Below are 57671 nucleotides of genomic sequence, written 5' to 3'. Positions count from 1 at the left end.
GGACAGCTTTGCGAGCAACACGCCTGGCTTCTGCGACAGATTCGGGATCAAGCGGAGCATGATTCGCAAGCGGCTTTAGTGCTTGCATTGCTGAAGACTCTTTAATGGTCTGACGAAACATGGGATCAAAATATATGACATCAAACGATTGGTCAGGACATTGTTTCAAGTACTCACGATAATCTGTTTGAATCACTTCAATACGCCTCATCGCCTCATTGACTGCTTTTCGTTTGCTGTCATAAGTTTGCAAGCCATGTCTGACGATTGCAGCTATGGCTGGTTCACTCTCCAGTCCTACAACTCGTCCCTTTTCTCCCGTGACAAAGGAAGCCACAATCGCATCGGCTCCCATTCCCAGTGTACAATCCAGTACGGTATCACCAGGTTCAATACCTGCGCTCGCAATCAGCGAGTCCGGCTCGCCTTTCAAAATATGCTTTATTCGCAGTATGGACATACTGGGATGAAAAAAGAACACATGTCCCTCATGATCTTCATATCGCCAGTCCTGTTTGGTGATAATCACCGCACTCGCATGATTATATTCTGCAAACAGCTCCGTCAGCGAGGAACGATTTCGCTTGATATATGGGACACCCAATTCTCTGGCTAACATTTGCGCTTCCTGAATTTGCTTCGGTCGTGGATGAAATGAAGTTGTCACAAACAAGGCTTACATCACTCGCTTAAACATTTTTTCTAATTCGTAGGTAGAAAAATGGACAAAAATCGGTCGACCATGCGGACAAGTAAAGGGATTATCACAGTTTCTTAACTGGGATAACAAGGATTCCATTTCATCTTGCCGCAAATGTCGATTGGCTTTAATCGCCGCTTTACAAGCCATCATTTTTGCAGCTGCATCACGCAACTGCATGGTATCGACTTTGCCATGTACTTTCAGCCATTCGATGATTTCATAAACAATCTCTTCTTCGCTGTCTTTGGGAAACCAATCTGGATAAGAACGGACAATAAACGTAGAGCCACCAAAAGGTTCGATCTCGAGTCCCCACACTTGCAAATAGGATAGATAAGACTCCAGAATCTTGGTTTCAGATGGGGTACATTCAATCGTCAACGGGATTAACAATGGCTGCTGTCGATGGTTTCGTTCCCCCATTTTTCGTGCGAACTGTTCATAGTAAATACGCTCATGCGCCGCATGCTGATCCAGCAAATAAAAACCATCTTCCGCCTGTGCCACAATATAAGTACCATGAATTTGCGCAACTGGCAACATATAGGGTAATCGGTCCTTATTTGGCAACACACTTTCTGTTTCTATCCGTAACTTTTCTTCTTCTTTTCTTGTTTCTTCTTGATTCTCTTCTTGAAGTACAGGTTTTTCTTCTTCCTTCTGCTTTCTTCGTTGATCCCATGTACTGAATGACAGTTTCTCTTCGTTTAAACCAGCTTCCCGAACAAAGCGGGTTGATTCTTTGCCGATCACTTGATAGACCGGCTTTGAAACTTTCTTTTCTTTCGCCATTTCGAATGAGCTTGGCGGTTCAAGATCAAGACGCTCCTGTACAGCGCTCCTGCCTTGACCTGGGGAAAGTTTGGTTGGACTTGTCGCTTTCGGTACAAATGTCTGTTTTTGGAATGCTTCTTTAATGCCTTTTTGTACCAGCTCACAGCATTCCTTTTCCTTGCTTAAGCGAACTTCCAGTTTTGAAGGATGTACATTGACATCCAAAAGTTTCGGATCCATTTCAATATGCAATACACCGATCGGATAACGTCCTGTGGGCAACAACGTTCCGTATGCCTGGACGATGGATTGGCTAATGGGAATACTGCGTACATAGCGTCCATTTAAAATAAGGGTCATGTAAGAACGGCTTGAACGGGTCACTTCAGGTTTGCTGAAAAATCCGGTCATGCGAAAATCCATATCTTCCACATGAATAGGTACCATTTTGCTTGCTACCTGTTTTCCATAGAGGGCATATAAAACATGCAGCAGCTTCCCATCTCCAGGTGTACGAAACAGTTCACGTCCTGAATGTATGAGCGTAAAAGCGATTTCAGGATGTGCCAAAGCCATCCGCCCGACTACATCCGCTGCATGTCCTATTTCGGTATTGACGGTTTTCAAGTATTTTAAACGAGCGGGTGTATTGTAAAACAAATCCTGCACCAACACGTCTGTACCTCGAGGGCGCGCCGTTTCTTCGCTTCCTTTCCATTCCCCTCCCTCGATCCGAACCGATATGGCAGGCTTTGACGGATCATGGCAGGTCGTCAAGGTTACACGAGCCACGGAAGCAATGCTTGGCAGTGCTTCCCCCCGAAATCCCAAAGTTCTGATCGCAAACAGATCCCGCTCTCTTTTGATCTTGCTCGTCGCATGTCGAGCAAATGCCAGTTTTGCATCTTCCGGGTCCATGCCCACCCCATTATCCGAAACCCGGATGCTCGAAATTCCACCTTCTTCCATTTGGATGGTAATCCGGGTCGCTTCGGCATCAATCGCGTTTTCAACCAGTTCTTTGACAATCGAAGCGGGACGTTCCACGACTTCTCCTGCTGCAATCTGGTTAGCCAAATGATCATCGAGAATGCGAATTTTTCCCATTCCTGTATCACCTCCCAATCATCAGCCATCAAGCAGTATCAAAGCCAGAATCGGTTTCCCGCTCGATATGTTCATGTCAACCTGTTCGTCTATCTGCGAGAAACCGATTCTTTCGTCACTTTCGTTCAAACATTCCCCATTATTTCAGTTTCTTCTGCAACTCCAGCACAAACTGCATCGTCTCAAATGGAGTCTGATTCATGAGATCCCAGTTCCGCAAAGCTTCCAGTACTTCTCGCTCTTTGCTGGAAACGGGTGGTTCTTTTACTGTCATTGCTTCCTCTTTTGGCAAATAATCGAATAAGGTAAGTTGCATTTCTTCCAGCGTTGCCTCTTCTTTTGGCTCTGGATTGGACACAACCGTGGCAGCAACCTCTGTTTGCCCGTTTTCCAATTCATTTAATATGACTTTTGCCCTCTCAATGACCGGTTCAGGCAGCCCCGCCAACTCTGCTACATGAATCCCATAACTGCGATCAGCTCCACCTGGTACAATCCGGTGTAAAAAGACCACTTTACCGTCTTTTTCGATACACTCTGCATGGACATTGACGACCCGTTCCAATTCGTCTTCCAATCTAGTCAATTCATGATAATGGGTGGAAAACAGTGTTTTTGCCCCTACATGATCATGAATATATTCCACAATCGCATGAGCCAATGCCATGCCATCATAGGTGGACGTTCCTCTTCCTACCTCATCCAATAATATCAAACTGCGTGGAGTTGCTTCTTTTAACGCATGACATGTTTCAGCCATTTCCACCATAAAAGTGCTTCGTCCTCCAACCAAGTCATCTGCTGCACCGATCCGGGTAAAAATGCGATCTACAATGGAAATGTCTGCACGGTCAGCCGGGACAAAACTTCCCATTTGGGCCAAAATCGTGATGAGAGCCACCTGTCTCATGTAGGTGCTTTTCCCAGCCATATTGGGACCGGTAATCAACAACACCTGGCGATCCTGAACGTTTAGTTCGACATCATTCGCTACAAATGTTCCTTCCTCCGTTACCGCTTCGACCACTGGATGACGCCCAGCTTCGATAACAAGCTGATCTCCTGTATGTAACGTTGGACGAACATAGCGATAAGCTTCAGCCACTTTGGCAAAAGCATGCAGTACATCGAGTGTTGCCACCCATTCGGCCAACGCTTGCAGTCGCTGTACTTCACCAGAAACGTGATTCCTTACCTGTACAAACAGCTCATATTCCATCTCGACCGATTTTTCCGATGCATTTAAAATCAGCTGTTCTTTTTCCTTGAGTTCAGGGGTAATAAAACGTTCAGCATTGGCCAATGTTTGTTTGCGAATGTACCTTCCCTCCGGGATATAGCGCAAGTTGGATTTGGTTACCTCAATATAATAGCCAAACACACGATTGTAACCGATTTTCAACGATTTGATTCCGGTCGCTTCCCGTTCTTTCTGCTCCAACTGGGCAATCCAGCTTTTTCCGTTCTTTTGGATATCACGTAACTGATCCAGTTCAGGATGATAACCCTCACGAATAATACCTCCCTCTTTGACAGCAAGTGGAGGCTCATCGACAATCGCTCTGGCAATCAACTCACACAGATCTTGACAGCTGTCCATGGATTGGCCGATCTGTTGCAAATAAGCACAGCCCGACGCTTGAAGCCGTTCCTTTAACTGGGGAATGACTTCAAGTGATCTCCTGATCGCATTAAGATCACGTGCATTGGCAGAACCAAAGGCAATCCGGGCCGCCAACCGTTCCAAATCGTACACCTGCTTGAGCAGTTCCCGAATCTCCTCCAAAAAGAGCAGATCCCCCAAAAACGCTTCTACAATATCTTGCCGCTTCTCAATCTCACCAATGGAAAGAAGAGGCTTGTCTAACCACTTCTTTAAAAGCCGGCTCCCCATCGCTGTGGCTGTACGGTCCAATAGCCACAACAAAGATCCGCGTTTTTTCCCTTCTCCCAACGTAGATGTCAGTTCCAAATTACGTCTGGCTGCATCGTCCAGCATCATATATTGTTTGGCATCATAATAACGCAACCGGTTTAGATGTCCCAATGAACGCTTTTGCGTCTGTTGCAAGTAGGCATATAGCAAGGCCAATCCTTGCTTTCTGACATGTGTCGTACAAACTTCCGAGTACTGCGGAAACTGTAGGCGAAGCATTTCTTCATCGACATGCGGATTGGTATATGGGGTGATGACTGCTTTAATTCGGGCTTTAATCTGGGAAACGAGTTTGTCATGTTTGAGCAATTCCTCATCCAGCACCACTTCTTTGGGTCGATAAGCAGATATTTCATCAAGCAGGAAATTCATCGAAGCTGAAATCTCCGTCATGTGACATTCGCCTGTTGACAAATCAACCGCTACCAATGCATAAGACGGATCAGTGCCTGCCAGAGCTACCAGGAAGTTATTTTCCTGTTCTACCAACATATTCTCTTCGATGATAGTGCCAGGAGTAATGACACGTACCACTTCACGCTTCACTACCCCTTTGGCTGATGCTGGGTCTTCGACTTGCTCACATATCGCTACTTTATATCCCTTTGAAATCAATTTTTCAATATAGGAATGGGCTGAATGATAGGGAACGCCGCACATCGGAATCCGTTCATTTCCGCCCCCATCTCGCCCTGTCAGTGTAATTTCCAACTCTTCAGCTGCTTTTTTCGCATCATCAAAAAACATTTCATAAAAATCGCCCAAGCGAAAAAATAAAAAGGCATCAGGATATTGTGCCTTAATCGACAAGTACTGCTGAATCATGGGAGTATATTTAGCCAATCTCTCTTACGCCTCCGTATCTAAATTGAACTCAACTTATTTTAACATGGGCTGAAAACGTGGAACAAGTCACGCATTTTGTTACGATTTTTTGGAGGCAAACGGCGGAAGTCGCCAAACCTTGCGAATATCCCGGGTTTCATCCCAGGTTCTCCCAGATGTGATATATTGATAAAAATCTTCAAGTAATACCTCATGCTTTTCATAATCTTTTAACCGTTTCAGATCCACCCACAAGATTTCAAACCAATCCCTTAATTCATTTTTATCCCCTGCATAATACGCTCGTTGCATCTTCACTTCACTAAGGGGATCAAATTGCAACAAATGATAGTAAGCCCCGATCAGCTTGGCTAAAGCAAATGCTCCTTTGGTTAAAATCGGAGAAACGAGCCAACTTGGCAATGTACGATATTCAAACCCTCCATGCTCCTGATAACGAAAGTCGCCTAAATATCCATACTTGGGTCGACGCTTCTTTCCTGCTGGATCTTCTGCCAGGATAAAAGGCAAAGCCAAGTAATTATCCAGTGCTCGCAACAGCTTAAAATTCGGTTGAATCCCACTGAAGTGAATATGGCCTCCTAAAGGAAAACCTTTATAAGGCATGGATCCTGCTAACCATGTTGCAGGAAGATGTCCTATTTTTTTGGTGGCATATAACAGATTCTGATAGATGTTGGCCATCAAGCGGCGAGGATCAGAAGTCGGATCAGGACGAATCTCTACCACTGGCTTATTTGCATGATTTTGTCCAATCCAGATATCATCACAACCGACGCGACCGTTTTTGGGAAAATATTTGGAAGCGATCACAAGTTTGCCACGATTGGATTGAACGACAAACTCCGGATCAGCTCCCAATACAATTTGATGAATGGGAGTACGGGGTTTTAATAGCAGATTGGCATAATCCTGAATGGCACGAACATAAGCCGCTTCCATCTTATCATTCAGCTTGGGATGCGTGACAATTTTTTTGACTCCCACATGCTTGCCTGATCCAATTCCACAGATAACCACTCCATAATCCAACCCCAGTGCATAAATCGCCCGAATCGCCAATATTTGTACTTTGCGAACCTCTTTTCCGCTTTCGTGTAAAGGGATTTGTTGATATTGAAAACGTTTTTGCTTTTTTAAAGATGTCCATACAGAAGTCTCTTTTGAACGATACATTGCAACCACTCGTGTTTGAAATACACACAAAATATATTCTTTCAACACATTCATTTGTTTAAATAGCGGAACGCCATGTAATGCAAGGAGTTCATTCCTTAATTCCTGGTTTTTACATCGCTCGATATGTTCGGGGGAGTTTAAAGTTAGCATCGATTTGGAGACAAGCCGTAATTCTGGAGCATCCAATTGGATCGTCGATGCTAACTTCCGTTCTTTTGTGATAATCTGTTCGCGAATCTGTCTTTCATTTCTCATCGGAATCGAAGGCAGGGTAACGGCTCCCATAACCTTTCCCCTTTCTACAGCACCAGACACATTGAAGTTCTATACCCATGCTATGTTTTGAACATCAAAATGGTTAAAAAGAAAAAGAAGGCAGTTGCCTTCTATTTGTGAAACCCCTTGTTAGTGAATGTCCTTGGAACCTACAGTTCCTGTTCAGTCATCCAGATCATCAATAATGAGATCCGGATCCAAATCCTCATATTCTTCATTATCATCATGGGAATAAGACATAATATCCTTTTCGTCTGTTTCTGCATATTCTAATGGATAGACCGGGACACAAACTTTGGTTTCACCCACCATCTCAACCACAAACTCTTTTTCCACTCTGACCATCACCAAATCCGACTGGGCAGCAATGGATGCTTCCACACAATTGGGAGCCTGCGTTGCAGCAGCGCTTACCTGGACGGTAGCTTCCCGCGAGTGGCGATCATAGTAACTCAGTGGAACCTGCTCCACATAGTGTACTGTTTCCTTGACCACATCTGTTTTCGTATTTCCCTTGGTCGAATACCAGATGTTAATGTCATAACTTCCCCGAACTTCCACTACTTCTCCCACTTTGCTGCAATCGTACTTATGATTGATAATCCAGGCTCCCAAGATATTGTAAATATTTTCCGGCGGACGAATGGAATGGGTAGCTTGCGAAAATTTCCGTCCTTTTCCACATACCGCTTTAGTAATGATCTGACGATACTCTACACTTCTATCTCTATATGACACGGTATTCCCTCCTCCAAAGGTGGTTCTTTAACAAATGTATGCAGGGCGTTTGTCATAGGTGCAAACACCCAGATAAGTTTTTTAGAAAAAAATATTTAGCTTCCTTTTCCGCATACTCCAAGCATCCATGAATCAAAATAAAATTCAATATTCCTCAGGCTATAGCGTAATGACCGAACGAATATTCAAAAATCAATACCACCTTTTTGAAAAGAGGGTTGTACCTGCCTCCTAACAAAAAAACATGGCATCTAAATATAATTAGATGCCATGTGTTACTTTCTTGTTTCGGTTACTTACAGCCGCACGGGCCACCACTTCCGCATCCGCCTGATACATCTCCGCCCGTTTCCACATGAATTTTTGCGGAAATGGTATCTGCTACCACTTGTTGGATTGTTTGCAACAAATCATTCACATCTACCTGGGACTGTTGGTACTCACGCACAATGGGCAAGTTATCCAATTCCCGCTGGAGTTGGTCCAGCTCCTGCTCGAGCTGTCGAACATATTCCGTCTTTTGATAATGCTTGGCATGAACCCACTCTTTTTGTTTGCGTTTAATGGTTTCAATCAAATGGCGTACCGTTTCACTTTGATTGATTTGCTGTTCAGCCTGACGAAAACGCTGAACCTCAGCACATTCCTGCAGCCGGGCAGCAAACCGACGAGCTAGATGCACAATCGGATGATCCGATAGCGAGGCAGACATCCTTACACACCTACCTGTGCCACTGGCTCTTCAACCCATTCGCCATTTAACGTCCATGTTTGCGGTTCTGTAATACGCACATGGACAAACCGACCGATGAGATGTTTTGGACCACGGAAATTCACGAGCTTGTTCGTACGTGTCCGTCCAGACAGGACATCTGGATTCTTCTTGCTTTCACCTTCTACCAATACTTCCACAACTTGTCCGCGCAACGCTTCATTTTTACGACGGGCAATTTCATTGACCACTTCATTCAAACGCTGCAGTCGCTCCTTTTTGACTTCCATCGGAACGTCATCTTTCATTTTGGCTGCCGGCGTTCCTTCCCGCGGAGAATAAATAAATGTATAAGCGGAATCATATTCCACTTCTTTCACCAGTGACAGTGTTTCTTCAAACTGTTCTTCCGTCTCCCCTGGGAAGCCAACGATAATATCGGTAGTCAGAACCACATCTGGAATGGCCTGTTTAATCTTTCTGACCAGTTCCAGGTATTGTTCACGCGTATATTTTCTGGCCATCAATTTCAACACTTCAGTACTTCCTGATTGTACAGGCAAGTGAATATGCTCAACCAGGTTTCCACGTTTCGCCAACACTTCGATCAAATGATCATCGAAATCACGGGGATGGCTGGTCGTAAAACGAACACGTGGGATCCCGATTTTGCGGACATCATCCATTAAATCGCCAAAACGATAATCGATGTCTTTGAAATCTTTACCGTAAGCATTCACATTTTGCCCGAGCAAAGTCACTTCCTGGTAACCTTTCCGTGCAAGCTCGCGGATTTCATTTAACACATCTTCAGGACGACGGCTGCGCTCTTTTCCACGAGTATATGGAACAATGCAGTAAGTGCAGAACTTGTCGCACCCATACATGATATTTACCCAAGCGCGCAAACCATCACTGCGAACTTTTGGCATATTTTCGATGACGTCGCCTTCCTTGGACCACACTTCGACAACCATTTCCTTGCTGTATAATGCATTTTGCAGCAGGTATGGCAAACGATGGATATTATGCGTACCAAATACCAAATCTACATATTGATAGCTCTGCAGCAAGCGATTGACAACCGATTCTTCTTGCGACATGCAGCCACAGACACCCAGAATCAGGTCAGGTTTTTCCAGTTTTAACTGTTTTAACCGGCCCAAGGTACCAAACACTTTATCTTCGGCGTTTTCACGAATCGCACAGGTATTTAGCAAGATAATATCTGCATCATACTCATGCTCAGTGGGTGTATAACCCATCTGCTCCAAAATCCCGGCAATCGTTTCACTATCATGCACGTTCATCTGGCATCCATAGGTTTGAATCAGATAACGTTTGTTTTTTCCAACATGGCGCATATCCTCAGGAATCTGTTCAAACTGCAGTACCTGAACCTCTTCTTTTCCCCGCTTTTTCGCCGCTTTCAAATCAGGCGCGACGAAATACTGGCTATAATCTTTCGTAGTAGCCATCGATATCACACCTTTCTACGATCCAAATCCAGAACCATCTATATCAACGGCATTACTTTCGTCGACTAAGTCTCTGCAATTTATAAATTATACATCATTTGCCTTATATAAGCAATGAAATTGGATCACGATCTGTCCATGCTCTTTGATATCACATCATTTGCCTTTTATAAGGCTACCATGAGCAATTTCGTCAACAAAGGTTCTGCAATCTCTTTTCCTCGCAAATCCCTCAACCATTTTTCCGGAATCATGGACACCCCATCACGGATCCCTGCCAAACCTCCTGCAATGGCCGCATTGGTATCCGTATCTCTCCCAATGGCAACGGCTGACTTTACCACCTGTTCATAGTCAGGTTGCTGCAATGTGAGTAGAGCAGCGCGTAAACTGTCAACGACATATCCACTCCCATCCGCAACGGGCCCATCCTCAGGCCGAATCGTCCATTCCAATTCAGCCGAGTAAACACTCCCCTGCGGATAGATCTCCCGTAAAGTCCGGACTGCATCCAGATATCCTGCGTTTACATCCATACCTGACAATAACCTTCTCGCCCATACACAATAAAGCGCACAGCAAACCTGATTGGTCGGATGGGCATGGGTAACCAGAGATTGCCGGTGCGCATCCTCCACCAGTTCCTCATCTGTACCCCGATGCCATAATGCCAGAGGCAATACCCGCATCAATGCTCCATTTCCTTTTCCTTCTGGACGAACCCATCCCGACTGTGTGGGGGCAGTCCCTGAGCGAACAGCATTCAGTGCCTCTCCTGTCTGTATTCCTACATCAAACACATGGTAATCAACGGCGTATTCTCCACGTTCATACCATGCCAGGAGTCGCTTTGCAAAATCATCCAGGTCCAATTTTCTGCAAGTTAATAACGAATCAAGTAAAGCCAGTGCTTGTGCCCCATCATCTGACCAAGTACCGGCTGGAACGTACGGATAAGCTTTATTAAATCCAGTTGGAGGCTCAAAATCGATCTCTTCCAATGGCGGAATGTCATGAGCAGCAGTAAATTCATAAGGAACCCCCAATGCATCACCAATCAACAGTCCCCAAAAACCGCCCCGGATTCGTTCTTCTCTGCTGATCATTTTTTACTCCTTTCGGTTTCATCTATATTCTTTTTAAAAATAGACTATATTTTTAATGATAAGTGACATTGTTCTATTATAAAAGGGTGAATCACGAATAGTTAAATATGATTTAATGCTCTTCTAATGCCTTTTTGCTTTTTTCACCCATATTACCCAACTACTGTATAGAAAAACCGGTGTGAAGCGTCGCAAACGGACACCAGACACCCCGGATTTGTCCTCTGAACAAATCAATATTATTTTATTCATATATAACAAAATATTATTTGTATTATAATAGAAATAACATTTATATAAATAATAATCTTGAGAGGATGATAAAAATAGTTCTCCGCAAGACCTATGCATCAACTGACATTTTTGAGCCCATAGCAAAAAAATTAGAGGATAAAGAAATATTTTTATATGGACCACTATCTTTCAAACAATATTTAAAAGAATATAATCTACCAAATGTCCAAACGGCTAGTAATATTTCAATCGACTTTAAAGAAAAGCTGCATAAATCTTTAAGAAAAAATAATGCTATGATACTACGTTTAGGCCGCTCAAATGACAACCGATCTACACAGTTTTGTATTGTTAAAGGACCAAGACTCGATGATTTTTTCATAATGGACAAGAACATATTTAGTGAACATGGCGAATATTTCATACCCAAACATGAAAATAGCGACCTTTCCATCTATCGATTATTTCCAAAATTAACAGAAGGATCATTCGTTAACCTTGCTTTTGCTTCCGGTCTTTTGAATTATGCTTTAGATTTAGATTCCAATCACGCCCTTTACCCACCCATGACATGTAGATCCACTTTTTCATTTCAGTTTAAGCCACATACTTTAATTGATATCAAGTTAGAACACAGAGAGGGACAGGTAGAAATCGATTCCATGTTTATAGAAAAAAGAAAGGGACAACCTACCTTATTTATATTAGAAGCCAAACAGGATAGAAACTATCGATCTTTGGCTAAACACAAGTTAGTGTATCCATCCCTAGCCTTGGCAAGCCAACTTACAGACAATATTCCGATTGTACCTGTTTATTTAAAAGTTACAAATTCGATATTCGGAATTCATTATCATATTGTTGAATGCTTTCTCCCTGACCCAAGAAAAAAAATCATATCCCTTGACGAATTGCAAGTAAAAAAATACACCCATCTTATTATTCCGTTAGATTTTTTCGAAAAATAACCCATGCCATTCTTTCTTGTTCTGTTTTACCTTTCATCTCATTCAGTGTAGAATAAGAAAAGATTTGCAGAGTTCTTTTAAAGAAAGAAGCTAAAAACAACGTCAATCAATCAAATGAGGTTGAGTTATATGAAAATCGTCTTGTCTACACTGAATGCGAAATATATTCATACTTCTCTCGCCCTGCGCTATTTGAAGGCATACAGTGGCAGAGAATTTGATATCGAGATTGCTGAATACACCATTAAAGATCCAGCCATGAATATTGTATCGGATCTATACAATCGCAATCCGGATGTGATCGGTTTTTCCTGTTACATTTGGAACATTGAAGAGACCATCACGGTTATTGATATGCTGAAAAAGGTAAAACCGGAGCTAAAAATTGTGCTGGGCGGCCCAGAAGTATCATACGACACAAAGTATTGGATGGAACGATTGCAACAAGTGGACTTCATTGTCATGGGTGAAGGAGAGGAAACGTTCCATCATTTACTGACGGAACTTGGTGGAGAGCAAAAGTTCCATTTTGTTTATGGTTTGGCCTATCGCAAGGGTGAAGAAATCATTCTCAATCCACCACGCCCGAAAGCCAATTTAAATGAAATCCCTTCACCCCATCGCTTTCCGGAAGATCTTCCCCATTTGCCCAACCGGATCGTTTACTTTGAGACCAGCCGTGGTTGCCCGTTCAGCTGTCAGTTTTGCCTATCGAGTATTGAGACAGGTGTGCGCTACTTTGATATCGAACGGACCAAGCAGGATTTGCTATACCTGATTGAAAATGGGGCCAAGATCATTAAGTTCGTGGACCGGACGTTTAATATCAAGCGTGATTATGCAATGGAGATTTTCCAATTCCTTATCGAGAATCACAGGGGCTGTGTATTCCAATTTGAAATTACAGCGGACATCATGCGACCTGAAGTCATCGACTTTTTGGCTGAGCATGCACCACCAGGCATTTTCCGTTTTGAAATCGGTGTACAATCCACACATGATCCAACGAACCTGGCAGTCAAACGTCGGCAAAACTTTGAGAAACTGTCACGAACGGTGACCAAAATCAGGGAAAGCGGCAAGATCACCCAACATCTGGATCTGATCGCTGGTCTACCGCTTGAGGACTATCATCGGTTCAAGCAAACATTTAACGACGTATTTGCTCTCCGGCCGGAAGAATTACAGTTAGGCTTTTTAAAAATGCTAAGAGGAACCGGTTTGCGCCTGAATGCTGAGAAATATAACTATGTCTATATGGAAAGGGCACCTTATGAGATTCTCGGAAATGACATTCTCCCTTTTTCAGATATTGTGCGGATCAAGCGAGTGGAAGATGTCCTGGAAAAATACTGGAACGCACACCGGATGGACCATACGGTCGAATATCTGATCCAACATGAATTTGCTTCACCTTTTGATTTCTTTCAGGAATTCGGCGACTACTGGGAAGCACGTGGATGGCAGAAAATTGGCCATCAACTGGAGGATCTGTTCATTCGTCTACGATCCTTTCTGGAACAGCGGAACACCCAACGAATGGATATCATTCTCGGCTTGATGAAATACGATTACCTTTTCAATCATAAGCAAAGACCACGCAAAGCCTGGTGGGATTTAACACTGGATAAAGCACAGTTGTCCGCTCTGATCCAGTATGCCATGGAGTATCCTGATCAGGTATCTGGTGACTTTGCCCAGCTTGGCTTAACAGAACGTGATCTGTTTAAACATGCCGTGATCGAAGTTCTTCCATTTGATATGGAAACGTACTTGGAAAAGGGAGAAATCATCGAGCAGAAAACCGCTTTAATCGTCCTGTATCGTCCACAGGAATCCAAGGCAGTCCGCAGTTACACGATGAAGTTGGAACCCGAACTAACAGCAAAATATGCAGGGTGAATAGATCTCTGCTGTATTCGTGTTAGAAAAGGATTCCCGCCGATTACGGAATCGACCTGGCGCTATGTTTGTGCCAGGTCTATTTGTCCAAACCAAACTAAAAACAGAACAATAAGATTAGCTTGTTATTAATATTTCAGGAATAAGAATTTGGCTAGAGATAATACAATGTATAAACAATGTGAGAGGAAGAGTCCCATGTCCCAAGTCAAAGAAGTAAATAACTACGATCTGTTTGCCAGGATCTACAATGAAAAGTTTGCAGGTTTTTCTGAAGGTATCATTCCTATTTTAAAAAAATTTCTACTAGAAAAAATAAACAAATCATCCACCATTTTGGATCTCTGTTGTGGAACCGGCCAATTAGCCAAAGCTCTATCTGACCTTGGTTATCAAGTCGTAGGTATCGATTTATCAAAAGAAATGATCAAATATGCCAAGCAAAATGCCCCAAATACTACCTTTTTGGTCGAAGATGCGAGAAGCTTTCGATCCCCGGCTTCCACATTTCAAGGGGTGATCTCTGTTTTTGACAGCCTTAACCATATTTTATCAACAGATGAAGTATTTCAAGTGTTTAAAAATGTTTTTGATTCATTAGACAATCAAGGCATTTTCCTGTTTGATATCAATACAGAAGCGATTTACCTACAACACACGGGATCTTTTGGCATCGTAGAACCAGACTATGCCTGTATTAAATCAGTTACCTATGACTCTCAAACCAAGTTCGCTCATTACCAACTTACCCTTTTTCAAAAAGAACAGGACCACTGGCAAAGAGAAGATATCCCTCTTCAACAGAGAAGCTATACCACTCATGAAATCATCGAACTTCTAAAAGAAGTGGGTTTTATCCATGTGTCGCAAATAGATACTTCCGACTTTGGTATTCCACCTAGCTTAGGAAAAGCATTTTTTGTCGCGACAAAACCTTAAGCATTCTATACCAGGGAGTTTTAAGCGAACACCAGCTTTTTGCACATATTACAAGGAACTGGCTGCAGCTAAATGGAGACCGCCAGAAAGTGATTGTTTCCCTTCGACATAGGATGGGATGATTCACCCCAAAACTCAAGCCGTTGACCTTTCGCCAGGCAACGGCTTGAGTTCATGCATGTTTTTCAATAGGGAAATATTGCGGGATCAGATAGGGGTACTGGGCTGGATAACTGGTTTCACGCAAATATAAATAAACCTTTTCCAAAAAAACTTCTTCCTGGCCTGGATGAATCTGAATATGAGGCCAGCCTGTTTGAATCAGTTGCATGGCCAGTTGTTTGCGGATGGATGGATAAAGAGCATCACGACGCAAAAGAAAAGACTCAAGGATATAATACAATTCTCCCGATATTACGGGTAAACGCTGGTAGAGCTCTTTTTCATGGGGTAACAGATAAGGATATGTATGATACAGAAAGAGATTTTCCTGTTTCTTTTTCTCACAAACCACAATCGTTCCGGCCACCAAATCTCCGATTCTTTTTTCTTTTTTATTCATGAAGATAGAGATCATCCCAAGCAGATAAAAGAAAGGGAGCATATCAACCAGCTGCAAAACGTTGCGTAGAAATACAGCAAAAAAGCTGGGGCTTTGTCCATTATCCTGAATCACTCGCAGACGCATCACTCTTTTGCCGATGGTTTGCCCTTTCATCCAATATTCTGTCATAGTAAAATAGATAAGAGGAATTGCGGCGCTGATCACGATCACGATCGCTAACTCCATCGAGGTTAACACATCTTCGGAAGCAACCATGGCTTGAAAGGAAGCGATTAGCACTCCAAAAAAATACAATATCGCCAAAATAACAGATACACAGAGTAAATCAATCAATTTTGCAATTCCCCGAGTAACCAGACCAGCTGTTTCAAAAGGGATTTTTACATACTCTGGTGTTTGAATTGTCACCAAGTTTTTCATGGCTCTCCCCCTTCTTCTTTATTATACTAAAACTAACATCAATGAAAGAGGCAAATGAATGAACTTGGGAAAGTTTATCAAGGAACATCAAAGCACATGGGCCCGTTTAGAGCATCTGTTACAACAGATCTCTGATTCCAAGCCCAATAAAGCCCAAATCGACAAATTAGGTTCAGTCTATCGTCTGGTTTCTGCCCATTTGGCTTATGCACAAACATACTTTCCACAGCATGAAATCACCGATTATCTGAAACATCTTGTGATTCGCACACATAACATCATTTACGGTGTAGCGAAAAAGAGTTACTGGAAGCCGGTGGTTCATTTCTTTACCACCCGATTTCCGCAATATCTGTTCCAGCGGCTTTCTTTTTTCACTGTATCGGCCCTGATTTTATTTGGCGGTTTCCTGCTGGCCTTTGTGCTTACCTATCAGGATCAGAGTTATGCCGCCTATTTCTTGCCAGCCGATTTATCGGGACAGATCGATCCTGACAAAATAGGCCAAAACGATTGGAATCCGGCTCTTGCTTCCAGTGAAATCATGGTCAACAATATTCAAGTCGCATTACTCTGTTTTGCTTTAGGCGCTTTACTCGGGATCGGTACGATCTGGATGTTATTTTATAATGGGCTTTTAATCGGAGCCCTGGCGGCTTTATTTCACCGTGCAGGTCATGGATATGAGTTCTGGGCTTTTATCTGGCCGCATGGCGTGATCGAATTGACAGCCATTTTTATTGCGGGAGCTGCCGGATTGTCGTTGGCCTATCACTTTCTGATTCCAGGTGATCGCACACGCAGCCATGCTTTAAAGCAGGAAGGAAAAGTCACCATTCAACTGGTATTTGGCGTCATTCCCATGTTTGTCATCGCAGCCATAATTGAAGGATTTGTTACACCTGCCAAAATACCTCATTTGTTTAAATATATCTTATCTTTGATTCATTTGTTATTATTGATCATCTATTTTGCTAGGCCTTTTGTCTGGCCTAAATTCAAACCAAAAAAAGAAAGGGGATAGACACTCTCCCCTTTGAGGTCGTTGACAAACCCGGTTTTCCTTTTCCAGTTGAACGACTTCTTGCTCGCATTTAAGCAACGGGAGTGAAACGGAAAAGGAAAACCGGCATCTAACGGAAACTTTGTCAACAAGCCGAAAGGGGATAGATATTCTCCCCTTTCTTTTTTATTATGCTTCTACTCGACTGCGAATCTGCAGATAGGAATCAATCACACCGCTCGCCAATTGGTCAGGAGCTACATCCAGTGTAACCACCTTTTTATGGTTCAGGCGACGAAAAATTTCTTTTCGTTCCTGTAACAGCTGTTCGATCACCATTTTCTGATACACATCTTCTTCTTTGACCAATGGTTGATCCAAACGCTCGATGAAACGGGGATCCTGCATGGAAACGGTCATAACTTGATACTTTTTACGTGCCCGGTAAACAAAGGTTTGAAAGTTTTCGGTGAAGGCCATATTCGCTGCATCTGTGAAGATCGTTACCAATGCTTTGTTTTTATGTTGAGAAGAAAGAATGTCCCAAGCTTGCAAGTAATCCGTTTCCGCATAACCCGGCTCCAAATCATATGAAGCTTCGATGATGCGCTGCAGGTGTTCCATTCCTTTTCCTAACGGAACAAAACGCAAGATCTCGTTGGAAAAAGCAAGGAAACTTACCTGCTCGCCTCTTTGCAAAGCAATGGCGGCATAACCCAAAACCGCTTCGACTGCATAGTCCAGCCGTGTTTTCCCTTCATTCCGCACTCCCATCAAACGGCCACAGTCTAACAAAATCGCTACCTGTTGGCCTGCTTCCGGGTGATACACATTGGATACCAGTTTCCCTCGCCGGGCGGTCGCCATCCAGTTAATGTTTCGGGGATCATCATCCGGAATGTACTCGCGAATATGTGAAAACTCTCTCCCAGCTCCAAAAACACGAAAAGTAGGCCCGCCTTCCAAAAACGATTGCCGGCGATATAGCCCCCGACGTACCCGTCTGACCGCTTCCAGCTGCGGATATACCTTTACTTCCATTTCCTGATCAAATGATTGCTGCACTCTTAGAAGCCTTAGCTTGCTTTCAAAGCGAATATGAATCCGTCCAAACCGATGCCGCCCACGTCGATGTGGTTGAGCTTGATAAACAATTTCTTTCGTCTGTTCATGGTTCCATTTGAAATCAAACGTACGTTGATTGACTCGAAAACCATGCGGATAATCATCCTGCAACCACATCCTCACCGAAATCGGTGAAAATGCGGTCAGCTTGATCGTAACCGTATTGTCTGTGGCTATTTCAAATAAGGAATCCATGTGACGGGTTGCAGTTATGGCCGGAAACTGCCGAAGCAAAAAAAGATCCATGACAATCAATGCGAAGGTCAGCCCGTTAAATACGCTGAAACTGACCCAGCCATAGCCCCAGAATGAACCAAGCGCCGTTACCACTACCCCTAACAGCAACAGAACCAGTAAACGGTCAGATGGAAGGATGGCTTTACCTCGGAACGGGAATCGCCTGGATAATTTCTTCCAAAATGTCATCTGCCTTCCATCCCTCCAATTCGCCATCCGGATGCATTAGCAGGCGATGGCGCAAGGTTGGCTTAAGGATTCTTCGTACATCATCAGGGGTTACAAAGTTCCGCCCATTCATCGCCGCTTCTGCTTTACTCATCGACAAGACATCCAGTCCGGCCCGTGGACTTGCACCCAGGTAAACTTTCGGATGATTCCGGGTTGCCTGAATGATGGCTAATACATACCGTACAATGGATGGTTCCACCGTCACTTCTTTCAGTTCCTGGCGAAGTGCGATGATTTCTTCGATCGACACCACTGGCTCCAGCTGCATTTCCCGTCGCACATTGATCTGGTGAGTGGACAGTAAGAGAGTTTCCTGTTCAGTTGTTGGATAATCCATCAACAATTTAATGGTAAAACGATCGATCTGTGCCTCTGGCAAAACATATGTTCCTTCATGCTCGACCGGATTTTGAGTGGCTACCACAAAAAACAGGGATGGCAACAGATAGGTTTCCCCATCGATGGTCACCTGTTTTTCTTCCATCGCTTCCAGCAAGGCTGCCTGCGTTTTTGGGGGTGTCCGATTGATTTCATCCGCCAGCAAAATATGTGTAAAGATCGGGCCTTTTCGAAAAGAAAAATGCCCTGTCTGCAAATCATAAACCTTGGTACCGGTAATATCCGAGGGCATGAGATCGGGGGTAAACTGGATTCGCGCCTGATGGCACTGTATCACTTGCGCCAAAGCCCGGACCATGAGTGTCTTGCCCAAACCGGGAACCCCTTCGATCAATGCATGTCCTCCGACCAGCAAACTTCCCCATAATAGACGGATATTTTCCATCTGGCCGATGACGGCTTTCTCCATGGTCGACAATACCTGATGGGTTATGCTCTGGATGTGCCCTGATTTTGAGGCAAATAGGTTTTCCATTTAACCAGCTCCTTTCTCAATTGATCCATCTCGATGCTCCACTTGACAAACACGTCTGGTGAGATGCGTTTCTGCGTCTGAGCCTGCCTGATCCGTTCAGCCAGATGTTCATAACGCTGCCGGAAAGAGGAACCCATATATTGTTCAACCCGCTGATAAAGAATGTCATCCGTTGTTTGCACGGGCAAATGGAGCGTTTCGATGACCTCTCTACGCAAAGTTGCCTGTTGGGCCAGCAATGCCTCTTTCCAAACCTTTGCACGAGTATACCACTTGGCCATCGCTTCCACATATTCCAAAGCATTGCGCTCTTCTTGCACCATTTCATACCGGGGAGCAGCAAATCGCTTTCCTCTGGCATACAGCCATCCCAATAAAACCAGCAGGATTTGAAGCAAAATCAGGAAGCCATCCTCTTTTAGCATGGAGAAAAAGTTCGGGCTTGGCTGTCCCGCTGAAGGAGCAGGTTCCTCCGGAGATGAAACATCAAACAAAGGATGGACGGTTTGATCCAACCAAACTTTTCCATTTTGGGTCCACGCCAGGGGTAAAGCGACATGATCCGCTTTATCGATATTGTTGTTAGTAATCAGCAAAGACTCAGGGATAAAGTAAATGGAGCCCTTTCCGACCGTACGTTTCGCTATCAAAATATGGCCATCACGGTCTTCCAGCACGGGTTCCGTGTTCTTGTATGGCGCAATACAGGCTCCTGGCCATTGCAGACGGGTCATCTGTTTTAACCATGGATTGCCTTCTTTAGCCACTACTTCACGAACGAGGCCCTCTGACAGACAATCTTCCAGTTCAAACTGAAAGGTCTGGAGCCACTCAGAGTCTTTGGGCTCCCACAAGACAATCCGGTTTCCTTTTTCCACCCACCTCAGCAAAGACTGTAACTGCTCTCCTTTTGGGGCATCGACTTGTGGATCGATGATAAAGAGGGTCTCCTGGTTGGATGAGTCAGGCAATTCCGTATAGGGTGATCGCCATAAGTCTACCTGAATTTCTCTTTTCTGGTATAAAAGATAGAGTGCTTTTAAACCATCCGGCTTTGGATTTTCAGTCGAATAAGGCTGGTTATTCCGGGGATGAAGCGATAAAAAGGAGAAAGCAATGACCAATGCAATGAGTGCAACAACGGCTAGAATCCAAAAAATGTTACTTCGTCTCATCTGCTTCCCCCTTCTTCACCAGTTCATCCACCTGTTGCTGATAACGTACATATCCTTCAGGAGGCAAGGTCTTTTCACCGTACCATGTTTCATCAAACTGTGCGACAACACTTGAAAATGCGGGTGCCTGGATTGGCCAATTCGCTTCAACCTCTTTACGGTAATCCCCATTGGTTTTGGCTGGATCCAGGTGAATCTTTCGCCTTTCAGCCAAAAAAGACAATAAATAATGAAAAAGAGCCCGGGTTGCCAATCGGTAGTTTCCTTGTCCCGCATAGGCTTTTGCTTCATTCAACCAGTGCATTGCAGATGGATGATCCGTTTTCGTGGCATCTTTTTCTTTGAAGCGGAAACGATTCCACCACATATAGATGCCAAATAACAGACAAGCCAGCAGAAATACACCCAAAAAAATATAAATCCCCCAAATCCATTCCGGCGGCAGATCAAATGAGGAAGGGGATAAATCCCACGAATTTTCTGGGTCCAGCACATTCCCGTCGATACTCTTTCTGCGAAACTCGGGTCGAGACAGAATTTCTTGCAGTTGTCTTTTGGCTTCCTGTAAATCGGTTGAAATCGTCCTCACTCCTCTCCACGTTCGGACTTCAATCGAAACTGTAAATCCAGCGCTTCTTTTCGTACCCGCTCATCCCAGTAAATGAGGCTGAACATGAGAGGGACAAGCGGCAAAAAGAGAGGGAGTATGGCTAACGTCAACACGAATGCGATCCATTGAAACCACAGTCCTGATTCAATCGTCAGCCTGAGCAACATCCCCCAGCCGATCTGAATCGGTACAGTAACAATAAATAACAAGATCAACCTTCCCAATATCAACCAGTATCGACCACGAGTCAGCTCCCAGCTTCGCTGAAATGCCTGCCCAATACTCTTTTGCTCGACTGAAATCACTGGAATGATCAAGGCAAAACGAATGAAAATAAAAGAAAGCGGCAATGAAAAGAGGAAAACCGAAACAACGATCATTTGGGCGATCTTTTCATACATATTTCCCGCATCGATATTGGTATAAATGATACTTCCAAACAGCAGGAAAAATAAAAGCAAGAACAGAGACAACAATCCATTGGCCACAAAAATTTTCCCGCTATTACGAAAAGACATGCGAATGATTTGCTTCCACCCCATGGATGTATGGGGATTTTGCACATGTTTGAGCCATAACTGATGACACGCATTTTGTATCAACGGATAAATGATCAACAGATCAACACCCAAATGAATGGCACTGAGAAGCAACTCTTGCTCTGATCCAAAGACACGTTTCATCTGCCGTATGTATAACCATTGCATCCATCCCGTCAAGATCATATTGACCAAAAAACAAAAAAACCACAATCCTTTAAAATATTTGCGATAGACGCGAAAAACGCCGTCCAGTTCGAACGAAAAGGATGGCTGTATATACTGTGGATCCATTGCCTCACCTCTCATTTATATACATAAGAATATTATAACGAAAAACAAGAGTAGAAAATCGACAATTGCTAGAAATTCACCCATCTTTTATGATCGAAAAATGATTCTTCCCATTAGATACCGACTCATTTTTCATTGGCAAGAAAAAGCGAAAATCCCTCTGATTCTCCGGGAAATCAGAGGGATCGGAAATGTAAGGGCTTTCATTTTTGGGTATCAAGATTCGCCCAGTGCTTCTTTGACATATTCACGTAATTTCCTCTTCAAGAATTTGCCAACAGAGGTTTTGGGAATTTCCTGTAAAAACAGGACATGATCAGGCAGCCACCATTTCGGAAAATCTTTGGCTAAAAATTCAATCAACTCATCCTTCGTTGCCTGGTGTCCTTCTTTTAACACGACACACGCCACAGGCCGTTCCTGCCACTTGGGATGGGGAACGGAAACAACAGCCGCTTCAAACACGGCAGGGTGCGCCATCAATGCATTTTCCAAATCCACGGAAGAAATCCACTCGCCCCCGCTTTTAATCAGGTCTTTGGTCCGATCGACAATACTGACAAACCCTTCTTCATCAACTGTCACTACATCCCCGGTATACAGCCAACCGTCCCTGAATGCGTCCTTTGTTCGTTCATCCTGATAGTATTCACTGGCAATCCATGGACCTCTTAACAGCAATTCTCCCATCTCTTCGCCATTGGGCTCCACTTCTTTTCCATCCGATCCAACCACTTTCATCTCCAGACATGGAACGAGATAGCCCTGTTTCGCCCGAAATGACATTTTTTCTTCCATGGGCAAGTCCTGTTGATACGACTTCAAGCGAGATAGAAAGACCAATGGACTGGTTTCCGTCATTCCATAAGCATGAACAAATGGAACTCCATATTTTTCTTCAAAGGTTTGAATCAGACTTTTCGGTGCAGCGGATCCACCACATAACAGTGTTCGCAAACTGCTTATATCTCTTGGATTTTTCTCCAGTACCTGCAAGACGGCCAGCCAAATGGTTGGTACACCTGCAGATATGGTTACCTTTTCCTGCTCAATCAGGTCCAATAAAATTTGAGGTGTAAACTTCGGGCCTGGAAACACCTGTTTACTGCCAAACCATGTAGCGGCAAAAGGCAATCCCCACGCATTAACATGAAACATCGGAACGACCGGCATAGCCGTATCACTTTCTGATACAGCGGCAGTATCTGCCAATCCCAGCGCCATGGCATGCAGCACCACACTTCGATGGGTATAGACAACCCCTTTTGGGTTTCCTGTCGTAGCGGAGGTATAGCACATGCCTGCCGGTGCGTTTTCATCGAGGTCTTTGACAAATGGCTCTTCCTCAGCCTGCTGGATCAATTCCTCATACAAGACCAGGTTGGGCAATTTGGACTCAGGTAATGTGGTTTCATCTGTCATCAGGATAAATGCTCTGACTTTTGGAATTTCCTCTACAATGGACTCCAACACGGGCAGGAGATCAGGGTCGAGGAGCAATACACGATCCTCTGCATGGTTGATAATATACGCAATTTGCTGTGGCGAAAGCCGAATGTTAATCGTATGCAAAACCGCTCCCATCCCGGGAATGGCAAAATAAGCTTCCAAATGGCGAAAATGATTCCAGGCCAGAGTACCGACGCGATCGCCTCTTTGCACTCCCAGCTTCTTCAAGGCACTCGATAACTTTCTCGTCCGGCTTGCCATTTCCCGATAAGTTAACCTTTTTACCCCTCGGTCTGTACGTGAGACAATTTCTTTTTTTCCGAAAAGACGTTCTGCATGTTCCAGCATCATGGGAATCGTAAGAGGTACATTCATCATCATCTGTCTGATCCCATCCTTTGGCAAATTCATTTTGTCCATAATTAATTCGACACAAATAAATAATATCATTCTTCATAAACGAAGAAATTATATTGTTAATAATTCGAAAACAGGAAAGAAAAGATGTTGACAAACAAAGGGGCTCCTTTTCCAGTTGAGCGACTTTTGCTAGAAGCGCCTCTCCGCTGGGAGGGCTCGTAAGTCACTCGCTTGGAAAAACTCCGCTTATTTTATACGTTGTTGCGTATGAATTTAATTGAGCGGAAGTGAAACGGAAAAGAAACTCCAGTATTATAGAAACTCTCTATATGACAATGGAGCGGTTACACAAACCTGGCCATGAGGATCAGATCACAGTACCGATCCGAATCGATCTTGAATGCTCTTATTTTTCTGCCTTCTTCAATAAATCCATTTCTTTGATATAATCGAATCGCTGGCTGATTATTTGCCGCCACTTCCAGACCTAATTTTTCAATGATGGGATTTGCTTGGGCCCATTCAATCAAGGATACCAAAAGCGCTTCACCTACCCTTTGGTTTCTCCACTCTTTCTTGACACTCATACCAAAAGTCCCTGTATGCTGAATCTTTTTTCTACGTCCTTGATGAAAGTTCAAGAAACCAATCACTTCACCAGCATATTCCGCTATAATCATGAGCTCATTCGTTTCATGAAAAACGGTTTCAATAAAGCGCTTTTGTTCAGACAAATTATTCGAAAACTCTTCAGGAGCTGTCAGTATATAGGGTTCTCGCTCAATAATCACTTGAGTATAATCCAGCACTTTCTCAGCATCATCGGGTAAAACCGTTCGAACAACAAACCTTTTTCCATCTTTGGTTACAAAACTTTTTGGTTCAATCTGAGACATTTCTCTTCCTCCTTCATCGGGTTACTTGATGAATCCCATTGATCAATTGTGACGAATCTTTTAAAATTTATTTCATCGCTTTTTTTCTTTCTTTTAATTCATTAGCATAAAGGTATACACACTGAAAAAATTTTCCTCACCTTGAGAATCTTTCATTTCCATAAATGAAACCTCTTTCAGTCAAGAAAGTCACTTCAGATGAATGACAACTCAATGATCAGCAATCTTACAAAAACCATCTTCCAAACCAAAAAATTGAATATGAATAAAGGAATGAAACTGGATGAAAATATGGCCGCCCCTATTAAGCGGATTGCGTAGCAATGCCCGGAGTCAAAATAGACGCACAAACTCGACTCCTCATAATCCTTATTTTAGTGAAATTGAACAAATCTTGAAACAGCACAAAAAATACATAGAAAAATCTCCCGGTATCTATTTTTATACCTATGAAACACATCCGGATTTTTATCAACCCTTGACCATGCGCGATATTCAAATCTTTTTCACCTCGATTCCTCCCGAATTCCTTCGCGATTTGCAAGCCATTTTTCTATGTCGGGGTTCAAAAAAACAAATGCTTTATCATGAAACGATTTTTGGTTGCTATGACGCCCATGCGAAATCGATTTTCGTGTTTCCATTTCCGAAAGATCAATGTCTTTATTTCTCTTCCAAACCGAAACCATCCAAATGTTTGGAATACGAAAGGCACGGAGCCAAATGGTTCTCAACTGAAACAGGCGGCTTTTTTTACTTCACCAAAGAAGCCCTTCGCTCTTATTATTTACGGGATGTGTTTGCACACGAACTGGGTCACCATGTCGATCATCTCTTGGGATGGAATCATAAAAATACCGACCAGATTGAACGTTTTGCTGAGTGGTTCGCTCTCACTTATGGCATGGGAGGTTATTAATCGCTTGGTCAGGTGGATGGATGTCTGACGATTCCCCTGATTAAAAATCAACAGCCAAAAGAGGCGTAAGCCCAAAAATGCTTACGCCTCTTTTCAACAACAAAACCCATCAACTGTTCAAAAATGAAAAGGTGATGGGTTTTGGTTTGGTTTTTATTCTACAGTAGATGCAATACCTTCCACTCGCTTGATCCGCAATATCCGAGAATGGCGAAGTTTTCATTCTATAGTAGATGCAATACCCTAAATTCAGCATACACCAAAAATCCCTTATTAATTCTAGTATACACCCACTTCCCCATTCCTTTCAACACTCTTTTTTTGCAGTGAACCTCCGGTCGTGTTTTCGCCATTTTGTCAAAATCACTTAAAATCCCTTGATACATCTGGCTTTTCAGCACCTGTACCCAAAAAGAGGTTCGCTGCATTCCGTGTATTCCAATCTGGTTTCATAGCAAATCGTCTCCTGAAAAAATACGGGAACAAATTATCGATTAAAACATTCCTATATGGGTTAGCATAATCAGTGTTATCGGCCATTACTCATAATAAGCTGACATAAGCAGTTGCTTAGCCATTCATTTCCAAGGCGGTTGTTCTGGCAAAGGGTTACCCTGGTTTTCGTCAGCACCAGGTATATCTGTTGATAAACTCCTAATACTTTTATGTATACAGTAACAGTTGACAGTTTGTGTCTGCTCACAGATAATAAAAATAGAACATGCGTTCTGTGTCCTTATATTTTAATAAAAGGAGCTGATTGTAGGTGGAAAGTTCAAACCAGAAAATTACTACTTTTTTGATGTTCGATGGCAAAGCTGAAGAAGCAATGAATTTTTACACTTCTTTATTCAAGCAGTCAGAAATCATAAGTATTACCCGTTATGGAGCAAATGGACCTGGTCAAGAGGGAAAAGTGCTGCATGCTACATTTTCGCTGAACGGACAAGTGTTCATGTGTATAGACAGTAGTGTTCAGCATGATTTTACATTTACGCCCGCCATCTCACTGTATGTAACATGTGATACAGAAGAAGAAATTGATGAACTTTTCGGGAAGTTATCTCAGGATGGAGAAGTTCTCATGCCTTTAGGTGCCTATCCATTTAGTGAAAAGTACGGTTGGGTTACCGACAGATACGGTGTTTCGTGGCAATTAAACCTTGCAAAAAACTAATACAGTAATGAAGCAGTAGGTAGAGAATATTCACTTGACTGTCCAACAACAAAACCCATCACCTTTTTCAATAAGGAAGGTGGCAATTTTGAATAAAACAATTCGTCAGGTTAGCTTTTCTGTCTGGTTCGAAGAAGACGATTTCAGTTATGATAACCATGTAGATTATTCATCTGCTCTCGAACAACCAGCGTTTTCAAGAGAAAAACTCCATCAATTGCTTGATGAGTTTTTAAATGATATCGAGGAAGAGATTGAAAAAAACCGTTAAAACGTGATCCCTTACAGGTATATTCACCAGACACGCCCTGACACTTTACAGGCAAATGCGCAAGGCTAAGCCTGCACAAAAAAACAGCAAAAAGCCGCGGGATTTCGCGGCTTATCTTTGGTGGAGCATAGCAGGTTCGAACCACTGACCTCCTTATTTCCACAATTTCGGATTTGTTTGATACCAATATGGATCGTACGGTAAGGATTTAAATTTTTGCATATCTTCCCACCGATATACCCACTCAAAATCGCTTACCCAAAAATAATCATGAGGATTTATTTTTAAATATTCATAGATAAATCGAAATAATATTTCATCCACGCCATAAACATCTTCAATGTATCCCACACAATATAATTTTCGATTTGAGTCCAATCCAACATATTCGTAATCATAGAAAAACATTTCCGGTCTGTCTTTTGCCATCACATTAAAAATAATCTGATGATCATTTGGATCATCCATAATATTCAATATTGTCCTTCTAAAACGACCATCTTCGAAAAATTTAATATTAGTGAAATGGAGCTTAACATCGGCATGAAAAGCTGCCACAATAGCATCGGCTAATAATTTTTCAGGGGTATATTTTTCATGCTCCTTTAATATACACGCTTCAGTTCCCATTCTTGAGTAGTACCTCCTTTAATTTTTCCAAAGAGTTACAATCGTTACAGCTTTTATTGACTTAATTCAGGTTGAATAGACTTGAGAGCAATACGTATATACAAAAAAGGCTCACTCCCCTCAAATTGCAAGTTGGAATAAGCCTTCTAATCAGGTCTGACACGACTAAATTTGTAAGTATCTAAGTACTCCTTGCCTACAAACTCGTCAAACTCATGCGAAGTTAGTTCTTGCTCAGGAGTGATTAACATGTTTAAACTAATAGGCAACTCCTTATCCTGGTATTCCACCTGTAGGACAACGTGAGCGCCTTTCATCTTCCATAAAGCCATCCTTATGCCAGAATATTGATCTCTTGGAAATCTAGAATCCCAGAAGTCGCCAAGAAAGAATGGTTCACCCCACACAGTTCTTAAATATTGCACAGCCTCCTCCAACTTTTGCAATTTCCCATTCACTATTTCCTCTATTTGTTCATAAGCCTGATCTTCTTGTAGCAGTTCATATGTATCATAAAAAGTCTCTATATCAATATAAATACTGTCAATCCGCTCATTACAACCATGCAAGAATATGAGGCTATAACTACCAGGATTATCACTAAAACTTATAGAATGCAGTTTTTCTTGCTTAATTCGATATCCTAGCAAATCAGCTAAAGTAGAAAATTGTTCAACCATTTCATGCTTTTCCCAAGTAAAAGAGACGGACAGTAAGAACAATGAGATTATCTGAAAGTCACAGCGCTGTTGATGACTAAGCATCAAATCTCACCTCTTTCATCTTCTGGCTCACATATCAAACAGCTCTTTATCACGGGAGTTTCTTTTCCCATCCCAATAATGGAAATGATATTGAACTTTTTGTAGTTTGGGTATGCCGTTCTTACCAGTCTTCATTAATCAAATTAGTTTTGTCATAAGCTTTGCCAAAAGAATTCAACTTCTGGTTTCTCTTTGGTTCGGTCAATGAAGACATACCCTGCTCCATCTGCAAAGTTACCTAACCGACAGGAGTATGTTCCATTAGGTAGTACCATGAGCTCAAATGAATGTTTATATTCTTGAGGACGTTCTATTCTAATCAATTGTTGATAGTCGAAATCGCCATAATAGACTAGATTGCAGCCATCCTCATGTCTAACATTTGCATTAAAAATTGATAGGGCTCTTGAAATCCAAGACCTGATTGAAACCAGTAAGGATAACCACCTACTTTTGTCCCTATCTCAATCAAATCTATTTCCTCATATGATAAACCTTCATAGTCTCCTTTAATTAAGCGACTCTCATCTGATTTCTTTAACAACTCCTCTTTCTCAATCCAATGAATAATCCGTAGCTCTGGTTCTATTGGAATCTCCTGAGAAGGCTTCGTCCTTCCCTTTGTCATTTCTTCTGCATCCAAGATCAATGCTGCATTGCCTTTACCAGGCTCTCCAAAGTCACAAAATCCTGGATCATTTAAGCACTGAAAAATAAAGAGAACTCGATCTTCTTTTCCTAAATTGAATCGTACAGGATGATGTTGAAGCTGAGCGATTATCGTCATTGGCTTTCCACAGTTATTACAAAGAGGCCATTTCTCGTGTGGCAATCCCCAAGGAAGACCACCGAATTGCTCTTGAAACTGCTTTGGCTCTGGTAACAAGAGTCCTAACTCGCAGACAGATTGGTAATATTTCATTTACTTTCTCCTTCTCTCTCTTTTAGACATTTTATCTGGCTTGTAAATCAAAAATATCCGTTCACTCTCTATTTCAATCTAAGAAACCATAGCTGTTGAACAAGACAAAATTCTTCTTCTTTTCCAGGCCATAGTCTCCGTTTTCCAACTTAGTTACAATATTTGCAAACCATTCACGGAAACTACTAGCTATACATTCTCTACTTCCTTCATCATGCCACATCGTAATGATTTGCCCTGGTGTTCCACCTTCATCTGGATCTAAATCGATACAGTGATTGTTCCCCCCTCCATCAGAAGTGATAGGGATCCATTTAGTTCTCCACCAGCGATCTCCTTTTACAGGACCGATCGGATCGCACCGGCACCGATCAGCCCTGGACTTAACTCAGTTTTTTGGGTTAAATAAATTGCCAGAAAAGGAACACTCATCGTTTTGGCGATGGTAACAAAAATCGTTCCGGTCAGAATGGTATATACAATCGGATGTAATCCCAAAAAATCTTTAAATATATAAGATTTTTTTACCATATAAACACAACCTTTAATTGTAGGAATATTAATATTATTAAATAGTCATACTCCAATTGTAATGAAAAAACGGGCTATGTTGTAGAAAGGATGTATTTTTTTGTCATGCTAAATACTTTTCACAATTTCTCTTTAGGGACGGAGCTTTGAATCAGTGTCACCATCGGCACATCTATTGAAGCCGTTAAAAAAGACAAAACTAACACATATGATATAAACACATCGGATATTTCGATAAGCAAGAATAACAGTCCCCAAAGTCCTCATCCCATAAAAACGTATGTTCCTTTTTATTATCTGTGAGCAGACATAAACTGTCAACTGTTACTGCGTACTTAGAAGAATTAGGAGTTCATCAAATGTACCGTGTATATTCTCTGATATTCATTTTTCCTATGACTAGGGAACCAATCACATTTCCGAACGCGAAAGCACTAATGAGAATCCCATAACCTTTGGAACCTATACCTAAAACTGGTCCGAAAGAATTGGAAATCCCAAACGTTGAAGTCCTACAAAGAAACAAAGCCCCACACCAAAAAACAAAATCAATAAAAATAATGGACGCATTGGAATTCTTGAATACTATTTGTTAATTTCTCAATGGCTGACTTGGGATGAACACGTAAATTCTTCGGATACGGTTCAAATTCTTCTATTTTTTTATAGACTACCCGCAAAGCTACCCCTTATAGAAACTGGCGGAAACAAAAACGTGGCTGCTCAGCGGTGGCTTTAAATAGTCTCAATAGATTGTCCCCCCTAGGTACAAAAACAATGGTGAAATACGTTGCCTTATTTCTATTTTTATTTGCCGTACTCCTAAACACATTTAGGTAGCAATATCTTTAGTCCAACATACAATATTGGAGACGATGTGCCTAAAATCTTTGGGGAGGTGTTTTGTTGAGACAAAATAAAAAAATGTGGCGCCCTGTTACGGATGAGTTATACCGTAGCTTGTACGGTGAACAAATGGTTTGTTCTATGAGCACGCAGTTGTTTCATATTCCCGAAACAAAAGATTTAAAAGGAAATGCAGAAATGCATACGCATCTTGTTCCCGCGTCCTACCATCGTGTAACAGCGACTGGGTCGGGGCAAAGACTACTAAACGGAGAGTATGAGCCATCCATATTAAAAACCCTGGTCGCCTGTATACAAAACGCCGAACAGAGAGACCGTAACGTGCGTAACGGTTTACATGTCATGAGAGATGCCGCTCCTGCTTCTTACAAACCGTTTATTGAAAATATCATACGCTGGCAGGATTACACTGAATTACATTTGCAATATGCGAAACAACTCGCGATGCGAATTACAGGATCTTCGATGTGGAAGAGACAATCCCAATACGGTACTTAGTGGGATTTGATCATGACTGCCTATTTTAAATTACTAGAAGATGAGCCATGATCTCGTTCGTATTATTTATGTTCCTGCTGTTTATATCTTTGCGAGCTAGAAAATCCCTTAGCTTCAGCTATGGGGATGAGAGCGAGCGTCGGACGAGGGAGGGTGTTAATCCTCTCACGAAGTCCGACATTTTTTGTTTTGCCGATGGACTGTCGGTCTAAGCTTGGTCCATTTCTCTTCGGTAGAAGGGATTACCCAAGAATCCCCTGCCTTTAGCTCTATGCATTACCCATAAATATAGAGTCGCTTGGCGACTTTTATGGTAAACCTATCAATCGAGAGTTCTTCCAATGAATCTTGTACTCTGGCTTTATCTGAAAACGAGTGGAAGGCTCTTTATACTGCTATCCATCGAACTTCTTCCCTAATAAAACACTTGTGGGTAATGCATAAGCCTTTAGGTATGGGGAGTGGTCAAGTGCAGAACAATACCGTTCTCGTGTAACAATAGGACAGTTTGGATAACCACAAGGGGCAGCTAATTTCTGCACAGATCTCACATCCTTATTCTATTTTTATTCTATTTTTTAACTACAAACAAAAAAGGCTTAGGAAAATAACCTCCAAAGCCTTTTTAACTCAACCTCTTTACTTTTTCAAAAGAACACTTTCCAAATCGGAAGATCTGTAATCTTATTTCTGTAGTTTATTTGCTTTTGCTCATCTTTACTGTCTATCATTTCTTGATAGAGAACAACATGGAAATGAAGAAAAGCCTTACTACAACAAACCCATCACCTGTATAAAATTAACAAAGATGATGGGCTTTTCGTTTTGTTTTTCATTCTATAGTAGATGCAATACCCTAAATTCACAATACACCAAATCCCTTGACATTTTCAGTATACACCCACTTCCCATTCCTTTCAACACTCTTTTTTTGCAGTGAACCTCCGGTCGTGTTTTCTCCATTTTGTCAAAATTACTTGAAATCCCTTGATACAGCTGGGCTCACGGCATCTTTACCCAAAAAGAGGTTCGCTGCATCCCAAGTATTCCAATCTATTTTGAAATGTTCAATCACCCTAATGGAACGTGATACCCGTTCTAGCCAAAGGCACGTACTAACATTAACAGTCTACCTGTTACCCCTAGATATATATTGTTGAATAATATAAAATTATTTTGTAAAAACTAAAAAGGAGGACAATTTCAATGAAATTAGGACAATTATTAGTCGATCGTGCACGGACTACACCTGCTTTGGAAGCGATCGTCGATCCAGAGCACCGTTGTACTTTTCAGGAATTTAACCATCGTGTCAATCAGTTGGCAAACGGACTTGTTGACCTGGGCATTCTGGCGGGAGATCGGGTAGCGATTTTGAGCAAGAATAGACTCGACCTGATGGCTACCTATTATGCAGTGTGGAAAATCGGAGCGATTCTCGTACCTTTAAACACGCGACTACATATTGAAGAGCTTTGTTACATGCTGGAAAATTGCCAGGCGAAGGCAGTCATTTACGACGAAGCTTTCGTAGAATACCGAACCAGAATGAAAGAGATCTCATCTCTTGATTTCATGATTTGCATGGGAAATGAAAAGGACTCCGAAGATATCCATTTTGACACCCTTCTTCGTCAGGGAAGCCAGGAAGAACCTTCAAGCGATGTACAGGAGACAGATCCAGCAGTCATCATTTATACCTCAGGTACTACCGGTAGACCAAAAGGAGTTATACATAGCCATGTCAGTTTATTTGAAAGCGCTTTAGGAACATTACTTAGCGGAGAATACCGTGAAGGTGACCGGTTTTTGTGTGCACTTCCCATGTTCCACATTAGTGGTGCAGTCACTCCATTGATAGGGGCACTTCATGGAATCACCCTTGTCCTCTTGCCGGAATTTCATCCAGCCTATACCTGGGAGATTATTGCGAAAGAAAGAATCACACGGATGTTTGCGGTTCCAGTCATGCTGAACATCATGTTCCAGGTGCCGGGCTGGATCGATCTGGATATCAGTTCACTTCGTTCCATCAGCTGCGGCGGAACATTTGTACCCGAAGAAATGATTCGCCGTTTTCATGAATACGGAATCCATGTGCTTCAGATATATGGCTGTACAGAGCATGGAGTAGCCACTGTATACCGTTCCGACCGAATGGGCATTGAAAAATGCCATACAGCGGGGAAAGAGATCTTCTTTACACAAGTCAAGATTGTGAGCCCGATCACAGGTGATGTCCTGCCGCCTGGCAAAGTAGGAGAGATTGCATTGAAACGTTCGCACAGTTTCCTCGGATATTGGAATAATCCCGAAGAAACAGCCAAAGTTTTAAAAGACGGATGGTTCTACACGGGAGATTTGGGAAAAATCGATGAAGAGGGTTTTTTGATGATCGTTGACCGGCTCAAGGACATGTTTGTATGTGGTGGTGAAAACGTTTATCCAGCAGAAGTGGAGGCCATATTGCAAGCCATTGAAGGGGTAAAAGAAGTCGCTGTCATAGGTGTGCCGGATGACGAGTTAGGCGAGATCCCTCTCGTTTTTATCGTGAAAGAGCCTGATTCTGACCTGACCCAGGAAGATATCCTTAAACATTGCTATGGCCGTTTGGCAACCTTCAAGTGTGGAAAAAATGTTGTGTTTATCGATCAGATGCCGAGAAACGCCATAGGAAAAATCGATAAAAATGTACTGAGAGAAAAATATGTAACTTCCTGATCCGCCTCACTGAGCAGAATAGGTTCGTTTGGTGATCATGATTATGAATCAGAGGTTGTGCCCCCAAAACAAAAAAATGATCTATATTGTAGAAAAGATGTATTTTTTTGTTTTGGGGATATAAGAGATCTTAACCTTAATTCCCACAAAAAAGAGGCGGCTAATCGCCTCTCTCAGCTACGAAAATTTATTTTGAATACCCAAATCGTCGTCAAATAAATTGTATAAATCGAAAAAATCTAATGATCCTATCTAGAAAAAATTTCTGATGTGGCAGGTCAATCTTGGAAGCGTTCCCCCCTAATGACTTTCGGATTCCCTATCTATAATTTTAGCAATTCCACAATACGCTTACGTGTAAAAGGATCAATCGAAAGTTGTGGCGAAACCCCTGGTTGAACAAAAAAAAGCGGCTTTCACTTCTCTATGCGCGTGGAAGCTGTAGGCGGAGTAGCTCATTTTACCCCAAAACAAAACCCATCACCTTTTTCAATCTGACAGGTGATGGGTTTTTCATTTTGTTTTCATTCTATAGTAGATGCAATACCCTAAATTCACAATACACCAAATCTCTTGACATTTCCAGTATACACCCACTCCCCCATCCTTTTCAACACTTCTTTTTTGCAGTGAACCTCCGGTCGTGTTTTCACCATTTTGTCAAAATCACTTGAAATCCCTTAATACAGCTGGGTTCACGGCATCTTTACCCAAAAAGAGGTTCGCTGCATCCCAGGTATTCCAATCTGTTTTGGAGTATTCAATCACTCCAATGGAACGAAACACCCGTTCTACCCAAAGGCATGTACCCACATTAGCAGTCTACCTGTTACCCCTAGATATATATTGTTAAATAATATAAAATTATTTTATAAAGACAAAAAAGGAGGACAATTTCAATGAAGTTAGGTCAATTATTAGTCGATCGTGCACGGACTACACCTGCTTTAGAAGCGATCGTCGATCCGCAACACCGTTGTACTTTTCAAGAATTTAACCATCGTGTCAATCAGCTGGCAAACGGACTTGTTGACCTGGGTATTCAGGCGGGAGATCGGGTAGCGATTTTAAGCAAGAATCGACTCGACCTGATTACCACCTATTATGCAGTGTGGAAAATCGGAGCGATTCTCGTACCTTTAAACACGCGATTACATATTGAAGAGCTTTGTTACATGCTGGAAAATTGCCAAGCAAAGGCGGTCATTTATGACGAGGATTTCGTAGAATACCGAACCAGACTGAAAGTGATTTCATCTCTTGATTTCGTGATTTATATGGGAAATGAAAAAGACTCCGAAGATATCCATTTTGACACCCTTCTTCGTCAGGGAAGTACAGAAGAACCTTCATGTGATGCACAGGAGACAGATCCAGCAATCATCATTTATACCTCAGGTACTACTGGTAGACCAAAAGGAGTTATACATAGCCATGTCAGTTTATATGAAAATGCTTTAGGAACATTACTTAGCGGAGAATACCGTGAAGGTGACCGATTTTTGTGTGTACTTCCCATGTTCCACATTAGTAGTGCAGTAATTACTTTGATGGGAGCACTCCATGGATTCACACTTGTCCTCTTGCCGGAATTTCATCCAGCCTATACTTGGGAAATTATTGAAAAAGAAAGAATCACACAGATGTCTGCGGTTCCAGTTATGTTGAACATCATGTTCCAGGTACCGGGCTGGATTGAGCTAGATATCAGTTCACTTCGTTCCATCAGCTGCGGCGGAACATTTGTACCCGAAGAGATGATTCGCCGTTTTCATGAATACGGAATACATGTTCTTCAAGTGTATGGTTGTACCGAGCATGGAGTTGCTACTGTATACCGTTCAGACCGAATGGGAATTGAAAAATGCCACACAGCGGGAAAAGAGATCTTCTTTACACAGGCCAAGATTGTCAGTCCGATCACCGGTGATGTCCTGCCGCCTGGCAAAGTAGGTGAGATTGCCCTGAAAGGTTCGCGCAGTTTCCTCGGATATTGGAATAATCCCGAAGAGACGGAAAAAGTTTTAAAAGACGGATGGTTCTACACAGGAGATTTGGGAAAAATCGATGAAGAGGGTTTTTTGATGATCGTTGACCGGCTTAAAGACATGTTTGTATGTGGTGGTGAAAACGTTTATCCAGCAGAGGTGGAAGCCATATTGCAAGCCATTGAAGGGGTAAAAGAAGTCGCTGTCATAGGTGTACCAGATGACGAGTTAGGTGAGGTCCCTCTCGTTTTTATCGTGAAAGAGCCTGATTCTGACCTGACTCAAGAAGATATCCTGAAACATTGTTATGGCCGTTTGGCCACCTTCAAGTGTGGAAAAAATGTTGTGTTTATCGATCAGATGCCAAGAAACGCCATGGGAAAAATCGATAAAAATGTACTGAGAGAAAAATATCGATCTTCCTGATCCGCCTCACCGAGCAGATGAAAATGATGATGGATCAAAGGTTCACTCTCAATTGCTTGGTTTACTATGGGATGAAAAAACAACAAACCCATCACTTGTTCAAAATGAAGGTGATGGGTTTTCCTTTTGTTTTTTATTCTAAAGTAGAACCTATACGTTATTAGTTCTTGTTATAAAGCATCTAAAAATTGTCAATGTTTTCATTCTAAAGTAGATCCAATACCCTAAATTCACCACATACCAAATCCCTTGCTATTCCTAGTATACACCCACTTCCCCATTCCTTTCAACACTCTTTTTTTGCAGTGAACCTCCGGTCGTGTTTTCACCATTTTGTCAAAATAACCTGAAATCCCTTGATACATCTAGGTTCTCAAACCCTGTACCCAAAAAGAGGTTCGCTGCATCCTGAGTATTCCAATCTATTTTTATAACATTGGAATTTCCTCATTTAAATAAGTAAATATTATAAACAATAAATTGAATCTATAAATATTGACAAGAGATTGAAAAGGCCTTAGAATGAACTCATCAGATAACCTTATGACTGTTGGAGAGAAAAAGATGAAAGCGAATCCAAAGTTCAAAGTCAAAAAAACATACGAAGAAGTAGCCGATTTTCTCAAAGAACAAATCATCTCCGGCGTATACCAGCCGGGTGATCGCCTGCCTTCCCTGCGTGAATTGGGGGAAATGCTGGGGGTGGGACAGTCGACTGTCCGTGAAGCGATCAGCTCATTGAAAACAGTGGGCCTGGTCACCATTCGCCAAGGTGAAGGGACCTTTGTTACCCAGTATGAGCCGGAAAAGCTTCTCTCTGCTTTTGAAAGCATTCAGCCTGTAACCAGGCAGGACATTATTGCTTTACTGGAAGTCCGCAAAGTGATTGAGTGCGGGATTGTGCGTTTGGCAGCAGAAAGACATACAGAAGAAGATCTCCGCCAGATCGAGGAAGCGCTCCGAGAAATGGAAGATGCACTCAATCAAGGGGAACTGGGAGACAAAGCGGATTGGAAATTTCATTATGCGATCGCTTCTGCCTCTCATAATTCGATTTTTCAATCCATCATGCAGTCCATTTCCGAAACGATGGAAGAAACATTGAAAGCGAGCCGGGAGCGTCTATACAGTTCAAAGGAGAATCCCCTCCGACTCTATCATGAACATCGGGATATTTATGAAGCGATTCGCAGCAAAAATCCCAAGCGGGCTGAAGAAGCCATGCTTTATCATCTGATTGGTGTGGAAAGGGAAATGCTCAAATAATTTTTTTCGGCCAAATCATCAGATGACCTGATATTCAGTTGATCTGTTTGATCATCCCTTTGTTTATCACAAAAATTGAACATAAATAACCCATAATGAGAGGTGGAACCGATGCATACATGGACACAAATCTATGAGCCATTAGGCAACCTGGGCTTATCGGCACTCGTTGCACTCATTCCCATTCTTTTCTACTTTCTCGCTCTCTCTGTTTTTCGGTGGAAAGGCCACACTGCAGGCATGATTACCGTTTTTCTCTCCCTGATGGTTGCCATCTTTATTTACAAAATGCCAGGCAAGATGGCGGTCGCCGCGACTCTGTATGGATTCGCTTATGGAATCTGGCCGATTGCCTGGATTATTGTAAGCGCTGTCTTTTTGTACAAAATCACGGTAAAAACGGGGCAATTTGATATTATCCGTGCATCCGTTGTATCCATTACCGAAGATCAGCGTTTGCAAATGCTGTTAATTGCATTCTCGTTTGGTGCCTTTCTGGAAGGTGCTGCCGGCTATGGTGCACCTGTCGCGATTACAGCTTCCCTTTTGGTAGGGCTGGGCTTTCAGCCACTCTATGCCGCCGGGTTATGCCTGATCGCAAATACCGCACCGGTTGCCTTTGGGGCCTTGGGTATTCCTATTACGGTAGCGGGTCAGGTAACAGGACTCGATGCGTTTGAAATCGGCCAGATCGCCGGGTGCCAACTTCCGTTCTTATCTCTATTCGTTCCGTTTTGGTTAGTCTTTATTATGGATGGAAAACGCGGGATACGCGAGACATGGCCGGCTATTCTCGTCGCTGGTGGCTCATTTTCTCTCACGCAGTTTATCACAGCCAATTTCATCGGTCCTGAATTGCCTGACATTACCTCATCGATCGTGAGCTTAATCTCACTTGCTTTATTCCTAAAAGTTTGGAAACCAAAACATATCTTCCGCTTTCAGGAACGTTCCATCAAAGAAAAATCTTCCTATACCCTTCGTCAAATCGTGAAAGCTTGGACACCATTCCTGATTCTCACGGTCATGGTCACGATCTGGACCCTTAAACCTGTCAAAAAATGGCTGGATCATACCACGATTCTCCTGAAAGTTCCGGGTCTGGACAAATTGATTTTGAAAACAGAACCCATTGTCAACAAAGTCACACCCTATGCAGCCGAATTCAAGCTGGACCTGATTGGCGCAACAGGAACCGCGATTTTTCTGGCTGCCATGATTAGTGCAATCTTTTTAAGATTCCATATACGCTCTTTTTTCAAAACTTTCGCGGAAACAGTGTCTGAGTTACGGTGGCCGATCTTTACCATTGGAACGGTGCTGGCCTTCGCTTTTATCGCAAACTATTCGGGGCAATCTTCGACTTTGGGATTGGCACTGGCCGGTACAGGAGCCCTGTTCCCCTTCTTTTCACCTTTCGTTGGTTGGCTGGGTGTGTTTCTGACCGGCTCTGACACTTCGAGTAACGCTCTCTTCTCCAATTTGCAGCAGGTAACAGCCAAACAAATTGGAGTGAATGAATCATTACTCGTTGCCGTCAATTCCACCGGTGGGGTTACAGGAAAAATGATTTCTCCCCAATCCATTTCGGTTTCCTGTGCAGCGGTTGGGCTTACCGGCCACGAATCTGATCTGTTCCGCTTTACATTGAAGCATAGTCTATTCTTTGTCATCATCATTGGAATCATTTCTTATTTGCAAGCATATCTCGTACCTTGGATGTTACCTTAATCGACGTTGAACCCAGGGAGAATAGCCTTCTCCCTGAAACTGTTAACAAAGTTTCCTACAAAGTTCCGTTATATGCCGGTTTTCCTTTTCCGTTTCACTCCCGTTGCTTAAAAACAAGCAAAAGTCGTTCAACTGGAAAAGGAAAACCGTGTTTATCAACATGCTGAGGGAGAATCATGTTCTCCCTGTTCCTGTTTAAAAAACCCGATGACAGGAGGAATGTAACATGAAAGTCTCCATCTTCATTACCTGTTTATGTGATGCGATTTACCCGCGTGTAGGAGAAGCCATGGTTCGTTTACTGCACCGTTACGGCATTCGCCTGCATTTTCCGGAAGTTCAAACCTGTTGTGGACAACCCGCCTTTAACAGCGGCTACTGGGACGCCGCCAGAGAATCAGCCCAAACCATCATTCAAGCCTTTGAAGACAGCGACTTTGTCATTGCTCCATCTGGATCCTGTGTAGGCATGATTCACCATCATTATCCGACCCTGTTTCAAAACGATCCTGCCATGATGAAAAAAGTGAACAACCTGATCGAAAAAACCTATGAATTTAGCCAATTTCTCGTCCATGTACTGGGGATCAGGGATTTGGGTGCCACTTTTCCATATAAAGTCACCTACCATCCTTCCTGTCATGGAAGCCGTTTACTTGGAGTGAAAGACGAACCTTATATCCTGTTATCCCATGTCAAAGAGTGCCAATTGGTCCCCCTGCCCTTTGCCGAAGATTGTTGCGGTTTTGGGGGTACATTTTCTGTCAAGCTTTCTGATCTGTCCGGTGCCATGGTCGATGAGAAAGCCGAACACGTTTTGGAGACAGAAGCTGAGGTGCTGGTAGGACTGGACATGGCTTGTCTGATGAATATTGCTGGCCGAATGAAACACAAAGGAAAAGAGCTTCGTGTCATGCATTTGGCCGAATTATTATATGAAGGAGTGACCATGCATGGGTAACCTGGAACCAAACTCCCCTTTAAAGGAACGAATCAGCCTGGCTCTAAACAATGAATTCCTGAGGAATGCGGTGAAGTTCACTACCGAAAGACTGAGAAAAGGGAAACAGACTGCAACAGACGAGCTTGGTAACTGGGAAGAATGGCGTAGTTATGGACAGGCGATCCGAATGCACACCATCGCCCATCTCGACTACTATCTCTCCCAGTTTGTCAACAACGTACGCGCTGCTGGTGGATTTGTTCATTTTGCTTCCACAGCCAGAGAAGCTGTCGAAATCGCGATGAAAATCATGGAAGCAAAACAGGCAAAATCGGTCGTGAAGTCAAAATCGATGGTTTCTGAAGAAGTGCATATCAACCAGGCTTTGGAAGAAAAAGGGATCGAAGTAGTGGAAACCGACCTGGGTGAATATATCATTCAACTGGCAGGTGAAACTCCATCCCATATTATCATTCCGGCCATTCATAAAAACAAAAAACAAATCGCCGAACTCCTGTCTCAAGTAGCTGGCGAACCATTACCTGCAGATACAGCGATACTGGCTGGCTTTGTCCGTTCCAAACTGCGCGAGAAATTTCTGTCCGCCGATATTGGCATCACTGGCTGCAATTTTGCCATTGCCGAGTCTGGCTCCATTGTCTTGTTTTCCAATGAAGGAAATGCAAGGATGGTGAGCACCCTTCCCAAAACCCAAATCACAATGATGGGAATGGAACGGATTATTCCTACATGGGAAGATCTCGAAGTGATGGCCACTCTTCTCCCCCGTGCGGCGACAGGGCAAAAACTGACGGTATACATGTCTGCAATCACCGGGCCCAAACGGTCAGAGGATGGAGATGGACCGGAAGAGCTGCACATTATCATTATCGACAATGGACGATCCAACCAATTGGGAGACCCGGAATTCCAGGAAGTGCTTAACTGCATTCGCTGCGGCGCATGCCTGAACGCCTGTCCTGTCTATCGTCATGTCGGTGGTCATGCATATGGATGGGTTTATAGTGGTCCGATCGGAGCAGTGCTTACTCCCGTTTTGCAGGCCGAAAAGGAAAAATGGGGCGAAGTGGCCAATGCCTCCAGTTTGTGTGGCGCCTGTTATGAAGCATGTCCGGTTAAAATCCCCTTGCATGATATGCTAGTCTACCTTCGACGGCGCAATGTTGAACAGGGAACCACGAAAAAGAGAGAGCAATGGGGGATGAAAGTGTTCCAAAAAGTCGCCAGCAGCCATAAACGGTACCGGTTGGCGATCAAAGCAGGGCGAATCGGGCAGAAATTCGTGGCTCGCAAGGGAGAAATCAAGGCCAAAATCGGTCCGCTCAAAAAATGGACAGCCCATCGAACAGCTCCTGCACTTGCTCCCCGCTCCTTTCGAGAGATGTGGCAAGATCTCCAACAACAACAAACCCAGATTGAATTGGATCCAACGATCCAAAAACGAATGGAAGAAATGTTGAAAAAACGGGGGGATCAACATGAATCCGAACAGAAGTGAAGAAATCTTGAAGGAACTGGAGCGAAAAGCAAAAGAAAAAGAAGAAACGTTTTTTCAGCATATTGCCAACCGTCTGGGCCGGCCTCGTTTACACACGCCACCCATTCAGCCTGTGCGTGGCGTCCCATCATTTTGGAGGCAATATCATCTGGATTTCGAAGAGCGAATCTCTCTATTTATGGCGAATTGGGAAAACCTTGGCGGTGTAGCCAAGCGTTTTGGCTGCAAAGAAGACCTGGTTACGTTTATAAGGAATGAAGCGGAAACGATGCAAGCCAAAAAACTCATTCGCTGGCAACATCCTGTACTGGAGCAGTTGGAAATCGAAAAAACACTTCCCAAAGCAGACGTTACCATCTGGAAAGAATCGAATCGAGAACAATTGCTTCAAAAAGCGGCTGAAGCCGATATCGGGATTGTGGTAGCCGATTATGCGATTGCCCATACCGGTACCGTTGTCGTTCTGTCTGGCGCTACAAAAGGACGCTCAGTGAGTCTGCTTCCAACCGCTCTCATGGCGATCATTCGCACGGAAGACGTAAAGACAAAAATGGGAGAAGTGCTAGCCGTAATCCAAAAGCGAAACGGCCCATCCATGCCGGCTGGCATTCATTTTATAACAGGACCCAGCCGATCTTCTGATATTGAAAATGATTTGACGATTGGCGTGCATGGTCCTGGCATTGTGTATGCCTTGCTGCTGGATGAATGATGATCTGCCCAAACAAAAAGGATGGCCCATATTGCCATCCTTCAGCTTGTTGACAAAGTATCTTATATGCCGGTTTTCCTTTTCCGTTTCACTCCCGCTCTATAATTACGAGCAAAAGTTGTTCATTTGGAAAAGGAAAACCGGGTTTATAGAGCGGCCTAAAAGACTCCCCATCTTGTCATTCCATCACCATTATTGTGTCCACTGCTTTACTTTCTCGGGATGCTCGCGGATCCATTCTTCTGCCGCTTGATCCGGTGTCTTTCCTTCCTGTATTTTTAACATGACCTCACCCATATCTTTTTTTGTCCAATAAAAACGATCTAAAATGCGATAAACTTCCGGTTTCTCTTCTTTAAGGCCTTTCCGGGCAATTGTATGAATATTTTCGCCTGTACTATATATTTTCTTGGGGTCTTTCAGGAATTTGAGTTCATATTTGTTAAACTTCCAATGAGGCTCCCAACCAGTGATCACGATCCATTTTTTTTGCTGATAGGCTTTATCCAGTGAGGCTGTCATAGCCTTGTCAGATCCGGCAACCAGTTGAAAATCAAGCCCGTACTCCTTTAATGCCTTTTCCGTACTCTGCATGATGCCTGATCCTGGTTCGATCCCGATAATCTTTCCTTCAAATCGACCCTTATTGGCATTCAGGTCTTCGATCGATTGGATCGACACATACTTGGGAACAACCAGGCCCAAATAGGTGTCTCTTAGATTGACTCCAAGGTCTTCATACTGGCCTTTGTATCTGTCTGCATAGGATTTGCTGGTAGCAGGCAACCAAGCCGCTACATGTGCATCTGCTGAACCAGAAGCCACCCCTGCCCACATCGGTCCGGCCTCTGTTTCGATCAGTTCCACCTGATAGCCCTGTTTCTCTAACACTTTTTTGACCACATGCGTACTGGCAACTTCTGAATCCCAATTCACATAAGTGAGCTTCACCTGTTTATCGTTATCCCCTATGGGGTTATAAGCCAAAACAGACAGCCCTACCAACACCAGGCCAATTGCACCTGCCAACCAATTTCTCCATCGGCCCAACCGGCTCGCATGTCTTTCATCTTTTTTGGTGACTTTCCCCATGTTTTGGGTCACTCGGTCCAATACAATGGCAATAATCACAATGGCCAGCCCTGCTTCAAATCCTTTTCCGACTTGCAGACGGGATATGGCGTTCAGAACCTTGTTTCCCAATCCACCTGCACCAATCATGGAACTGATGACGACCATAGACAGGGATAGCATTATCGTCTGGTTAATCCCTGCCAAAATCGTCGACTTGGCCAAGGGTATTTCGACTTTCATCAATCTCTGCCAAGAGGTGGCACCAAACGCATGAGCCACTTCTTTTAACTCCTCCGCTACTTGTCTCAGCCCCAGGCTGGTCATGCGAATGGTTGGAGGCATCGCAAAAATCACGGAGGCAATTACAGCTGGAACAGGTCCCAAAGCAAAGAAAAACACGGCCGGAATCAAGTAAACGAATGCGGGCATGGTCTGCATCAAATCCAAAACGGGAAAAAGAATTTTCTTGACTCTCTCACTTCGCCCCGCCCACAATCCCAAAGGGATTCCAATAATCACCGAGAGCAAGGTCGACGTCAGTACGAGAGCCAGAGTTTCTACACTTGCACTCCATAACCCAAGATGAACGATGAATAAAAAGCCGAGCAAAGTAAAAAGAGCGATACGAAAACGGCTAAACAGCCAAACCAACAACGTCAGCAAAATAATCATGTAAATAGGGGGCAGTGTCGTTAACAGCCGCTCAAAAAATCGGGTGGTTGGTTCAATGATTCCACTGATTAAAGCAAAAAAGGGAGCAAAGTACGTTTGCAGCCACTTAACGAGCGCATCCACCCACTCTGCAACTGGAAGGCGTGGCAGGTTCATCCTTCATCACCCCCCTGTCCGGCCAAAGCATCCAATATGGCTCCTCGTCCCACGATTCCCAGTACGCGTTTGTTCTCATCCAGTACGACAGCAGGATAAGTCGAGTCCATTTGGGCCATTTGATTCAATATTTCTTGCAAAGGTGTATTTTTTTCTATTTGTATGATCTCATCTTCCATTACATCCTCCAAGGATAGACCGGCTTCCACTGCCTTTTTGGCCTGTTCAGCGCTAATCATGCCTTTAAAGTGGCGATGGCGATCCATTAGCACTAATGTAGGAATTCCTTTATCCCTCATAATCTTTAACGCAACCCGCGGTCCATCCTTTCCCAAAACGATCGACTCCCCTTTTTGCATCACTGCTTCCGCTGTTAACACTTTCACCCGGTTCACATCTTCAACAAATCGCTCCACATATTCATTCGCAGGATTTCGAAGGATTTCTTCGGGTGTACCGATCTGAACAATTTCCCCATCTCGCATCAAAGCAATTCGATCACCGATACGCAAGGCTTCATCCAGATCATGGGTAATAAAAATAATTGTTTTATGCATATTCTGTTGCAAATCCAGCAACTCATCCTGCATGTCCTTGCGAATCAAAGGGTCCAGCGCACTAAAAGCCTCATCCATCAGTAAAATCTCCGGATCATTGGCCAGAGCACGTGCCAAACCGACTCGTTGTTGCATTCCACCACTCAGTTGATCGGGATAACTTTCTGCCCAATTTTCCAATCCTACCAAACTTAAAGCTTTTAAAGCTTTTTGTTTTCGTTCCTCGGAAGGAATTCCCTGCACTTCCAATCCAAACTCCACATTGGATAAAACACTGCGATGTGGTAAAAGAGCAAACTTTTGAAACACCATACTGATTTTTTTGCGACGAACTTCTCTCAACTTTTCTGCCGACATACTGACAAGATCTTCGCCATCAATCAGTACCTGACCGGCCGTTGGTTCGATCAGGCGGTTCAACATACGAAGCAGTGTGGACTTTCCGCTTCCAGACAAGCCCATGATGACAAAAATTTCTCCGCTTTCTACTGCAAAATTGGCTCGATTGACGCCAACGGTTGCTCCGGTTTCTTCCAAAATCTCCCGTTTACTTTTTCCTTGGTCCAACAATTTGAGAGCCTTCTTACTCCCTTTTCCAAAAATTTTCGTCAAATTTTTTACCACTATGGGATTAGCCAATCGATTTCCCTCCTATCTATTTATGTGTTTCCCGAGAAAATAACAAAATATACCGGATTGCCTGGACTTCTGAAAACAAAAAAAGACAAAGCATTGTTGCAAAGCTTCCCAACTGACCTGGAACAAAACCGGTTGGCTCAACACTTTGCAAGCACAGCTTTGTCCTACGGATATACCCTCAATGTTTAACCACGAGGCGCAGGTGTAATGTTGCCAAGAATCACCCGTTTCTTGGCTCCTGTGGCTTTTGGAACATTGGCTGGCTGGTTATGTAATGTCTCATTGGCCAAAATCGCAAAAGCAATCGCCTCCTTAGCTGCTGATGAGTAACCCAGATCTTCCTGGGTGACCACTTTGCAATCCGGCAGAAGACTTGCCATCATCTTTAGCAAAGTGCGATTATACGCTCCTCCTCCACTAACGACGACTTCCTCGATTTCATATTGAGGAAAAATAAACCGCTGATAACTGTCCACAATGGACTGAGCTGTAAACATGGTCACTGTCGCCACCAAGTCTTCACTGGGCAAAAACCCCCATTTGGCCAATAGCGTTGAAACATACTCCTCGCCAAACAGCTCCCGGCCCGTGGATTTGGGTGGATGTTCAGCAAAATAGGGATGAGACATGCATTCAGCTAGCAGTGGTTCATGGACCTGTCCCCTGGCAGCGATCTGGCCGTCTTCATCATATGGTTTGCCAAAGAGTCTTTGACAAATCGCATCAATAATCATATTGCCAGGGCCGGTATCAAAGGCAAACACATCTTCAAACTCTGCTTCTTTTGGGATGACAGTCACATTTCCAATACCGCCGATATTTTGCAATGCCCGCCCATCACTGCTCCGAAAAAGTAAAAAATCGGTATAGGGAACAAGCGGGGCCCCCTGTCCGCCGGCAGCCATGTCCATCGTACGGAAATTAGAGACCACACAAGTTTCAGTCTCATAAGCAATCACTGCGGGTTCGCCAATTTGCAAGGTGGATGGTACTTCATCACTTCCTTCCGGAAAAGGAAGATGAAAGATGGTCTGACCGTGTGAACCAATAAAATCCAAATCTTTTGGATCCACCCTCGCTTTTTCACAAACTTTTTTCACCGCTTCTGCAAACAAATAGCCCAATTTAAAATTAAGGCTGGTAATAAGGCGGACGGAAGAAAATTCGACTGAACAAGCATCCTGTATCTCTTTTCGAATCGTATCTGAAAACGGACAGGTTACAAATTCAATCAACTTCACTTTGGTTGATGTTCCAGAACCTTGTATCTCTACCAAAGCCGCATCAATTCCATCCAGCGAAGTTCCTGACATCAGCCCCACAGCTAAAGCCAATCCACATCACCCTTCCGATTGAATGTAACCATTTTCACCTACATATTTCCACCATTTTTGCATGCTTACACTGGATGTGATCCAGCAGCAGATCGGAAATTTTGGAGCGATACCTGCCCACCCGATATGGCATACAGGTGCAGAAACGGTCTTCTTCATATCCAAAAAACCTGCACGGACAAGCGTGCAAATAACAATATGGGAATTAACTGTTAAAAGTCAATAAAAATTTGGGAAAGGAATATCAGTAATCCATCGAAAAAATATCGGTAAATTCCTAATCCAGTAATAGTACGGACTACTATAAATTTCTTGACACATAAACTAACTAAAAGTACTATTTAACAAAAATCTATCTTCCAGGAGCTGAAAAATAGATATGGCGGAATCACCTGAAGAGAATACAAGCTCATCTATTCAAAGATTCGTCGAACCATTCCGAACGTCTCGTAATTTTACAGCTCTTTGGGCTGGTCAGACCTTATCTCAATTTGGCGATGCGGTCTTATGGGTTGTACTTCCTTTATGTGTGTACTCCCTAAGACAATCCACTCTGGATATGGGGTGGATAATGGGACTTCTTATGCTCCCACAAGTCGTACTTTTGCCTTTTGCCGGAATCATCGTTGATCGCATGTCACGTTCAAAACTCATGATGATTACCGAATCAATTCGATTTGTATTAACAGGCATTCTCGCCCTTTTGAGTTTATTGAACGATTTGTCTATGACGACCCTGTCGATTTTTGTAGTAATGTACGGAATAATGAATGCCTTGTTCCAACCGGCTTGTCAAGCTGCACGTGCTCAAATATTTACAGTTGACATTCGAAATGCAGCTTTATCCCTATCGCAAATCAGTCAGGAGTTTGCTCGCCTGACAGGCCCAATCCTGGGTGGAGTCATCGTAGGATTTATTTCTGTTGGTGCAGGGTTCGGGATCGTTGCAGCAATGTTACTGATATCCGTTGTTGCACTGACCTTCCTCAGAATCGAAAAACCAATTTATAAGCCTAATAACAATTCATCGATTCTTCGTAATTTTATGCATGATTTGTTGGGAGGAGTTGTAGAGGTTCGAAAACACCCATGGCTTTGGATTACGATTCTCGCATTCACAGTAATAAACATTGCAAGTACTGGCCTAACAGCCATTCTCTTACCATGGTTAGTCAAGGTTCATTTGAATCTTCCAGATACCAGTTACGGTTTGGTTACTAGTGCTGCAGGTGTCGGAGCAATTATTGCTGCATTTTTCTACGGGCGAAAGAATAAACAACGTCGTCGGGGGTATATTGGATATATTTGCATTTTAATCTATGCTGCTGGTTTAACTTGTCTTGCTTTTGCCAATACCACAGTTGAATTGATGAGCTTAATAGCAGTCGCCAACGGAGCGATCATGATATTTATGTTAATTTGGGAGGCCACCCTACAGGAACTAGTACCTGAGGAGTCATATGGCCGTGTTGCTAGCCTGGATTTATTTGGGTCATGGATATTACTACCGGTTGGAAATGTCATTAGTGGTTGGCTTGCAGATCAGATTGGTGGAATAGAGACGATTCTTTTTGAAGGTACATTCATGTTTTGCGTAGCTTTGGGTGTACTACTCATTCCCGCTATACGGAAATTTAATTAAAGAATTCTGCAAACAAATGATTTCAAAAAAATACAATGGGACAAGTTTCATTCGTGATCGAATGAATGAAGAAATAAAACGGAAGGAGTTTTTTATGCTGGTAAGAAATGTCCGGGAATCCGATTATTCTTACATAATCACGCGCGTCAATGAGTGGTGGGGCGGCAGACAGATGTTTCAGAAGCTTCCTCGACTGTTTTTTTCTCATTTTCAGGAAACATCTTTTATCATAGAAGATAAAAATCAAATTGTTGCCTTTCTGATTGGCTTTATCTCTCAAACCCATCCCAATGAAGCATATATTCATTTTGTTGGTGTTCATCCTGATGAACGCAAGAAAGGTTATGCCCGTAAACTGTATCACCATTTTTTTGAAGTGATCAAACAGAGAGGCTGTAACATCATCAAATGTGTGACTTCTCCCATTAATAAAACATCGATTGCCTTTCATACAAAAATGGGCTTTGCCATAGTCGAAAGCGATATAGAAATCGATGGCATTTCTGTGCAAAAAGATTATGATGGCCCCGGCCAGGACCGTGTTGTATTTCAAAAAATCATTTAAATAAAAAACATGTCGGACAGAAAAGGTTTATGTCCGGCATGTTTTTTTCACATTTACGGTAGAATACATCCTATTACCAAAAAAACATTCACATCACAAAATGTTGATCCTTGGGCACATTCTCGAAATCATATAACCTGATTTTGACGAGAGTCTATATGATCGTTTTCCTCCACCAGTAACTTACTCAAAATCACCTTTTCCAACTGGAGAAAATGACTGTTTCTCTCCCGTGGACGTGGTAACGGAACACGTAGATCCAGCGCCACTCTTCCCTCTTCAATCATGATGATCCGATCAGCCAAGGTAACGGCTTCCGTTACATCATGAGTAACCAGAAGAGATGTGAATTTTTGTTCTCTCCATAACTTTTCAATCAAAGATTGCATTTTGATTCGAGTCAAGGCATCCAAAGCTCCCAGCGGTTCATCCAATAATAACAGTTTGGGTTTTCCCGCCAAGGCTCTGGCAAGTGCCACTCTTTGTTTTTGTCCCCCAGACAAGACGGACGGCCATGCTTCTGCACGATCAGCAAGCCCTACCTCTTGAAGCGCCTCTCGAGCAATCTCGATCGAACCGGATCTGACCCCGATCCGAACATTGTCGAGCACCTTTTTCCATGGAAGAAGGCGTGCATCTTGAAAGAGAACCCGTATCTCTTTGTGAACCCCATTTATCTTCTGGTTATCAATCAGAATCTCTCCGTCCGTCGGTTCTTCCAATCCAGCGATCAACCGTAACAAGGTACTCTTTCCGCAACCGCTTCGTCCAACAATGGCAACAAATTCTCCAGGTTCGATCTCTAAATCAATCCCTTTCAGCACTTGTAACTGTCCAAAATGTTTCGTCACAGAGCGTATGCTTAAATCAAGCCCCTTATCCGTTGACACCTGATACCAACCTCCCTTCAGCTTCAGTTCATGATCGTTTTTCGATAGTGATGGTGCCACTGTAACCATTTTCTTTCCATTAAAGAAGCGATCCAGTCCGATAATTTACCCAGTAAAGCATAAAGAAGAATACTCAATACAACAACATCCATCTGCATAAATTCTCTGGCATTCATCGCCATGTATCCAATACCAGAGTCAGCCGAAATCGTCTCTGCCACAATCAGTGTCAGCCACATAATTCCCAACGCATAGCGTATTCCCACCAGAATCGAAGAAAGCGCTCCAGGAAGAATGACTTGCCAAAAAAGCTTCCATCCTCTCAATCCATAGACCTTTCCCATTTCAATCAAACCAGGATCCACCGAACGCATTCCATGAAATGTGTTTAGATAGACAGGGAAGAAAACGCCCAATGAGACAAGAAATACCTTTGCTTCTTCACCAATTCCAAACCAAAGGATAACCAGTGGAATCATAGCCAGGTGCGGAATATTGCGGATCATCTGAATGGATGAATCAGTCAATTTTTCTGCAATACGGGATAACCCGTTCAAAATCCCCAGAGTAAAGCCGATACTGCCGCCGATGAGGAAGCCCAGAAAAGCCCTTCCTGTACTTGCCTGAATAAACGACAAAAGTTCTCCTTTTTCGGTTAATTGGATCGCGGCTTTCAGTACTTCTGACGGTGTGGGCAGAACCTGGTTCGAAATAAGACCGTATTGACCTAGTATCTGCCAGAGAACCATCACCAGTACAGGAATGCCCCAAGGGGCCAGAGATTGAAGGGATAGCTGTTTCAATGCAGATCTCCTCCTTTGCTTAGTTCGGTATCTTATTATTGGCAATGATCTCACCAAATGGACTCATATACATCTGTCCTGTTACGTTTTTCTGTTGAGACAGAGGCAATCGTGGAAAGAGTAATTCAGCCACACGATAGGCCTCTTCCAAATGGGGATAGCCAGATAAAATAAAGGTCTCGATTCCCAGTTCGGCATATTCTTTCATTCTTTCTGCCACTGTATCAGGATCACCGACAAGAGCGGTCCCAGCCCCTCCTCGAACTAAACCAACACCTGCCCATAAGTTGGGGCTTATTTCCAATGAGGAACGATCCCCCTTATGCAATTGAGTCATCCTCCGCTGACCTTCCGAATCAAAACGCGAGAATATTTGCTGGGCGGTTTCAACCGTCTCATCATCTACATATTGAATCAATTCATTGGCCGCTTCCCATGCTTCTCTTTCCGTCTCACGCACAATGACATGCAGCCGAATGCCAAATCGGACTGTTCGATTCCTCTCTGCTGCCAATCGACGGACTTTCTCAATTTTTTCGGCTACTTGCTGTGGTGGTTCACCCCAGGTCAGATATACATCGATGTGTTTGGCTGCTACCTGCTGGGCGATGGGTGAAGAACCTCCAAAGTATAACGGAGGATAGGGTGACTGTAGAGGCGGAAACAATACTTTTCCACCTTTGACGCGAAGATGGGTTCCCTCAAAATGAACCTCATCTCCTTCCAATGCCTGACGCCAGATCGTCAAAAACTCATCAGTCAATTCGTATCGAGCATCATGTTCCAAAAATAATCCATCTCCAGCCAGCTCAACGGGATCTCCTCCTGTAACCACATTGAGCAATAATCGGCCATTCGATAGCCGATCAAATGTGGATGCCATTCGGGCTGCAATCAAGGGGGACATGAACCCCGGTCGCAGCGCAATCAGGAATTTCAATCTCTCGGTTACGGAAATCAAGGAGGAACCTACAATCCATGCATCTTCGCAAGCCATTCCTGTCGGGATCAACACACCTTCATACCCCAGATGATCGGCTGCTTGCGCAATTTGTTTCAGATAAGCGTAGTCAATGGCTCTTCCTCCCCTATTGGTTCCTAAATAACGGCCATCTCCATGTGTCGGTAAAAACCAGAAAATGTTCATATTCATCAATCCTTCCTGACTATCTGATATCTAACACAGCATCCTTTACCTTGATCGCTTTTGGAATCAATCCCAGTTTCAAGAAGGTTTCCGCTACTTTTTGCTGTTCAGCAATCACTTGATTACTCATTTTCTGTACTCCATAATTTCGTCTCTTTGCCGCTACTTCCAGAGACTTCACATCAATTCCCAGCTGAGGAGACAGAAGTTCGGCCAATTGATGCGGATTTTTTTCTGCCCACTTCGCTGTTTTTTCCAATTCAGCAAAAATAGTGGGAATGAGATCCCGATGTGTTTGTATAAATTGGCGTGAAGCCAAATAAAATTCATAGTTGGACACAGTCTGCTGACCGTCAGCCAGAATTCGCGCCTGTGTCACTGTTTGTGCTGCTGCAAAATACGGATCCCAGATCACCCAGGCATCTACACTTCCCCGTTCAAAAGCGGCTCTTGCATCGGCAGGGGGTAAATATCTGGGTTGAATATCTTTATATTTCAGCCCTGCTTTTTCCAATTGCTTAACCAGCAGGTAATGGACATTGGAACCTTTGTTCAATGCGACTTTCTTTCCTTTTAAATCACTTACTTTCTGAATGGATGACTGTTTATGCACAAGAATCGCTTCACTCTTTGGGCTAGCTGGCTCATGTCCCAAATAAACCAATGGTGCTCCCGCCGCTTGAGCAAAAATAGGAGGCGCTTCTCCGGTATGTCCCAAATCGATTTCGCCCACACGTAAGGCTTCCAACAGCTGAGGCCCACCCGGAAACTCTGTCCACTTGATGCTATACCCCAAAGCGGCCAGGCGCTTCTCCAGTGTTCCTTTTGCTTTTAAAATGTTGAGGGTGCCATATTTCTGATAACCGATCCGGATCGTCTTTTGATTGCCTGTATCACTGGATTGCTTGCTTTCGGCCTGATGACCACAGCCTGCTAAAGCGATGACCAATAGGAATAGAAGAAATCCAAAAACATACTTTCTGATTTTCATGTAACTCCACCATCCTTTTCCTTGATCTATCTGAATTTTTCCTGTGTCGTCAAAAAAGCAGATGAAAAATAAAAGACTTCCACTATTCTTTTTCTAGCAAGAAAAGAACGATGGAAGTCTCCGGTGGTCCGGTCGACAGTTTCTATCTTTAAGTTCATCGGTTTTGATAAAGTGTTCATATCCTCTGATTTCGTATCATCTATAATCCAACAAAACGATTTTTCGCAGCAGACTGCTTACGTTCTAATGAAAAACGCTGTTTTTCAGTACGTTCAATCTGAGTAATCTGTGAATCATGAACAGTAATTTGGATAGACCCGTACTCCAGACCTTTCAAAGCATCAAGAATGGCCTGTATACGTGCATCATCCATGTTCAGCTCCTTTTTCTGGACCATGCTCCCCCTCCTTATGGTGTATTCTTTCTTCAAGTGATATACAATAATTCGATAATTCCTATAAGATTACTTTGATTTATGAGTAAAAATATCATATTTATTGTTAATAGTCAATTATCTATTTCACATAACCAACCATTCTTTTTCATTCAGGACACTGTGCTTCAAGCACCTTTCAGAAAAACAAATGAGGCTCTCCCGATCAGGAAAACCGGCATATAACGGATACATCAACAAGCTTCTTTCCCTTTCAGGAAAACCTCCAGTTGTCTGGTCGGTTTTATATAAAAGTGAACGGATATGTTTAGTTATGAAAGCAAAAGAAGTAACACAGGTAAAGTGACCAAACTTAGATTGGTACTCAGCAACGTTGCCCCAGAAACCAATTCCGGTTCTGTCTCATACTGCAACGCATACATCGTGGTATTCGCAGCGGTTGGCATAGCGGCCATGACAATCATGATCTCTTTTAACAAATCCGGAATCGGCCAAAAAGATACAAGAGCAAACGCAACGATCGGTGACAGCACTAAACGAATAACCAAAGATAAACTGATTTTTTCCCAGGAAATTTTACGTAGAGAAATCTTTGCTAACTGCATTCCCAGCACAATCATAATCGTAGGAATGGCTGCATCCGCAATCATATCAATACTTTGTAACATTGGCTTACTCAAGGGGATATGCATATACTGAAATACTAGACCAGCAATCGCTCCATAAACAATCGGCATGCGGACAACCTGGCGTAACGCAGCCTGCACGTCATTATGTTTCACACTTCCTTTGGCGGCATAATATACACCAATCGTGCACATCACCAACTGTTGTATCACCATCATTGCAACCGCATAGTGAAAACCGGCTGTCCCATAGACAAACAGGACCAGTGGTGTTCCATAGTTTCCATTATTCATAAAAGCAGAAGCCAATACCAAACCACATGTTTCTTGTTTATTATATTTTCTGATCCAACCAATCAAATAAACCACAACAATTAAAATAAAACAAAGTAAAAGTGAGTATAAACAAATATAAAGATATTCCATCGTTAATTTATTTTGATAAAAAGCCCGAAAAGTAAGAAACGGTGACAGCAAATAGAGGGACATGGTCGATAACGTCTTGGTGTCAAAGCCGATGCATTTTTGTCCAAGATATCCAACTCCAAAAATAAAAAAAATGGGTACTAAGACTTCTAAAATAACCATCTCTTACACCATCTCCAGCTGTAACATTTGGAAAAGCCCGGCTTAAATAGCCAGGCTTGCATTTCTTCTATTCATTCATCACAATTAACTTTTCTCTAACTATCTCTTCCATTGTATAAGCTGGACCTTCTCTACCATTTCTACTGTTTTTCCCACCGCTATACAGCAGATGGAAACATGACACGCAAATCCTTCGTCCATCATGAAACCGCGATTTCCATTTCTTCGGCTACCTACCAAACTTATTTTAATCATACATCAAATCGTGTAATTTAGGCAATAACACCAATAGGAATACATATGGTTTGATACCAAACATAGAAAAAAAGCACCTGTATTCCACCATGCCGATACAGGGGAAACAGGTGCCGGGTTTACTCAGGAAACCTGGTTACTCAATTTCTTATTATGTCGCTGAACAGCAATGACGGCCCAAATACAACAAACAATATGAACGATCGGTACCAAAAATGGCGCCAGGAAAAACGTAAATAAAAGTACAAACAACTCAACACAGATCATAATGATGCCACCCAGAACAGTTGCATAGAGTAAACCCAATCCGCCAAAAATAATCGTTAAAATTAAAGCTAACCCGACACTCTTTTGGTTTACAACGACAATGGGACGTTGTGGATCCATTAGAGCCCCCTCCCTTAATAAGGAGATTGTTTATTATTCAATTCTATTCTTATTTTATCAAAAATATAATAAATTCGGAACTATTATATTGAAATTTCTTTCTGAAATTTGGTAGATTATTTGCTCTCCATTTCCACCCCTTTTCTGCTAATGGTTGTTCACTTTTTTATATGCGGACATTCTGGTAGTAGCGGGTATCTCGCTGAAAATATAAAAGTATTGCTTGATATGAATAACATTAAAAAAGTGTTTGTTGTAGGAAAACTATTAAAGGACATTTAGAAAGCTGTCGGGGATCGCTCGACAGCTTTTTTGGATGTATTTTATTGAACCGCATTCTTTTTCCATTGAAAATAACCATAGATGGATACGATAATCATTGAACAATCAGACATGATTCTTGGAATATCATAAACATTTAAATCCTCTTCGTTCGTAATATCTAAAATCATTGAAATGATATAATATGCAATAAAAACAGGCCAGCCATGTGCACTTCTTCGAATCAACAAAAACATGCCTAAAGTTATCCCCATTTCCAATCCATCAAAAAGTAAACCCCTATATTCCGTTGCCATATCCTTGACCAAAAAGTAACATATGCCTATAGCCAAATAGATAACCACTATCAGAATGGTAACCTTGGTTGACAACGATTTTTTCCCCTTATAAGAAGAACGAAACCAAAAAAACCAGCCATAGAGACTTATCATGATGAGAGATATATCTCGCAATAAAGGTACTACATCATGATATAAGTCGAAAAAATAATATGAGACGAGTATTATCTTCATGATTCCTGCCAGAATGCTAAACAAAAAGCCCCAATAATTTTGGCGAGCCAGTAAATAAGCTGCTAAATATGGGCTCCACCGATACAACATATCTCGTCCCCAATCAATCCAATACGTCAAATCGAATGTTAAATAATCTACAATTTCTACTCCAACTAACAAGGCGAGAAAAATGGCGAAATGTTGGATATTTAACGTCGACTTCATTGATTCAGACACTAAATCCAGGATCACTTTCTCCTTTGTTTTTTCCGGCTGTTCTTTTTTTGGTTGGGTGGATTCATGTTGCTCCAACCATTTCTGTGCTTCTGCATGTCCCTGTTTCGCTGCCTTTGTTAACCATTGGATTGCTTCAGATGGATTTTTCTTGATCTCACGCCCATGGAGCAATCGCTCTCCCAATTCTGCCATCGCTTCCACCACATTTTGCTCAGCCGCTTGTCTTAACCATCTCTCTCCTTCCTGAGCATTCGGCAAAAACATTTCTCCTTGATAGAAACACCGACTTAAACGATACATGGCTAACGCATGTCCCTTATTGGCTGCCTGAATCAGCCACTGGAGTCCATCGAACCGATTCTGCTCATGCTCTGTCTCTTCAAACAGACGGCATCCGAGTGTATACATGGCTTCTACATCACCGGATTCAGCTGCTTGTACCAAAGCTTCTCCTTCATTCAAAGGTTCTTGTTCTCTGACCTGTTCTGTTTTTTCTATGATTTCATCCTTCTTTTCATCTTCTTTTATCTTTTCACCCGTTGACAAAGAAAAGATCCGTAAATTATACTCCTGCCTCTTTTGTTTATCCAATAAGATTGTTTGTGCTTCTTCCAATAAACGAAGGCGGCGCTCTGCTTCGATCCGTTTCTCAAAATTCGGCGAATTGATTCGATGGTTCCAGATACGAAATTGCTTGTGCAGTGCTTGCCGGATGATCTCTTCATCATCGGTGGGGGATATTTCCAATAACAAATAATAATTATGCATATTCAACACCTTTCTGCCTAAATCAGTTGCTTATCGTGGTTGTTGTCAAAAATGACTCGATCTAAAAATGGTACTGACCCTATTTCTCTGTCATTTCATCTAGCCTGTTTGAGCCAAAGCCTTGATTGTTAATTCATGTTCACCCATAATATTGCTTTGAGATCATTTCGAAATGAATTAAATTCAAATATCAACCATTATCCAATATATACCAATAATTAGCCTCTCACTTTAAGAATAAATGATTGTTTAAATAAACATGTATCTCTTTATCATTTGAGATTGTATTTAGATTTATATGAAATTTTATCATATAATTATTGATTTATTCAATCTTTTGACTTTCATTCGTTTACTCATTCATCCATTTTATTTCTTTAAATATCTCAACACAATTATATGATTCTCAGATCATCGATCTCTTTTTGCACTAACAAAATAAAGTACTTGCATGTACATCAATAGGTACGTATAAAAAAGAGAACCAAGCAGAAAATGTGCTTGGTTCTTCGCATTGCCTGGCAACGACCTACTCTCCCAGGGGTCTTCACCCCAAGTACCATCGGCGCTGGAGGGCTTAACTTCCGTGTTCGGGATGGGAACGGGTGG

Annotated in this window: 50 protein-coding genes, 1 rRNA gene and 1 pseudogene (1 of these 52 running past the window's edge); 17 read left to right on the top strand and 35 right to left on the bottom strand. The window is 42.7% G+C overall.

Annotated elements, in window-relative coordinates; genetic code table 11:
• From BMZ78_RS11635 to BMZ78_RS11600, 8 genes are all read right to left on the bottom strand, one after another.
• Positions 1–667 carry the 5' portion of a class I SAM-dependent methyltransferase gene (locus BMZ78_RS11635; protein WP_245739843.1) on the bottom strand. 113 nt of this gene lie to the left of the window's left edge, so only the first 667 of its 780 coding nucleotides appear in the window; the start codon lies at positions 665–667; its stop codon lies beyond the left edge, outside the window.
• Between the two features lie 9 nt (positions 668–676).
• A complete protein-coding gene (gene mutL, locus BMZ78_RS11630) occupies positions 677–2584 on the bottom strand; it encodes a DNA mismatch repair endonuclease MutL (protein ID WP_093230502.1) in 1908 nt (635 codons plus the stop codon).
• A 139-nt stretch (positions 2585–2723) separates the two neighbouring features.
• Positions 2724–5363 (bottom strand): DNA mismatch repair protein MutS, encoded by a 2640-nt coding sequence (mutS, locus tag BMZ78_RS11625; RefSeq protein ID WP_093230500.1) that lies wholly within the window; start codon positions 5361–5363, stop codon positions 2724–2726.
• A gap of 81 nt (positions 5364–5444) precedes the next feature.
• Positions 5445–6830, bottom strand: coding sequence for a putative amidoligase domain-containing protein (locus tag BMZ78_RS11620; RefSeq protein WP_093230498.1), 1386 nt, complete (start codon positions 6828–6830; stop codon positions 5445–5447).
• A gap of 153 nt (positions 6831–6983) precedes the next feature.
• The gene (gene cotE / locus BMZ78_RS11615; protein WP_093230497.1) at positions 6984–7559 is read right to left on the bottom strand and encodes an outer spore coat protein CotE; all 576 of its coding nucleotides are present in this window, start codon (positions 7557–7559) and stop codon (positions 6984–6986) included.
• 292 nt (positions 7560–7851) lie between these two features.
• Complete coding sequence (locus BMZ78_RS11610) at positions 7852–8271, bottom strand: YlbF/YmcA family competence regulator (RefSeq protein WP_093230495.1); 420 nt, start codon at positions 8269–8271, stop codon at positions 7852–7854.
• Positions 8272–8273: 2 nt separating this feature from the next.
• Positions 8274–9749 (bottom strand): tRNA (N6-isopentenyl adenosine(37)-C2)-methylthiotransferase MiaB, encoded by a 1476-nt coding sequence (gene miaB, locus BMZ78_RS11605; protein WP_093230494.1) that lies wholly within the window; start codon positions 9747–9749, stop codon positions 8274–8276.
• Positions 9750–9916: 167 nt separating this feature from the next.
• Positions 9917–10855: an ADP-ribosylglycohydrolase family protein gene (locus BMZ78_RS11600; protein ID WP_093230492.1), complete on the bottom strand. Its 939-nt coding sequence runs from the start codon at positions 10853–10855 to the stop codon at positions 9917–9919.
• Positions 10856–11172: 317 nt separating this feature from the next.
• Here BMZ78_RS11600 and BMZ78_RS11595 point away from each other — a divergent pair, with 317 nt between their 5' ends.
• From BMZ78_RS11595 to BMZ78_RS11585, 3 genes are all read left to right on the top strand, one after another.
• A complete protein-coding gene (locus BMZ78_RS11595; protein ID WP_245739831.1) occupies positions 11173–12057 on the top strand; it encodes a DUF6997 domain-containing protein in 885 nt (294 codons plus the stop codon).
• A gap of 129 nt (positions 12058–12186) precedes the next feature.
• Positions 12187–13959 (top strand): B12-binding domain-containing radical SAM protein, encoded by a 1773-nt coding sequence (locus tag BMZ78_RS11590; RefSeq protein WP_093230491.1) that lies wholly within the window; start codon positions 12187–12189, stop codon positions 13957–13959.
• 198 nt (positions 13960–14157) lie between these two features.
• A complete protein-coding gene (locus BMZ78_RS11585; protein ID WP_175482436.1) occupies positions 14158–14898 on the top strand; it encodes a class I SAM-dependent DNA methyltransferase in 741 nt (246 codons plus the stop codon).
• Positions 14899–15070: 172 nt separating this feature from the next.
• Here BMZ78_RS11585 and BMZ78_RS11580 read toward each other — a convergent pair whose 3' ends face one another.
• Positions 15071–15883 (bottom strand): RDD family protein, encoded by an 813-nt coding sequence (locus BMZ78_RS11580; protein ID WP_093230488.1) that lies wholly within the window; start codon positions 15881–15883, stop codon positions 15071–15073.
• Positions 15884–15941: 58 nt separating this feature from the next.
• On the opposite strand from BMZ78_RS11580, the gene BMZ78_RS11575 reads away from it, so the two are divergent.
• A complete protein-coding gene (locus BMZ78_RS11575) occupies positions 15942–16907 on the top strand; it encodes a stage II sporulation protein M (protein ID WP_093230486.1) in 966 nt (321 codons plus the stop codon).
• A gap of 168 nt (positions 16908–17075) precedes the next feature.
• Here BMZ78_RS11575 and BMZ78_RS11570 read toward each other — a convergent pair whose 3' ends face one another.
• The 7 genes from BMZ78_RS11570 to BMZ78_RS11540 all read right to left on the bottom strand — a co-directional run bounded on the left by BMZ78_RS11570 (position 17076) and on the right by BMZ78_RS11540 (position 24676).
• Positions 17076–18437 carry a DUF58 domain-containing protein gene (locus tag BMZ78_RS11570; RefSeq protein WP_175482435.1) on the bottom strand — a complete coding sequence of 454 codons (1362 nt, stop codon included), beginning with the start codon at positions 18435–18437 and terminating at the stop codon, positions 17076–17078.
• Positions 18391–19353: an AAA family ATPase gene (locus BMZ78_RS11565; protein ID WP_093230483.1), complete on the bottom strand. Its 963-nt coding sequence runs from the start codon at positions 19351–19353 to the stop codon at positions 18391–18393. Before BMZ78_RS11565 ends, BMZ78_RS11570 begins: the two co-directional genes overlap by 47 nt.
• Entirely contained in the window at positions 19308–20528 is a 1221-nt protein-coding gene (locus tag BMZ78_RS11560) for a DUF4350 domain-containing protein (RefSeq protein WP_093230482.1), read from the bottom strand. Before BMZ78_RS11560 ends, BMZ78_RS11565 begins: the two co-directional genes overlap by 46 nt.
• Positions 20515–21117 carry a DUF4129 domain-containing protein gene (locus tag BMZ78_RS11555; RefSeq protein WP_093230480.1) on the bottom strand — a complete coding sequence of 201 codons (603 nt, stop codon included), beginning with the start codon at positions 21115–21117 and terminating at the stop codon, positions 20515–20517. The genes BMZ78_RS11560 and BMZ78_RS11555 overlap by 14 nt, the downstream gene beginning before the upstream one ends.
• A complete protein-coding gene (locus BMZ78_RS11550) occupies positions 21114–21971 on the bottom strand; it encodes a glycerophosphoryl diester phosphodiesterase membrane domain-containing protein (protein WP_175482434.1) in 858 nt (285 codons plus the stop codon). The genes BMZ78_RS11555 and BMZ78_RS11550 overlap by 4 nt, the downstream gene beginning before the upstream one ends.
• Before the next feature lie 216 nt (positions 21972–22187).
• Positions 22188–23798 carry a long-chain fatty acid--CoA ligase gene (locus tag BMZ78_RS11545; protein ID WP_093230592.1) on the bottom strand — a complete coding sequence of 537 codons (1611 nt, stop codon included), beginning with the start codon at positions 23796–23798 and terminating at the stop codon, positions 22188–22190.
• Positions 23799–24124: 326 nt separating this feature from the next.
• The gene (locus BMZ78_RS11540; protein WP_093230477.1) at positions 24125–24676 is read right to left on the bottom strand and encodes a GNAT family N-acetyltransferase; all 552 of its coding nucleotides are present in this window, start codon (positions 24674–24676) and stop codon (positions 24125–24127) included.
• Between the two features lie 283 nt (positions 24677–24959).
• Here BMZ78_RS11540 and BMZ78_RS11535 point away from each other — a divergent pair, with 283 nt between their 5' ends.
• The 3 genes from BMZ78_RS11535 (at position 24960) to BMZ78_RS11520 (ending at position 27043) form a co-directional block, all read left to right on the top strand.
• The gene (locus tag BMZ78_RS11535) at positions 24960–25595 is read left to right on the top strand and encodes an ImmA/IrrE family metallo-endopeptidase (protein WP_093230476.1); all 636 of its coding nucleotides are present in this window, start codon (positions 24960–24962) and stop codon (positions 25593–25595) included.
• Between the two features lie 766 nt (positions 25596–26361).
• Complete coding sequence (locus BMZ78_RS11525; RefSeq protein ID WP_093230473.1) at positions 26362–26772, top strand: VOC family protein; 411 nt, start codon at positions 26362–26364, stop codon at positions 26770–26772.
• An 88-nt stretch (positions 26773–26860) separates the two neighbouring features.
• Complete coding sequence (locus BMZ78_RS11520; protein WP_093230471.1) at positions 26861–27043, top strand: hypothetical protein; 183 nt, start codon at positions 26861–26863, stop codon at positions 27041–27043.
• A 153-nt stretch (positions 27044–27196) separates the two neighbouring features.
• On the opposite strand, the gene BMZ78_RS11515 is transcribed toward BMZ78_RS11520, so the two are convergent.
• The 5 genes from BMZ78_RS11515 to BMZ78_RS11495 all read right to left on the bottom strand — a co-directional run bounded on the left by BMZ78_RS11515 (position 27197) and on the right by BMZ78_RS11495 (position 29890).
• Complete coding sequence (locus BMZ78_RS11515) at positions 27197–27673, bottom strand: hypothetical protein (protein WP_093230470.1); 477 nt, start codon at positions 27671–27673, stop codon at positions 27197–27199.
• A gap of 146 nt (positions 27674–27819) precedes the next feature.
• On the bottom strand, positions 27820–28437 hold the full coding sequence (locus tag BMZ78_RS11510) for a hypothetical protein (protein WP_093230468.1): 618 nt from the start codon (positions 28435–28437) through the stop codon (positions 27820–27822).
• A gap of 352 nt (positions 28438–28789) precedes the next feature.
• Positions 28790–29359, bottom strand: a complete 570-nt coding sequence (locus BMZ78_RS11505) for a hypothetical protein (RefSeq protein WP_093230467.1) — start codon at positions 29357–29359, stop codon at positions 28790–28792.
• 73 nt (positions 29360–29432) lie between these two features.
• On the bottom strand, positions 29433–29711 hold the full coding sequence (locus BMZ78_RS11500) for an SMI1/KNR4 family protein (protein ID WP_093230465.1): 279 nt from the start codon (positions 29709–29711) through the stop codon (positions 29433–29435).
• Positions 29699–29890, bottom strand: a complete 192-nt coding sequence (locus BMZ78_RS11495; RefSeq protein WP_093230464.1) for a hypothetical protein — start codon at positions 29888–29890, stop codon at positions 29699–29701. Before BMZ78_RS11495 ends, BMZ78_RS11500 begins: the two co-directional genes overlap by 13 nt.
• 906 nt (positions 29891–30796) lie before the next feature.
• Here BMZ78_RS11495 and BMZ78_RS11490 point away from each other — a divergent pair.
• Complete coding sequence (locus BMZ78_RS11490; RefSeq protein ID WP_341849636.1) at positions 30797–31255, top strand: hypothetical protein; 459 nt, start codon at positions 30797–30799, stop codon at positions 31253–31255.
• Between the two features lie 1206 nt (positions 31256–32461).
• Entirely contained in the window at positions 32462–33976 is a 1515-nt protein-coding gene (locus BMZ78_RS11485) for a class I adenylate-forming enzyme family protein (RefSeq protein ID WP_093230462.1), read from the top strand.
• A 666-nt stretch (positions 33977–34642) separates the two neighbouring features.
• Here the strand turns inward: BMZ78_RS11485 and BMZ78_RS18815 are convergent.
• On the bottom strand, positions 34643–34789 hold the full coding sequence (locus BMZ78_RS18815) for a hypothetical protein (RefSeq protein WP_175482433.1): 147 nt from the start codon (positions 34787–34789) through the stop codon (positions 34643–34645).
• 86 nt (positions 34790–34875) lie between these two features.
• On the opposite strand from BMZ78_RS18815, the gene BMZ78_RS11480 reads away from it, so the two are divergent.
• The 6 genes from BMZ78_RS11480 to BMZ78_RS11455 all read left to right on the top strand — a co-directional run bounded on the left by BMZ78_RS11480 (position 34876) and on the right by BMZ78_RS11455 (position 42561).
• Positions 34876–36390 carry a class I adenylate-forming enzyme family protein gene (locus BMZ78_RS11480; protein ID WP_093230461.1) on the top strand — a complete coding sequence of 505 codons (1515 nt, stop codon included), beginning with the start codon at positions 34876–34878 and terminating at the stop codon, positions 36388–36390.
• A 564-nt stretch (positions 36391–36954) separates the two neighbouring features.
• Positions 36955–37656: a FadR/GntR family transcriptional regulator gene (locus BMZ78_RS11475; RefSeq protein WP_175482432.1), complete on the top strand. Its 702-nt coding sequence runs from the start codon at positions 36955–36957 to the stop codon at positions 37654–37656.
• A 111-nt stretch (positions 37657–37767) separates the two neighbouring features.
• Positions 37768–39387 (top strand): lactate permease LctP family transporter, encoded by a 1620-nt coding sequence (locus tag BMZ78_RS11470; protein WP_093230458.1) that lies wholly within the window; start codon positions 37768–37770, stop codon positions 39385–39387.
• A gap of 226 nt (positions 39388–39613) precedes the next feature.
• On the top strand, positions 39614–40348 hold the full coding sequence (locus BMZ78_RS11465) for a (Fe-S)-binding protein (RefSeq protein ID WP_093230457.1): 735 nt from the start codon (positions 39614–39616) through the stop codon (positions 40346–40348).
• Positions 40341–41849, top strand: coding sequence for a LutB/LldF family L-lactate oxidation iron-sulfur protein (locus tag BMZ78_RS11460; protein ID WP_093230455.1), 1509 nt, complete (start codon positions 40341–40343; stop codon positions 41847–41849). The genes BMZ78_RS11465 and BMZ78_RS11460 overlap by 8 nt, the downstream gene beginning before the upstream one ends.
• A complete protein-coding gene (locus tag BMZ78_RS11455) occupies positions 41830–42561 on the top strand; it encodes a LutC/YkgG family protein (RefSeq protein WP_093230454.1) in 732 nt (243 codons plus the stop codon). Before BMZ78_RS11460 ends, BMZ78_RS11455 begins: the two co-directional genes overlap by 20 nt.
• Positions 42562–42753: 192 nt before the next feature.
• Here the strand turns inward: BMZ78_RS11455 and BMZ78_RS11450 are convergent, their stop codons facing one another.
• From BMZ78_RS11450 to BMZ78_RS18550, 4 genes are all read right to left on the bottom strand, one after another.
• Entirely contained in the window at positions 42754–44463 is a 1710-nt protein-coding gene (locus BMZ78_RS11450; protein ID WP_093230452.1) for an ABC transporter permease/substrate binding protein, read from the bottom strand.
• Positions 44460–45659: a glycine betaine/L-proline ABC transporter ATP-binding protein ProV gene (proV, locus tag BMZ78_RS11445; protein ID WP_093230451.1), complete on the bottom strand. Its 1200-nt coding sequence runs from the start codon at positions 45657–45659 to the stop codon at positions 44460–44462. Before proV ends, BMZ78_RS11450 begins: the two co-directional genes overlap by 4 nt.
• A 185-nt stretch (positions 45660–45844) precedes the next feature.
• Complete coding sequence (gene anmK / locus BMZ78_RS11440) at positions 45845–46993, bottom strand: anhydro-N-acetylmuramic acid kinase AnmK (RefSeq protein ID WP_281244565.1); 1149 nt, start codon at positions 46991–46993, stop codon at positions 45845–45847.
• 6 nt (positions 46994–46999) lie between these two features.
• On the bottom strand, positions 47000–47152 hold the full coding sequence (locus tag BMZ78_RS18550; protein ID WP_175482431.1) for a hypothetical protein: 153 nt from the start codon (positions 47150–47152) through the stop codon (positions 47000–47002).
• A 220-nt stretch (positions 47153–47372) separates the two neighbouring features.
• Here BMZ78_RS18550 and BMZ78_RS11435 point away from each other — a divergent pair, with 220 nt between their 5' ends.
• Together BMZ78_RS11435 and BMZ78_RS11430 are read left to right on the top strand one after the other, a co-directional pair.
• The gene (locus BMZ78_RS11435; RefSeq protein WP_093230450.1) at positions 47373–48635 is read left to right on the top strand and encodes an MFS transporter; all 1263 of its coding nucleotides are present in this window, start codon (positions 47373–47375) and stop codon (positions 48633–48635) included.
• Between the two features lie 94 nt (positions 48636–48729).
• Positions 48730–49200: a GNAT family N-acetyltransferase gene (locus BMZ78_RS11430; RefSeq protein WP_093230448.1), complete on the top strand. Its 471-nt coding sequence runs from the start codon at positions 48730–48732 to the stop codon at positions 49198–49200.
• Positions 49201–49328: 128 nt separating this feature from the next.
• On the opposite strand, the pseudogene BMZ78_RS11425 reads toward BMZ78_RS11430, so the two are convergent.
• The 9 genes and pseudogenes from BMZ78_RS11425 to rrf form a co-directional block, all read right to left on the bottom strand.
• Positions 49329–49991, bottom strand: a pseudogene (locus BMZ78_RS11425) (ATP-binding cassette domain-containing protein); the annotation flags it as partial.
• Between the two features lie 122 nt (positions 49992–50113).
• Positions 50114–50839 carry an ABC transporter permease subunit gene (locus BMZ78_RS11420; RefSeq protein ID WP_093230587.1) on the bottom strand — a complete coding sequence of 242 codons (726 nt, stop codon included), beginning with the start codon at positions 50837–50839 and terminating at the stop codon, positions 50114–50116.
• 73 nt (positions 50840–50912) lie between these two features.
• Positions 50913–52040, bottom strand: a complete 1128-nt coding sequence (gene ssuD / locus BMZ78_RS11415) for an FMNH2-dependent alkanesulfonate monooxygenase (protein WP_093230585.1) — start codon at positions 52038–52040, stop codon at positions 50913–50915.
• Positions 52041–52059: 19 nt separating this feature from the next.
• Positions 52060–53031, bottom strand: a complete 972-nt coding sequence (locus BMZ78_RS11410; protein WP_093230445.1) for a sulfonate ABC transporter substrate-binding protein — start codon at positions 53029–53031, stop codon at positions 52060–52062.
• 199 nt (positions 53032–53230) lie between these two features.
• Positions 53231–53428, bottom strand: a complete 198-nt coding sequence (locus tag BMZ78_RS11405; RefSeq protein WP_093230444.1) for a YezD family protein — start codon at positions 53426–53428, stop codon at positions 53231–53233.
• 308 nt (positions 53429–53736) lie between these two features.
• Positions 53737–54639, bottom strand: a complete 903-nt coding sequence (locus BMZ78_RS11400) for an AEC family transporter (protein ID WP_093230442.1) — start codon at positions 54637–54639, stop codon at positions 53737–53739.
• A 378-nt stretch (positions 54640–55017) separates the two neighbouring features.
• Positions 55018–55281 carry a hypothetical protein gene (locus tag BMZ78_RS11395; RefSeq protein WP_093230441.1) on the bottom strand — a complete coding sequence of 88 codons (264 nt, stop codon included), beginning with the start codon at positions 55279–55281 and terminating at the stop codon, positions 55018–55020.
• A 323-nt stretch (positions 55282–55604) separates the two neighbouring features.
• Positions 55605–57062: a nicotinamide mononucleotide transporter gene (locus BMZ78_RS11390; protein ID WP_093230439.1), complete on the bottom strand. Its 1458-nt coding sequence runs from the start codon at positions 57060–57062 to the stop codon at positions 55605–55607.
• Positions 57063–57578: 516 nt separating this feature from the next.
• A 5S ribosomal RNA gene (rrf, locus tag BMZ78_RS11385) occupies positions 57579–57671 on the bottom strand; the annotation flags it as partial.

Origin of the sequence: Thermoflavimicrobium dichotomicum, assembly GCF_900114055.1 — a bacterium.
Lineage (GTDB): Bacteria > Bacillota > Bacilli > Thermoactinomycetales > Thermoactinomycetaceae > Thermoflavimicrobium > Thermoflavimicrobium dichotomicum.
Note: the sequence above shows the minus strand (reverse complement) of the source record. Positions and strands in the feature narration are given on the sequence as shown.

Excerpts from the sequence above, each read along its gene's own strand:
- BMZ78_RS11565 (WP_093230483.1), bottom strand. The coding sequence starts at position 19,353 with ATGGAAAACCTATTTGCCTCAAAATCAGGGCACATCCAGAGCATAACC.
- BMZ78_RS11505 (WP_093230467.1), bottom strand. The coding sequence starts at position 29,359 with ATGAAATATTACCAATCTGTCTGCGAGTTAGGACTCTTGTTACCAGAG.
- BMZ78_RS11405 (WP_093230444.1), bottom strand. The coding sequence starts at position 53,428 with ATGGTCCAGAAAAAGGAGCTGAACATGGATGATGCACGTATACAGGCC.
- mutL (WP_093230502.1), bottom strand. The coding sequence starts at position 2,584 with ATGGGAAAAATTCGCATTCTCGATGATCATTTGGCTAACCAGATTGCA.
- BMZ78_RS11570 (WP_175482435.1), bottom strand. The coding sequence starts at position 18,437 with ATGACATTTTGGAAGAAATTATCCAGGCGATTCCCGTTCCGAGGTAAA.
- BMZ78_RS11540 (WP_093230477.1), bottom strand. The coding sequence starts at position 24,676 with ATGTCTCAGATTGAACCAAAAAGTTTTGTAACCAAAGATGGAAAAAGG.
- BMZ78_RS11430 (WP_093230448.1), top strand. The coding sequence starts at position 48,730 with ATGCTGGTAAGAAATGTCCGGGAATCCGATTATTCTTACATAATCACG.
- BMZ78_RS11400 (WP_093230442.1), bottom strand. The coding sequence starts at position 54,639 with ATGGTTATTTTAGAAGTCTTAGTACCCATTTTTTTTATTTTTGGAGTT.
- BMZ78_RS18550 (WP_175482431.1), bottom strand. The coding sequence starts at position 47,152 with ATGAAGAAGACCGTTTCTGCACCTGTATGCCATATCGGGTGGGCAGGT.
- BMZ78_RS11390 (WP_093230439.1), bottom strand. The coding sequence starts at position 57,062 with ATGCATAATTATTATTTGTTATTGGAAATATCCCCCACCGATGATGAA.
- BMZ78_RS11610 (WP_093230495.1), bottom strand. The coding sequence starts at position 8,271 with ATGTCTGCCTCGCTATCGGATCATCCGATTGTGCATCTAGCTCGTCGG.
- BMZ78_RS11585 (WP_175482436.1), top strand. The coding sequence starts at position 14,158 with ATGTCCCAAGTCAAAGAAGTAAATAACTACGATCTGTTTGCCAGGATC.
- BMZ78_RS11475 (WP_175482432.1), top strand. The coding sequence starts at position 36,955 with ATGAAAGCGAATCCAAAGTTCAAAGTCAAAAAAACATACGAAGAAGTA.
- BMZ78_RS11455 (WP_093230454.1), top strand. The coding sequence starts at position 41,830 with ATGAATCCGAACAGAAGTGAAGAAATCTTGAAGGAACTGGAGCGAAAA.
- BMZ78_RS11395 (WP_093230441.1), bottom strand. The coding sequence starts at position 55,281 with ATGGATCCACAACGTCCCATTGTCGTTGTAAACCAAAAGAGTGTCGGG.
- BMZ78_RS11595 (WP_245739831.1), top strand. The coding sequence starts at position 11,173 with ATGATAAAAATAGTTCTCCGCAAGACCTATGCATCAACTGACATTTTT.
- BMZ78_RS11580 (WP_093230488.1), bottom strand. The coding sequence starts at position 15,883 with ATGAAAAACTTGGTGACAATTCAAACACCAGAGTATGTAAAAATCCCT.
- BMZ78_RS11535 (WP_093230476.1), top strand. The coding sequence starts at position 24,960 with ATGAAAATATGGCCGCCCCTATTAAGCGGATTGCGTAGCAATGCCCGG.
- BMZ78_RS11435 (WP_093230450.1), top strand. The coding sequence starts at position 47,373 with ATGGCGGAATCACCTGAAGAGAATACAAGCTCATCTATTCAAAGATTC.
- BMZ78_RS11410 (WP_093230445.1), bottom strand. The coding sequence starts at position 53,031 with ATGAAAATCAGAAAGTATGTTTTTGGATTTCTTCTATTCCTATTGGTC.
- BMZ78_RS11495 (WP_093230464.1), bottom strand. The coding sequence starts at position 29,890 with ATGGTAAAAAAATCTTATATATTTAAAGATTTTTTGGGATTACATCCG.
- BMZ78_RS11470 (WP_093230458.1), top strand. The coding sequence starts at position 37,768 with ATGCATACATGGACACAAATCTATGAGCCATTAGGCAACCTGGGCTTA.
- BMZ78_RS11545 (WP_093230592.1), bottom strand. The coding sequence starts at position 23,798 with ATGATGAATGTACCTCTTACGATTCCCATGATGCTGGAACATGCAGAA.
- BMZ78_RS11420 (WP_093230587.1), bottom strand. The coding sequence starts at position 50,839 with ATGGTTCTCTGGCAGATACTAGGTCAATACGGTCTTATTTCGAACCAG.
- BMZ78_RS11460 (WP_093230455.1), top strand. The coding sequence starts at position 40,341 with ATGGGTAACCTGGAACCAAACTCCCCTTTAAAGGAACGAATCAGCCTG.
- BMZ78_RS11600 (WP_093230492.1), bottom strand. The coding sequence starts at position 10,855 with ATGATCAGCAGAGAAGAACGAATCCGGGGCGGTTTTTGGGGACTGTTG.
- BMZ78_RS11620 (WP_093230498.1), bottom strand. The coding sequence starts at position 6,830 with ATGGGAGCCGTTACCCTGCCTTCGATTCCGATGAGAAATGAAAGACAG.
- BMZ78_RS11450 (WP_093230452.1), bottom strand. The coding sequence starts at position 44,463 with ATGAACCTGCCACGCCTTCCAGTTGCAGAGTGGGTGGATGCGCTCGTT.
- BMZ78_RS11560 (WP_093230482.1), bottom strand. The coding sequence starts at position 20,528 with ATGAGACGAAGTAACATTTTTTGGATTCTAGCCGTTGTTGCACTCATT.
- BMZ78_RS11485 (WP_093230462.1), top strand. The coding sequence starts at position 32,462 with ATGAAATTAGGACAATTATTAGTCGATCGTGCACGGACTACACCTGCT.
- BMZ78_RS11480 (WP_093230461.1), top strand. The coding sequence starts at position 34,876 with ATGAAGTTAGGTCAATTATTAGTCGATCGTGCACGGACTACACCTGCT.
- BMZ78_RS11550 (WP_175482434.1), bottom strand. The coding sequence starts at position 21,971 with ATGGATCCACAGTATATACAGCCATCCTTTTCGTTCGAACTGGACGGC.
- ssuD (WP_093230585.1), bottom strand. The coding sequence starts at position 52,040 with ATGAACATTTTCTGGTTTTTACCGACACATGGAGATGGCCGTTATTTA.
- miaB (WP_093230494.1), bottom strand. The coding sequence starts at position 9,749 with ATGGCTACTACGAAAGATTATAGCCAGTATTTCGTCGCGCCTGATTTG.
- BMZ78_RS11575 (WP_093230486.1), top strand. The coding sequence starts at position 15,942 with ATGAACTTGGGAAAGTTTATCAAGGAACATCAAAGCACATGGGCCCGT.
- BMZ78_RS11590 (WP_093230491.1), top strand. The coding sequence starts at position 12,187 with ATGAAAATCGTCTTGTCTACACTGAATGCGAAATATATTCATACTTCT.
- BMZ78_RS11515 (WP_093230470.1), bottom strand. The coding sequence starts at position 27,673 with ATGGGAACTGAAGCGTGTATATTAAAGGAGCATGAAAAATATACCCCT.
- BMZ78_RS11510 (WP_093230468.1), bottom strand. The coding sequence starts at position 28,437 with ATGCTTAGTCATCAACAGCGCTGTGACTTTCAGATAATCTCATTGTTC.
- BMZ78_RS11465 (WP_093230457.1), top strand. The coding sequence starts at position 39,614 with ATGAAAGTCTCCATCTTCATTACCTGTTTATGTGATGCGATTTACCCG.